The organism is Nocardia sp. NPDC051463, assembly GCF_040681975.1.
Taxonomy (GTDB): Bacteria; Actinomycetota; Actinomycetes; order Mycobacteriales; family Mycobacteriaceae; genus Nocardia.
Window position 1 is genome coordinate 57,672 of the sequence record NZ_JBFBAB010000020.1, and the last position, 56,932, is coordinate 114,603.

52 protein-coding genes and 1 riboswitch (2 of these 53 only partly in view) are annotated in these 56,932 nt (G+C 66.1%); of the genes, 26 read left to right on the plus strand and 26 right to left on the minus strand.

The window, feature by feature from the left end:
• Positions 1 to 2,321: the 3' portion of an FAD-binding and (Fe-S)-binding domain-containing protein gene (locus AB0M74_RS23960; RefSeq protein WP_366528507.1), read on the plus strand. It extends 496 nt beyond the left edge of the window; the window shows 2,321 of its 2,817 coding nt (coding positions 497-2,817); the start codon falls outside the window, past its left edge; its stop codon occupies positions 2,319 to 2,321.
• Positions 2,322 to 2,692: 371 nt separating this feature from the next.
• Positions 2,693 to 3,628: a DNA-3-methyladenine glycosylase 2 family protein gene (locus AB0M74_RS23965; RefSeq protein ID WP_366528577.1), complete on the plus strand. Its 936-nt coding sequence runs from the start codon at positions 2,693 to 2,695 to the stop codon at positions 3,626 to 3,628.
• 173 nt (positions 3,629 to 3,801) lie between these two features.
• On the opposite strand, the gene AB0M74_RS23970 is transcribed toward AB0M74_RS23965, so the two are convergent.
• Positions 3,802 to 4,008: a hypothetical protein gene (locus AB0M74_RS23970; RefSeq protein WP_366528578.1), complete on the minus strand. Its 207-nt coding sequence runs from the start codon at positions 4,006 to 4,008 to the stop codon at positions 3,802 to 3,804.
• The gene (locus AB0M74_RS23975) at positions 4,008 to 4,295 is read right to left on the minus strand and encodes a hypothetical protein (RefSeq protein ID WP_366528508.1); all 288 of its coding nucleotides are present in this window, start codon (positions 4,293 to 4,295) and stop codon (positions 4,008 to 4,010) included. The genes AB0M74_RS23970 and AB0M74_RS23975 overlap by 1 nt, the downstream gene beginning before the upstream one ends.
• Before the next feature lie 444 nt (positions 4,296 to 4,739).
• On the opposite strand from AB0M74_RS23975, the gene AB0M74_RS23980 reads away from it, so the two are divergent.
• From AB0M74_RS23980 to AB0M74_RS23990, 3 genes are read left to right on the plus strand one after another with little or no spacing between them, the layout of a single operon-like run.
• Positions 4,740 to 5,627, plus strand: coding sequence for a helix-turn-helix transcriptional regulator (locus AB0M74_RS23980; RefSeq protein ID WP_366528579.1), 888 nt, complete (start codon positions 4,740 to 4,742; stop codon positions 5,625 to 5,627).
• Entirely contained in the window at positions 5,624 to 5,821 is a 198-nt protein-coding gene (locus AB0M74_RS23985; RefSeq protein WP_366528509.1) for a DUF397 domain-containing protein, read from the plus strand. Before AB0M74_RS23980 ends, AB0M74_RS23985 begins: the two co-directional genes overlap by 4 nt.
• A gap of 13 nt (positions 5,822 to 5,834) precedes the next feature.
• The gene (locus AB0M74_RS23990) at positions 5,835 to 6,056 is read left to right on the plus strand and encodes a DUF397 domain-containing protein (protein ID WP_366528510.1); all 222 of its coding nucleotides are present in this window, start codon (positions 5,835 to 5,837) and stop codon (positions 6,054 to 6,056) included.
• A gap of 589 nt (positions 6,057 to 6,645) precedes the next feature.
• Here AB0M74_RS23990 and AB0M74_RS23995 read toward each other — a convergent pair.
• The gene (locus AB0M74_RS23995) at positions 6,646 to 6,831 is read right to left on the minus strand and encodes a hypothetical protein (RefSeq protein WP_366528511.1); all 186 of its coding nucleotides are present in this window, start codon (positions 6,829 to 6,831) and stop codon (positions 6,646 to 6,648) included.
• A 114-nt stretch (positions 6,832 to 6,945) separates the two neighbouring features.
• Here AB0M74_RS23995 and AB0M74_RS24000 point away from each other — a divergent pair, with 114 nt between their 5' ends.
• On the plus strand, positions 6,946 to 7,236 hold the full coding sequence (locus tag AB0M74_RS24000) for a barstar family protein (RefSeq protein ID WP_366528512.1): 291 nt from the start codon (positions 6,946 to 6,948) through the stop codon (positions 7,234 to 7,236).
• A gap of 340 nt (positions 7,237 to 7,576) precedes the next feature.
• The gene (locus AB0M74_RS24005; protein ID WP_328407623.1) at positions 7,577 to 7,774 is read left to right on the plus strand and encodes a hypothetical protein; all 198 of its coding nucleotides are present in this window, start codon (positions 7,577 to 7,579) and stop codon (positions 7,772 to 7,774) included.
• Positions 7,775 to 7,819: 45 nt separating this feature from the next.
• Here the strand turns inward: AB0M74_RS24005 and AB0M74_RS24010 are convergent, their stop codons facing one another.
• From AB0M74_RS24010 to AB0M74_RS24020, 3 genes are read right to left on the minus strand one after another with little or no spacing between them, the layout of a single operon-like run.
• Positions 7,820 to 8,566, minus strand: a complete 747-nt coding sequence (locus AB0M74_RS24010) for a succinate dehydrogenase/fumarate reductase iron-sulfur subunit (RefSeq protein WP_366528513.1) — start codon at positions 8,564 to 8,566, stop codon at positions 7,820 to 7,822.
• A 2-nt stretch (positions 8,567 to 8,568) separates the two neighbouring features.
• Complete coding sequence (locus AB0M74_RS24015) at positions 8,569 to 10,509, minus strand: fumarate reductase/succinate dehydrogenase flavoprotein subunit (RefSeq protein WP_366528514.1); 1,941 nt, start codon at positions 10,507 to 10,509, stop codon at positions 8,569 to 8,571.
• 16 nt (positions 10,510 to 10,525) lie between these two features.
• The gene (locus AB0M74_RS24020; protein WP_366528515.1) at positions 10,526 to 11,356 is read right to left on the minus strand and encodes a hypothetical protein; all 831 of its coding nucleotides are present in this window, start codon (positions 11,354 to 11,356) and stop codon (positions 10,526 to 10,528) included.
• A 463-nt stretch (positions 11,357 to 11,819) separates the two neighbouring features.
• Here AB0M74_RS24020 and AB0M74_RS24025 point away from each other — a divergent pair, with 463 nt between their 5' ends.
• The 3 genes from AB0M74_RS24025 (at position 11,820) to AB0M74_RS24035 (ending at position 12,963) form a co-directional block, all read left to right on the plus strand.
• Positions 11,820 to 12,032 carry a hypothetical protein gene (locus AB0M74_RS24025; protein WP_366528516.1) on the plus strand — a complete coding sequence of 71 codons (213 nt, stop codon included), beginning with the start codon at positions 11,820 to 11,822 and terminating at the stop codon, positions 12,030 to 12,032.
• A gap of 330 nt (positions 12,033 to 12,362) precedes the next feature.
• The gene (locus AB0M74_RS24030; RefSeq protein WP_366528517.1) at positions 12,363 to 12,710 is read left to right on the plus strand and encodes a hypothetical protein; all 348 of its coding nucleotides are present in this window, start codon (positions 12,363 to 12,365) and stop codon (positions 12,708 to 12,710) included.
• The gene (locus AB0M74_RS24035; protein WP_366528518.1) at positions 12,691 to 12,963 is read left to right on the plus strand and encodes a hypothetical protein; all 273 of its coding nucleotides are present in this window, start codon (positions 12,691 to 12,693) and stop codon (positions 12,961 to 12,963) included. Before AB0M74_RS24030 ends, AB0M74_RS24035 begins: the two co-directional genes overlap by 20 nt.
• A 54-nt stretch (positions 12,964 to 13,017) precedes the next feature.
• On the opposite strand, the gene AB0M74_RS24040 is transcribed toward AB0M74_RS24035, so the two are convergent.
• From AB0M74_RS24040 to AB0M74_RS24055, 4 genes are all read right to left on the minus strand, one after another.
• Entirely contained in the window at positions 13,018 to 13,305 is a 288-nt protein-coding gene (locus AB0M74_RS24040; protein WP_366528519.1) for a hypothetical protein, read from the minus strand.
• Positions 13,306 to 13,513: 208 nt separating this feature from the next.
• Positions 13,514 to 14,479, minus strand: coding sequence for an alpha/beta hydrolase (locus tag AB0M74_RS24045; RefSeq protein WP_366528520.1), 966 nt, complete (start codon positions 14,477 to 14,479; stop codon positions 13,514 to 13,516).
• A gap of 435 nt (positions 14,480 to 14,914) precedes the next feature.
• A complete protein-coding gene (locus AB0M74_RS24050) occupies positions 14,915 to 16,864 on the minus strand; it encodes an acyl-CoA dehydrogenase family protein (protein WP_366528521.1) in 1,950 nt (649 codons plus the stop codon).
• 130 nt (positions 16,865 to 16,994) lie between these two features.
• A complete protein-coding gene (locus tag AB0M74_RS24055; protein WP_366528522.1) occupies positions 16,995 to 18,176 on the minus strand; it encodes an ATP-binding protein in 1,182 nt (393 codons plus the stop codon).
• A 171-nt stretch (positions 18,177 to 18,347) separates the two neighbouring features.
• Here AB0M74_RS24055 and AB0M74_RS24060 point away from each other — a divergent pair, with 171 nt between their 5' ends.
• From AB0M74_RS24060 to AB0M74_RS24070, 3 genes are all read left to right on the plus strand, one after another.
• The gene (locus AB0M74_RS24060; RefSeq protein ID WP_366528523.1) at positions 18,348 to 18,632 is read left to right on the plus strand and encodes a hypothetical protein; all 285 of its coding nucleotides are present in this window, start codon (positions 18,348 to 18,350) and stop codon (positions 18,630 to 18,632) included.
• 223 nt (positions 18,633 to 18,855) lie between these two features.
• A riboswitch (cyclic di-AMP (ydaO/yuaA leader) is annotated at positions 18,856 to 19,028 on the plus strand.
• A 15-nt stretch (positions 19,029 to 19,043) separates the two neighbouring features.
• Entirely contained in the window at positions 19,044 to 19,700 is a 657-nt protein-coding gene (locus AB0M74_RS24065) for an NlpC/P60 family protein (RefSeq protein ID WP_366528524.1), read from the plus strand.
• 3 nt (positions 19,701 to 19,703) lie between these two features.
• On the plus strand, positions 19,704 to 20,108 hold the full coding sequence (locus AB0M74_RS24070; RefSeq protein WP_366528525.1) for an RNA-binding S4 domain-containing protein: 405 nt from the start codon (positions 19,704 to 19,706) through the stop codon (positions 20,106 to 20,108).
• A 10-nt stretch (positions 20,109 to 20,118) separates the two neighbouring features.
• Here AB0M74_RS24070 and AB0M74_RS24075 read toward each other — a convergent pair whose 3' ends face one another.
• The 5 genes from AB0M74_RS24075 to AB0M74_RS24095 form a co-directional block, all read right to left on the minus strand.
• Positions 20,119 to 21,255 (minus strand): cation:proton antiporter, encoded by a 1,137-nt coding sequence (locus AB0M74_RS24075; RefSeq protein ID WP_366528526.1) that lies wholly within the window; start codon positions 21,253 to 21,255, stop codon positions 20,119 to 20,121.
• Positions 21,252 to 21,629 (minus strand): hypothetical protein, encoded by a 378-nt coding sequence (locus tag AB0M74_RS24080; RefSeq protein ID WP_366528580.1) that lies wholly within the window; start codon positions 21,627 to 21,629, stop codon positions 21,252 to 21,254. The genes AB0M74_RS24075 and AB0M74_RS24080 overlap by 4 nt, the downstream gene beginning before the upstream one ends.
• Before the next feature lie 85 nt (positions 21,630 to 21,714).
• On the minus strand, positions 21,715 to 23,442 hold the full coding sequence (locus AB0M74_RS24085; RefSeq protein ID WP_366528527.1) for a fatty acyl-AMP ligase: 1,728 nt from the start codon (positions 23,440 to 23,442) through the stop codon (positions 21,715 to 21,717).
• A complete protein-coding gene (locus AB0M74_RS24090; protein ID WP_366528528.1) occupies positions 23,442 to 28,685 on the minus strand; it encodes an SDR family NAD(P)-dependent oxidoreductase in 5,244 nt (1,747 codons plus the stop codon). The genes AB0M74_RS24085 and AB0M74_RS24090 overlap by 1 nt, the downstream gene beginning before the upstream one ends.
• Positions 28,682 to 28,942 (minus strand): acyl carrier protein, encoded by a 261-nt coding sequence (locus AB0M74_RS24095; RefSeq protein WP_366528529.1) that lies wholly within the window; start codon positions 28,940 to 28,942, stop codon positions 28,682 to 28,684. Before AB0M74_RS24095 ends, AB0M74_RS24090 begins: the two co-directional genes overlap by 4 nt.
• Before the next feature lie 106 nt (positions 28,943 to 29,048).
• Here AB0M74_RS24095 and AB0M74_RS24100 point away from each other — a divergent pair, with 106 nt between their 5' ends.
• Together AB0M74_RS24100 and AB0M74_RS24105 are read left to right on the plus strand one after the other, a co-directional pair.
• On the plus strand, positions 29,049 to 30,197 hold the full coding sequence (locus tag AB0M74_RS24100; protein ID WP_366528530.1) for an MBL fold metallo-hydrolase: 1,149 nt from the start codon (positions 29,049 to 29,051) through the stop codon (positions 30,195 to 30,197).
• A 65-nt stretch (positions 30,198 to 30,262) separates the two neighbouring features.
• On the plus strand, positions 30,263 to 32,947 hold the full coding sequence (locus tag AB0M74_RS24105; protein ID WP_366528531.1) for a LuxR family transcriptional regulator: 2,685 nt from the start codon (positions 30,263 to 30,265) through the stop codon (positions 32,945 to 32,947).
• Between the two features lie 102 nt (positions 32,948 to 33,049).
• Here the strand turns inward: AB0M74_RS24105 and AB0M74_RS24110 are convergent, their stop codons facing one another.
• The gene (locus AB0M74_RS24110; RefSeq protein WP_366528532.1) at positions 33,050 to 34,027 is read right to left on the minus strand and encodes a nitronate monooxygenase family protein; all 978 of its coding nucleotides are present in this window, start codon (positions 34,025 to 34,027) and stop codon (positions 33,050 to 33,052) included.
• 389 nt (positions 34,028 to 34,416) lie between these two features.
• Between AB0M74_RS24110 and fadD5 the strand changes: the two genes are divergently transcribed.
• The 3 genes from fadD5 (at position 34,417) to AB0M74_RS24125 (ending at position 37,674) form a co-directional block, all read left to right on the plus strand.
• Complete coding sequence (fadD5, locus tag AB0M74_RS24115; RefSeq protein ID WP_366528533.1) at positions 34,417 to 35,988, plus strand: fatty-acid--CoA ligase FadD5; 1,572 nt, start codon at positions 34,417 to 34,419, stop codon at positions 35,986 to 35,988.
• Between the two features lie 65 nt (positions 35,989 to 36,053).
• Positions 36,054 to 36,659, plus strand: coding sequence for a cysteine hydrolase (locus tag AB0M74_RS24120; RefSeq protein ID WP_366528534.1), 606 nt, complete (start codon positions 36,054 to 36,056; stop codon positions 36,657 to 36,659).
• 142 nt (positions 36,660 to 36,801) lie between these two features.
• On the plus strand, positions 36,802 to 37,674 hold the full coding sequence (locus tag AB0M74_RS24125; protein ID WP_366528535.1) for a hypothetical protein: 873 nt from the start codon (positions 36,802 to 36,804) through the stop codon (positions 37,672 to 37,674).
• Between the two features lie 23 nt (positions 37,675 to 37,697).
• Here the strand turns inward: AB0M74_RS24125 and AB0M74_RS24130 are convergent, their stop codons facing one another.
• A complete protein-coding gene (locus tag AB0M74_RS24130; RefSeq protein ID WP_366528536.1) occupies positions 37,698 to 39,107 on the minus strand; it encodes a PLP-dependent aminotransferase family protein in 1,410 nt (469 codons plus the stop codon).
• Between the two features lie 80 nt (positions 39,108 to 39,187).
• Here AB0M74_RS24130 and AB0M74_RS24135 point away from each other — a divergent pair, with 80 nt between their 5' ends.
• Positions 39,188 to 39,526, plus strand: coding sequence for a cupin domain-containing protein (locus tag AB0M74_RS24135; protein WP_366528537.1), 339 nt, complete (start codon positions 39,188 to 39,190; stop codon positions 39,524 to 39,526).
• Here the strand turns inward: AB0M74_RS24135 and AB0M74_RS24140 are convergent.
• The gene (locus AB0M74_RS24140; RefSeq protein WP_366528538.1) at positions 39,485 to 40,126 is read right to left on the minus strand and encodes a TetR/AcrR family transcriptional regulator; all 642 of its coding nucleotides are present in this window, start codon (positions 40,124 to 40,126) and stop codon (positions 39,485 to 39,487) included. The genes AB0M74_RS24135 and AB0M74_RS24140 overlap by 42 nt on opposite strands.
• A 131-nt stretch (positions 40,127 to 40,257) precedes the next feature.
• On the opposite strand from AB0M74_RS24140, the gene AB0M74_RS24145 reads away from it, so the two are divergent.
• Entirely contained in the window at positions 40,258 to 40,968 is a 711-nt protein-coding gene (locus tag AB0M74_RS24145) for a methyltransferase domain-containing protein (protein WP_366528539.1), read from the plus strand.
• 37 nt (positions 40,969 to 41,005) lie between these two features.
• On the opposite strand, the gene AB0M74_RS24150 is transcribed toward AB0M74_RS24145, so the two are convergent.
• Positions 41,006 to 42,103: a YbhN family protein gene (locus AB0M74_RS24150; protein WP_366528540.1), complete on the minus strand. Its 1,098-nt coding sequence runs from the start codon at positions 42,101 to 42,103 to the stop codon at positions 41,006 to 41,008.
• Between the two features lie 555 nt (positions 42,104 to 42,658).
• The gene (locus AB0M74_RS24155) at positions 42,659 to 45,031 is read right to left on the minus strand and encodes a flippase-like domain-containing protein (RefSeq protein WP_366528541.1); all 2,373 of its coding nucleotides are present in this window, start codon (positions 45,029 to 45,031) and stop codon (positions 42,659 to 42,661) included.
• A gap of 262 nt (positions 45,032 to 45,293) precedes the next feature.
• Here AB0M74_RS24155 and AB0M74_RS24160 point away from each other — a divergent pair, with 262 nt between their 5' ends.
• Both AB0M74_RS24160 and AB0M74_RS24165 read left to right on the plus strand, forming a co-directional pair.
• Complete coding sequence (locus AB0M74_RS24160; protein WP_366528542.1) at positions 45,294 to 46,193, plus strand: polysaccharide deacetylase family protein; 900 nt, start codon at positions 45,294 to 45,296, stop codon at positions 46,191 to 46,193.
• A gap of 52 nt (positions 46,194 to 46,245) precedes the next feature.
• On the plus strand, positions 46,246 to 47,109 hold the full coding sequence (locus AB0M74_RS24165) for an SDR family NAD(P)-dependent oxidoreductase (protein ID WP_366528543.1): 864 nt from the start codon (positions 46,246 to 46,248) through the stop codon (positions 47,107 to 47,109).
• 15 nt (positions 47,110 to 47,124) lie between these two features.
• On the opposite strand, the gene AB0M74_RS24170 is transcribed toward AB0M74_RS24165, so the two are convergent.
• Together AB0M74_RS24170 and AB0M74_RS24175 are read right to left on the minus strand one after the other, a co-directional pair.
• A complete protein-coding gene (locus AB0M74_RS24170; RefSeq protein WP_366528544.1) occupies positions 47,125 to 47,916 on the minus strand; it encodes an SDR family oxidoreductase in 792 nt (263 codons plus the stop codon).
• Positions 47,903 to 48,694, minus strand: a complete 792-nt coding sequence (locus AB0M74_RS24175) for a 2OG-Fe(II) oxygenase (protein WP_366528545.1) — start codon at positions 48,692 to 48,694, stop codon at positions 47,903 to 47,905. The genes AB0M74_RS24170 and AB0M74_RS24175 overlap by 14 nt, the downstream gene beginning before the upstream one ends.
• An 89-nt stretch (positions 48,695 to 48,783) precedes the next feature.
• On the opposite strand from AB0M74_RS24175, the gene AB0M74_RS24180 reads away from it, so the two are divergent.
• Positions 48,784 to 49,383, plus strand: a complete 600-nt coding sequence (locus tag AB0M74_RS24180) for a GDSL-type esterase/lipase family protein (protein WP_366528546.1) — start codon at positions 48,784 to 48,786, stop codon at positions 49,381 to 49,383.
• 169 nt (positions 49,384 to 49,552) lie between these two features.
• On the opposite strand, the gene AB0M74_RS24185 is transcribed toward AB0M74_RS24180, so the two are convergent.
• Complete coding sequence (locus tag AB0M74_RS24185) at positions 49,553 to 51,022, minus strand: AarF/ABC1/UbiB kinase family protein (RefSeq protein WP_366528547.1); 1,470 nt, start codon at positions 51,020 to 51,022, stop codon at positions 49,553 to 49,555.
• Between the two features lie 108 nt (positions 51,023 to 51,130).
• Here AB0M74_RS24185 and AB0M74_RS24190 point away from each other — a divergent pair, with 108 nt between their 5' ends.
• Together AB0M74_RS24190 and AB0M74_RS24195 are read left to right on the plus strand one after the other, a co-directional pair.
• Positions 51,131 to 51,916: a GntR family transcriptional regulator gene (locus AB0M74_RS24190; protein ID WP_366528548.1), complete on the plus strand. Its 786-nt coding sequence runs from the start codon at positions 51,131 to 51,133 to the stop codon at positions 51,914 to 51,916.
• Between the two features lie 59 nt (positions 51,917 to 51,975).
• Positions 51,976 to 52,947, plus strand: coding sequence for an oxidoreductase (locus tag AB0M74_RS24195; protein WP_366528549.1), 972 nt, complete (start codon positions 51,976 to 51,978; stop codon positions 52,945 to 52,947).
• A 36-nt stretch (positions 52,948 to 52,983) separates the two neighbouring features.
• Here the strand turns inward: AB0M74_RS24195 and AB0M74_RS24200 are convergent, their stop codons facing one another.
• Positions 52,984 to 53,106 (minus strand): hypothetical protein, encoded by a 123-nt coding sequence (locus AB0M74_RS24200; protein ID WP_366528550.1) that lies wholly within the window; start codon positions 53,104 to 53,106, stop codon positions 52,984 to 52,986.
• Positions 53,107 to 53,567: 461 nt separating this feature from the next.
• Here AB0M74_RS24200 and AB0M74_RS24205 point away from each other — a divergent pair, with 461 nt between their 5' ends.
• Positions 53,568 to 54,536, plus strand: a complete 969-nt coding sequence (locus AB0M74_RS24205) for a DUF5996 family protein (RefSeq protein WP_366528551.1) — start codon at positions 53,568 to 53,570, stop codon at positions 54,534 to 54,536.
• A gap of 18 nt (positions 54,537 to 54,554) precedes the next feature.
• On the opposite strand, the gene AB0M74_RS24210 is transcribed toward AB0M74_RS24205, so the two are convergent.
• Complete coding sequence (locus AB0M74_RS24210) at positions 54,555 to 55,679, minus strand: nitronate monooxygenase family protein (protein WP_366528552.1); 1,125 nt, start codon at positions 55,677 to 55,679, stop codon at positions 54,555 to 54,557.
• Positions 55,680 to 55,882: 203 nt separating this feature from the next.
• Positions 55,883 to 56,932 carry the 3' portion of a wax ester/triacylglycerol synthase family O-acyltransferase gene (locus AB0M74_RS24215; protein WP_366528553.1) on the minus strand. Its footprint extends 312 nt past the window's final position, so the window shows 1,050 of its 1,362 coding nt (coding positions 313-1,362); its start codon lies beyond the right edge, outside the window; the stop codon is at positions 55,883 to 55,885.

Below are 56,932 nucleotides of genomic sequence, written 5' to 3' on the forward strand. Positions count from 1 at the left end.
TCCTCGACGGGTCAGGTGCGCAGCGAATCCTCGCGGCCGATCCGTCCGCAGTTCCCGGACTTCCCGAATTCACCAGGGCGAGCCTCGCGGTGATCCGCACCGAGCTCGGCAGGTTCGGTCGGCAGGCATCCGGCTACGGCCTCGAACACCTACTGCCGGAGCATGGGTCGGCGGTCGCGAAATCGTTCGCAGGCACCGAGGGCACCTGCGGACTGCTGCTCGAGGCCACCGTCGACCTGGTCGCACTGCCGCCGGCCACGGTGCTCACGGTGCTCGGGTATCCCGATATGGCATGCGCGGCGGACGATGTGGCCGCGGTGCTGGCGTGTTCCCCCATTGCGGTCGAGGGTATCGATGCGCGGCTCGTGGATATCGTGCGCGTGCATCGCGGCGCACGCGCAGGCGCGGTGCCCGATCTGCCGCGGGGCAGCGGCTGGCTGTTTGTGGAAACAGCGGGGGAGAACCTGGCCGAGGCCCGGGCCGCTGCCGAGCGGTTGTGCCGATCGGTCGGTGCGCTGGAATCACGAATCGTCACCGATCCCGGGGTAACCAAGGCACTCTGGAATATTCGGGGCGAAGGCGCAGGATTGGCAGGTCGTACCCCGGACGGCCGGCCGGCCTGGCCCGGCTGGGAGGATGCCGCCGTGCCGCCCGAGCGGCTCGGCGCCTACCTGCGTGATTTCCGCGCGCTGACCCGACAGCACGGTGTGGACGGTCTGCTCTACGGCCACATCGGCGATGGCTGTATCCACGTCCGCTTGGATCTGCCGATCGCGGACGCCCCCCAACGCTTTCGTGCCTTCCTGTTCGATGCCGCGGAACTGGTGGTCGGCTACGGCGGCTCGCTGTCGGGTGAACACGGCGACGGCCGCGCCCGCTCGGAACTGCTCACGGTCATGTACTCCCCGGCCGTGCTCGACGTATTCGCGGGGTATAAGGCGCTATTCGACCCGGGCAACATGCTGAACCCCGGCGTCCTCGTGGCGCCACGGCCGGTCGAGGATGATCTGCGCCTGGTCGGACTACCCAGCACTCCACGGGTCGATGGTTTCGCCTTTCCGCACGACGGCGGCGACCTCGCGTCCGCGGTCCACCGATGCGTCGGCGTCGGCAAGTGCCGCGCGGATACTCGCCCGAGCGGCGGTTTCATGTGCCCGTCCTACCTGGCCACCGCGGACGAAAAAGACAGCACCCGGGGCCGAGCCCGCGTACTGCAGGAGGTCGTGCGTGGCGCGCTGCCGTGGTCGTCGGAGGCCGTCGCGCAGTCGCTCGATCTGTGCCTGTCCTGCAAAGCATGTCGTTCCGATTGTCCTGCGGGCGTCGACATCGCCACGTACAAGTCGGAGGCGCTCTACCGCCGCTATCGTCGCCGTCTGCGCCCGATCGATCACTATGCGCTCGGGTGGCTGCCGCGGTGGACGGCTGTCGCGAACCGGATGCCACGCGTCGCGAATCGGCTGGCCGATGTCGGGTGGCTTCGTCGGATAGGGCTGCGCGCCGCCGGAATTGATCCGCGTCGTGAGCTGCCGCGGTTGGCGGACCGCAGCTTTCGCCGGCTCTGGCGGGAGATGAACGGGCAGGTCGAGGCCGTCTCATCCGCTGCCGATCCGAGCGCGGCCGAGCGCGAGGTGATGCTATGGATCGATACCTTCACCGACGCCTTCGCACCTGAGATCGCCATCGCCGCAGCGCAGTTGATGGCATCTCTGGGCTATCGGGTCCGGATACCCGAGCGCACTGTGTGCTGCGGCCTCACCTGGATCAGCACTGGGCAGTTGGATGGCGCGCGTGCCCGATTGCGCGCGACCTTGGCCGCGCTCGACGAGCATGTGCGCAAGGGCGGGATCATTATCGGCCTCGAGCCGTCGTGCACCGCGGTGCTGCGCTCGGACCTGCTCGAGCTACTGCCGGAGGATCCGAGGTCGGCGGCCACCGCCGCAGCCGTGCGCACGGTGGCGGAGTTCTTGGCCGAGCAGCCGCAGTGGTGTCCGCCGCAGCGGCACGGTCGGCCGGTTGTGGTGCAGCCGCATTGTCATCACCACGCGATTCTCGGATTCGATGCGGACCGTCGAGTATTTGCCGCAATGGGAGTCGAGGTGACCGAGATCACCGGGTGTTGCGGCCTTGCGGGGAACTTCGGAATGCAATCCGGCCATTACGAAATATCGGTGGCGGTCGCCGAGAATGGTTTCTTACCCGCATTGCGTGGCGCGCAAGACGATTCGATCTTGATCGCCGACGGCTTCTCGTGCCGTACCCAAGCCGCGCAGCTCGCCCACCGGCAGAGCCGACACCTAGTGCAATTCCTACTGGAAGAGTGAGGCTTTCGCGCACCCGCCACGCCTATCTTGGCGAGCGCGCACAGCCCTCAGCTGCCGAAAGGCAGCGTGCCGGGCGGAATGTGGTAGCCCGAGCTACCAGCGGAGACGCCACCCCAGGCGTTGAGCAACCAGTTGAGCACATTGGTGATCATTCGAAATCCTCCATCATGGCGACTGTCGATCGTTCGCGCATCGGCTGCGATATCGCCACATTGATTTGTCACGTTACAAAATAGCGGGGAGCAGCGATGATGCCGAATCGATATCGGGCATTGCCGGTAAATGTCGATGTGACTCCCGTAACTACTGGCCCAACGCCCGATCACGCTCCGCCCGATCCGGCCGCGCACAATGGACTGGTGCGCAAACAGATGGCCGAGCCGGGAGTGAGCCGAGACGGGCTGACCCGCACGGTGACGGCCGTGCAGCCCATTGATCTCGCACCGACCCTCGCCCCCCTGTCGCGTGGCCGAGGCGACCCCTGTCATCAAGTGACATCCGACGGCGCACACTGGCACGCGTCGCGAATGCCGACTGGTCCGGTCACCTACCGACTCGTCCAGTCGGGCCTGTGTTCGGCACAAGCTCACGCGTGGGGCGCGGGCGCGGCCGAGTTCCTCGATCGCCTCGACCACATGCTGTGTCTCGACGAGGACCTCTCGGAGTTCGCCCCCGCACATCCGAAGCTCCTCGACGCCCACCGCCGCTTTCCCGGTCTACGGATGCTGCGCACCGGTCTGGTCTTCGAGGCGCTGGTGCCCGCGGTCCTGGAGCAGAAGGTGCACACTGTCTCCGCCCGTGCGTCGTGGCGGAAGCTGGTGCGGCAGTTCGGTTCGCCGGCGCCGGGTCCCGCGCCCGCGGGCCTGCTGCTTCCTCCGGACGCCGATACCTGGCGGTGCATTCCGTCCTGGACGTTCCATCGTGCGAATGTCGGTCCGCAACGTGCGCAGACGATCGTCCGCGCGGCCCGGCTCGCGGATGCGCTGGAGCAATCGGCCGCCCACGATCCGGTCGAGGCCGCCCGCCGCCTGCAGACTGTGCCCGGGATCGGTGTGTGGACCGCGGCCGAGATCGGCCAACGCGCCTTCGGCGACGCCGACGCGTTGTCGGTCGGCGACTACCACCTGGCCGCAGTCGTCGGCTGGACGCTGCTCGGGCATCCCATCGATGACGCCGCCATGGTCGACTACCTGGAACCACTACGCCCGCACCGCTATCGGGCGGTTCGTTTGCTGGAGATCAGCGGCCATGCCCACAAACCGAAGTTCGGACCGCGTACCCCGCTCACCGATCACACCTGGCACTGAGGCCCGCCGCGCGGGATCGCATCGGTGGACGCGACCCCGCGCGCCCCCGTGACCGCTGCCGGGTCGCGACCGAGGTCCGGGGTGATGGCACTGCGACGGCGCACCGGCCGAACAGTGTGAGAGAAGGAGGGATGCAGCGCGAGGAATACAGGCGAGGCGCGGTCGAGCGTCGGTCAGCACGGCAGCGCGCGCTCGTCGAGCACGCATCTGCCCGCTTCGACCAGCGTGGTGCGGGCCCTGCGGCGGACGCGGCAGCAATCGACGGTGCAGTCGATGTGCAATTGCATTGCGGCGTGCGCTTGTTCGTTTGTCATGATGCCGGGGTCGCGTCCGCAGATCAGCAGTCCGGCAACATGCATGTTCAGATTGGGCAGCTGCATCACGCGACCTCCGCCCGGCGTCCGTCGGCCCGGAGTCGGCGCGGATGGAGCGTGGTCGGCTCGTCCCACGGCGATTGCCGGACGGCCATCCCGACGGCCTCCAGTGCGGTAAGACCGACCGCGTCGGCGAGCTCGCCGACCGTATCCAACAGGGCTGGCACCACTTCAGCAACCCGCAGTGCCGCCACCGCCTGCGCGCAGGTCAGTGTGCGGCCGGGCAGATAGGAGACCACCCAGCTCTCCTGGCCGACGCTGCGGGCCCTGTGCGAGGTCAAATCGCTGGTCATCAAGGAAGACGCTATGACATGTACGGCCATGACTCCTCGTTCCTGGTGCGATTCAGTTGGTGTGCCTGGAGGTGTCGCAGTGCGAGGGGACAGGATCTGCTCGGCTCCGGGCACACTTCTAGCACATCATTCAAGTGCGGTTCAGGCGGCGTCCTTGGTGGATATCCAAGGATTTGAGGCGAATTCCCAGCACGAAATCCAGCTGGGAGGGGAGGATTCTCCATAGTGGACGAAAGAGCCCTCTGCCCAAGCAAAGTGACGGGAACCGAGCTTGTGGGTCGCCCCGGACTGCCCGTTGGGTGAGGGTCCGAGCGCAGAACGGAGCGTGCTGTGTCAGTGAGTTCAGCAGGAACGTCGGCGAGTTCGGCCCGATCATCGGCAAGTTCGGAAGCATCTTCGAACGGATCCACGAGTTCCGCAAGAGCGTCAGGGGGTTCGGATCGACTGTCCACCGACAGCGCATCGTCCACACTACCCAGGCGCCAGCTGGGCAGATATCTGCGTGACTGGCGCACCCAGGCGGGACTGACCATCGCCGAAGCATCCAAGCTCATGGAATGGGGCGCAAGTACCCTGCAGCGCTTGGAAAAAGGCCAGGCCGACCGCATCCGCACCATCGATATTCAAGAGCTCTGCCGCATCTACGGCATGCCCGACGAACTCGCCGACGGCCTCAAGGGCCTCGCTCAGCAGGCGGCCGTCAAAAGCTGGTGGCACGCCTACGGCGATCTGATCCCCGAAAACTTCGACGTCTATGTCGGTTTGGAGGCATCCGCGCAGCAATTGACCTCCTACCAATCCGAACTGGTCCTTGGCCTGCTGCAGACCGCCGACTACGCTTTGGCGCTCAATCGACTCGGCTACCCGAACGATTCCGACGCGGAGCTGGATCGGCGCGTGCAGCTACGGTTGCAACGCCAGGCATTGATCACCAGGAGGGTCTCACCTGCCACCGTCGATGTGGTGCTGCACGAGTCGGTGTTGCACCGTGTGGTCGGTGGTGCCAAAGTGATGGCGGCGCAGCTACGTCATCTTGCCGATTTCAGTACCCACGAAAACATTTCACTGCGTATCCTGCCGTTCGCGGCCGGTGTTCCGCTCGGGGTTTCCACCGGCCCGTTCACGGTTCTGGAGTTCGGAACAGATAGCAAGGGCCAGCCGATCGAACCGCCGGTGGTCTACGCAGAGGGTTTCACCGGGGACCTCTACCTCGAAAGATGTGCTGATGTACGGCGGTACGATCGGGCTCACGAGTGCCTCCAGCGCTGCGCGCTGGATATTCAACCCAGTAGACACCTGTTGCGACAGGTAGCGAAGGAGTATGTGGCATGAGTACGGATCTGGTTGGTGCGCAGTGGTTCAAGAGCACGCGCAGCGGCGCGGGCAAGGACTGCGTAGAAGTGGCATTCCTCGATAGCGGCCGGATCGGCGTCCGCGACAGCAAGAATCCCGGTGGACCCGCGCTGTTGTTCACCCAGGGCGAGTGGGACAGTTTTACCGCACGCGTGGTGAGTGGCGATTTCTGAAGGAGTCCGAATCGTGAGCATCGATCGTGGTTCAAAGGTTGATCTGACCGGCGCGGTCTGGCGTAAGGCAGGCAGTGGCACCGGCAAGGACAGTGTGGAAGTCGCCCTGCTCGAGGAAGGCCATGTCGGTCTACGCGACGGCAAGAATCCCGACGGCGATGTACTGATCTTCACCCCCGGCGAGTGGGCCGCATTCACCGCGGGCGTGCACGACGGCGAGTTCGACCGGCCGTAGTTTTGGCAGCGCCTTCGGCGCTGCGGGTTCGCGGCCCCCTTGGTCTCGCTTCCGAGCCGTCGAGACTTGCGCCTTCGGCGCGTGCGCTTCGACGGCTCGGAAGCGAGACGGGCCGCGAACTCTAGTGCTCGGTCTCGCTTCGCTCGGAAGGTGTCGTCGTGCCGAGTGGGGGCGTTGGTCGTTGAGGTTGCGGCCTTGGTGGATGCGGTGGGGTCGTTCGGGAGGTGTGAAAGGCCCCGAACTCTGGTGCTCGGTCTCGCTTCGCTCGGAAGACATCGTCGTGCCGAATGGGGACGTTGGTAGCCGAGCCTGCGACTTTGGTGGATGCGGTGGGTTTGGCATGAAGGTGGGACGGGCCGGCAACTCTGGTGTTCGATCTCGCTGCGTTCGGAAGGTGTCGTCGTGCCGAGTGGATGTGTTGGTAGCCGAGCCTGCGACCTTGGTGGTGTAGTGGGGCTGGTGTGGAGGTGGGTGGCCGGCAACTCTGGATGACTGATTCTGCGGCCGCATCCCGCAGCCGCTTGTTGTAGCCGGATTGTTCGGGCAGGTACTGGAACAGATGCGTGAGGTGCTCATGAGCGTGCCGTAATCATCGGGCCTCGGAGGTGAACCCGAGCAGGGCCTGCATCACCGACAACGTCACCAACTCCGCGTCGCTGAGTCGAGGCGTGAATCCGATCTCCGGACGCCACGGTGCCAGGTCGGGAGCGGCCTGCAACAGGTCGTCGATCTTGACATAGCGTGCTGTTGCGAGGGTGTTGATGTCGTTCGTCACCACACGATCTTGAACACCCTCGCTCAATCCTCTTGCCGCGACACCTTGCCGCCCAACCTATTTCGGACCGCTACCTCCACTCCAACCGACTGTCGAACTGGAAGCAACACCACCATGCGCGTCACCATCGACGGGACACAGATCTGGACCCACGCGGATCTGCACAACGCTCTGTGGGACCCCCTCGCTTTCGGCGCTTACTACGGGCACAACCTGAACGCCCTGTGGGACCGCCTGACCACCGACGTCGAACGTCCGGTCGAGATCGTCTGGGAGAACTCCGGGGTCAGCAGAGAACAGATGGGCGTCGAAGCGTTCGAAGCGATCGCCTCCGTGCTGATCGAAGCCGCCCAGCGCGATGAGTTGAACCCGGTGGACAAGAGGCTCACGGTGCGCTTCGCCTGACGGGTGAGCGACGGCGAACGCACGTTGGCTCACGTCCGGGACTCGCGGGAACCACGCAAACCCCAGTTTGGCGACAGACCCTGAGCGCGGCCTGACTGACGCAGGCCGTTCTTGACGTTCTCGAGCACCGCTGCACCCACGCCATGATCACCCCTGGGAATTACTCATTTAGTGCTCAGTCTCGCTTCGCTCGGAAGGCACCCTCCTGCCGAGGGGGCGGCCGGCTACGCCTGACGCAGGATGTGTGACCTGAGGGGTGGAGGGTTTTGATCACGAAACGGCGGAGATTCGGCAACAAAATTGTGTTTGCCCGGGCTAAATACCGGGTAGACAAGAATTTGTGGACCGTGGGCTCAAGAATTCCCACCCCCGGTACAAGAAATTGCGGCCGGGCGATTGGGTGGAATGGCTGATCGTTGCGCTGCTATTCGCGGTGTCAGCGGTAGGGGTGTTCGTCCTCACCAGTTCGTTCTTGTCGGCGTTGTTCGTCGGTGTGCTGGTGTGGGTCGTCGCTGTCGGGGTAGTGGCAATGTTGTAAGGGTGCCCACCGGCCGGGTCGACCCGGCCGGTGGGCACCTCGCGCTCAGCGTCGGAAGAGCTTGTTGCCCAACCAGACCAGTGGGTCGTACTTGGTGTCGGCCACGCGTTCCTTCATCGGGATCAGCGCATTGTCGGTGATCTTGATGTGTTCCGGGCAGACTTCGGTGCAGCACTTGGTGATATTGCAGAGTCCGAGACCCTGTTCTTCCTGCGCGAGGTCACGGCGATCGGCGACGTCGAGCGGGTGCATCTCCAGTTCGGCGATCCGCATCAGGAAGCGCGGCCCCGCGAAGGCGGCCTTGTTGTCCTCGTGGTCGCGCACGACGTGGCAGGTGTCCTGGCACAGGAAGCATTCGATGCACTTGCGGAACTCCTGCGAGCGCTCGACATCGACCTGTTTCATCCGGTAGTCACCGGGCTTCAGATCGTCGGGCGGCGTGAACGACGGTATCTCTCTGGCCTTCTGGTAGTTGAAGGCCACGTCGGTCACCAGGTCCCTGATCACCGGGAAGGTGCGCATCGGGGTGACGGTGATGAGTTCCTCCGGCTGGAACGTCGACATCCGCGTCATGCACAGCAGCCGCGGTCGCCCGTTGACCTCGGCGGAGCACGAACCGCACTTGCCCGCCTTGCAGTTCCAGCGCACCGCGAGATCGGGCGCCTGGGTGGCCTGCAGCCGGTGGATGATGTCGAGCACCACCTCGCCCTCGTTCACCTGTACGGTGAAATCCTGCAGCTCACCGCCGTCGTTGTCGCCGCGCCATACGCGGAAATTGGCGTCGTAACTCATTGCTACGCACCACCTTTCGCAGCAGTGGTCGCACCGGCCGGATGAGCGACGAGATCGTCGGAGTTGTAGTACTTTTCGAGCTCGGCCAGATCGAAAAGCTCGAGCAGGTCCGCGCGCATCGGCTCCTGTTGCTCCGGCGTGACGCGCACCGGCGGGACGGCCTCGTCCGCGTCCAGGGGGTCGATCGAACAGACCAGCAGTTTATTGCGCCAGTCGGCATCCATCGCCGGGTGATCGTCGCGCGTGTGCCCACCGCGACTTTCGGTGCGCAGCAACGCCGCCTGTGCGACGCAATCGCTGACCAGGAGCATGTTGCGCAGGTCGAGCGCGAGATGCCAGCCGGGATTGAACTGCCGGTGCCCTTCCACCACCACGCCCGCGAAGCGTTTGCGCAGTTCGGCGAGCCGCTCGATGGCCTGCTCCAGCTCGTGTTCCTTGCGGATGATGCCGACCAGGTCGTTCATCGCCTGCTGCAGATCGGTGTGCAGGGTGTAAGGATTCTCTCCGGTGCCCGACGATGCCGGATCGAACGGGGCCACAGCCGCTTTCGCCGCCGATGCCAGGTCGGTGTCCGCGACGGCCGGCCGCTCGGTCAGTTGCTCGACGTAGTCCGACGCGCCCATGCCCGCGCGCCTGCCGAAGACGAGCAGATCCGACAGCGAATTGCCGCCGAGCCGGTTCGAGCCGTGCATGCCGCCCGAACACTCGCCCGCCGCGAACAGCCCCGGCACGGTCGCCGCGCCGGTGTCGGGATCGACTTCGATGCCGCCCATGACGTAGTGACAGGTCGGACCGACTTCCATCGGCTCCTTCGTAATATCCACGTCGGCAAGCTCTTTGAACTGATGATGCATCGAGGGCAGCCGGCGCCGGATCTCGTCGGCGGGCAGCCGGGAGGCGATGTCCAGGTACACGCCACCGTGTTCGGTGCCGCGCCCCGCCTTCACCTCCGAGTTGATGGCCCGAGCTACTTCGTCACGGGGCAGCAGATCTGGTGTGCGGCGCGCGGAATCGTTGTCGCGCAGCCACTGATCGGCCTCCTCCTCGGTCTCGGCATACTGCCCTTTGAAGACCGGCGGGATGTAGTCGAACATGAACCGCTCGCCCTCGGAGTTCTTCAACACGCCACCGTCGCCGCGCACACCCTCGGTGACCAGGATGCCCTTTACGCTCGGCGGCCAGACCATGCCGGTCGGGTGGAACTGCAGGAATTCCATATTGATCAGCGTCGCGCCTGCTCGAAGCGCGAGCGCATGCCCGTCCCCGGTGTACTCCCAGGAATTGGAGGTCACTTTGTAGGATTTGCCGATGCCGCCGGTGGCGAGCACCACGGCGGGCGCCTCGAACAGCACGAACCGGCCCGATTCGCGCCAGTAGCCGAACGCGCCCGCGATCCGATCGCCGTCCTTGAGCAGCTCGGTGATGGTGCATTCGTGAAAGACCTTGATGCGTGACTCGTAGTCGCCGCCTTCCGCGAAATCCTCCTGCTGCAGCGAGACGATCTTCTGCTGCATGGTGCGGATGATCTCGAGGCCGGTGCGGTCACCGACGTGCGCGAGCCTCGGGTAGGTGTGGCCACCGAAGTTGCGCTGGCTGATTCGGCCGTCCGCGGTGCGATCGAACAGTGCCCCGTAGGTTTCCAGTTCCCACACCCGGTCGGGTGCTTCCTGGGCGTGCAGTTCGGCCATGCGCCAGTTGTTGAGGAACTTGCCACCGCGCATGGTGTCCTTGAAATGCGTTTGCCAGTTGTCTTTTTCGTTGGCATTGCCCATCGAAGCGGCACAGCCGCCCTCGGCCATCACGGTGTGTGCTTTGCCGAACAACGACTTGCACACCACCGCAACGGAAAGGCCGCGTTCCCTTGCTTCGATTACCGCGCGCAGTCCGGCGCCACCGGCACCGATAACGACGACGTCGTACTTGTGCCGTTCCACTTCTGGCATGGCCGCGAATACTCCTTCAGTTGATGAACCGCAGGTCCGAAATCGTCTCGCTGGCAACCAACATCACGTAGAAGTCGGTCAACACCAGGGTGCCGAGAGTTGTCCAGGCCAGCGCCATATGGCGGGTGTTCAGCTTCGAGACCTGGGTCCAGAACCAGTACCGCACCGGATGTGCGGAAAAATGCTTGAGTCGGCCGCCGGCAATGTGCCTGCACGAGTGGCACGAGAGCGTGTACGCCCACAGCAGGATCACATTGACCAACAGCACGATATTGCCGAGACCGAATCCGAAACCGCCGGTTTTGCCGTGGAATGCGGTGATCGCGTCGTAGGTGTTGATCAGCGAAACCACAATGGCTACATAGAAGAAGTAGCGATGCGCGTTCTGGATGATCAGCGGCAGCCTGGTCTCGCCGGTGTACTTGGCGTGCGGCTCGGCGACGGCGCAGGCAGGCGGGGAGAACCACACCGCGCGGTAGTAGGCCTTGCGGTAGTAGTAGCAGGTGAGTCGGAAGCCGAGCAGGAACGGCAGCACCACGAACCCGAGCGGCAGGATCACCGGCAGCTCGCCGAACGGTGTCCCGAAATGGCTCGAACCTGTCGCGCACGAGGTGCTCAGACACGGTGAATAGAACGGCGTCAGGTAGTGGTAGTCCGGAACCCAATAGGCCGTTCGCACATACGATCTGATCGTCGCATAGAGCACGAAGGCGCCCAGGCCGAGCACGGTGACGAGCGGCGGCACCCACCATCGATCGGTGCGTAGCGTGCGCTCCGAGATTCGAGCCCGGGTCTTACTGAAGACGCCTGTGCCCGTTTCCGGGCCGGCGGTCGGTGCGGCACTCACAGGTGGATGCCTCGCTGATCTGCTGTGCGGGTGGTCATCGATACCTCCGCAATCGAATGTGATGCTGAGCACCATACGACACTTTCGCTATTGCTCGAGCGTGGTCCCGGCAAGACAGACCCGCTGCGACGCCCGTGATTTGCGCCACATCCACGGACGCGGGGTGGGCGGCGCGCGAGGAGTGAACGGACCGCAAACGCATCGAACTCGGCTTAAACAGAACGTAATTCGAGCGGGCGCGGAACAAAGAAGACTCGAGGTCGAATAATCGGGGGTTCGATCGGCACACGGCGGCAATAAAATTGTGGTGACCTTTTCTCTCGAGAATTACCCGCTGACATGGGCTGATGCGTGTGCCGCACCGGACAGGCAGGCCGGGGGAGGGAGTCATCAGCATGAGAAGAGCTGCGATCGTGGCGCCGGTCCGCACTCCGAGTGGAGTCGAGGGGGAGCGCTATCGGGTATGCCGCCGGAATGGCTTGCCTCGACCGTCCTCTCGGTGGTCATCGATCGATCGGGTATCGACCCGATGCCCATCGAGGATGTCGCGATAGCCCGCGTCGATGGTGGCGTAACCAGCGCGCCGGAGCTGCGCAGGCTGGCGGCCTCGGTGCTGGGCGGCCTTTCGCCGTGCCGGGGGTTCCCCCCCGATCGCAGCGGTGGCAGCGGCCTGTAGGCAGAGACCTCCGCGGCGATGATGGCGCAGCCGGTGTTGCCGAGGTGGTGGTCGCGGGTGCTGTGGAGTGTGCTGCGGACACGGTGACCGGCCACGGCGACCCGGTCCGGTGATCTGGCGAATGCCGAAGACCTGGCCCGCCACTACGGAATCAGAGGGCCGAAGCCGATAGTTCCCCGCGGCGAGCCATCGCAAAGCCGCTCGTGCGTGGCGGCAGGGGTCACTTCGCCGCTGAGGTGATTGCGGTCGGCATGGTGCCGCAGGGGCACGACCGGTCCGATTCCAGCACCGGCATCGCATCGTGGCATCAGATAGTGCGGGGGCGAGGGTGTGCGAGCCGATGTCTCGGCGCGCACCCTCGCCGCGCTGCACCCGTTGCTCGCCGAGGGCGTCGTGACCACCGGAAATATGAGCGCGCATTGGCACGCGGCCGCCGCCTACCTGGTGGTTGCCGAGGATCGGCCCGACGAACTCGGCTTGTCCCTCCCGGCCTATCTCGTGAATTGGGCCGCGGCCGGATGTGATTCCGACACCGCGACTCTCGGCGCTGCCCCGGCGTCGCCAAGGTGCTCGGCCGCACCGGTTTCACCCTCGGCGCTGTCGATCTGGTGGAGGTCGACGAGGGCTTTGCTGTGGAAGTGCTCGCGCTGGCCGAGGAGTGGGATTTCGACCCCGTGACCGCCTCGACGTCCATGCCTCGGCGATTGCTCTCGGCCACCCGGTTGGCGCCACCGGCCTGCACATCACGACCACGATGCCGCATGAATTGGTGCGCACCGAAGGGGCGCTACGGGCTCGAAGCGATCGCGCTCGGCCGCGACCACGGTCGTCGCGGCCCTGTTCGAATCGGCGACGACCCCGGTCGCGACCGCACCGCTCGGGGCCCGCTTTCACGGCTCGACCCCGGCGATTCGGCAGACATCCGGCCTGAGACACGCATGAACACCGCCCGGTGCAGGTGCTCCAGGCGGTGACCGGGCAGCTGCTACTTCGTGCGCGGGCGGGAGTGGAAGCCCAGGCCTTCGTCCTGCGCGCCCATCCAGGCCGCCTCGTCGGACTTGCTGTCGGGGACGTAGATGGTGTCCTGGGGTCGGCGGGTGACCTCCGGCGGCGGCGACTGTTCGAGCTCATCGGCGTCGATGACGAGTCGCTCGAGGTCGTTCTCCAGTCGTCGCACGGTGTTCGCGTCGCCGTAGTGGGAGCGAAGTGCGCCGATAGATTGCCGGAGCTGGCCGACCGCGTAGCGGAGTTCCGCGATATCGCTGCGTGTCATCGTTACCTCCTGTGTTCCTTGGCGGACATACGAACTCGGTGCGTAGCGGTTGTGTCCATGGCCTGCCGCGGAACGTCCTGCACCAAGTTGTGTGACTCACCACACAACGTGATCTCCAACACAGTACGTGAGGAATCGTGTTTTGGCTCGTCGATATGTGATCCGGCGGTTCGCTCGAATGTTGCCGGAGTTGATGGATGGCCCGCGCTCAGCTGACGGCCGCGTACTCCGGCCCGTGCCCGTGCATGTCGGCGAAAACCCGTTCGACCAGCCCCGCGATGGACAGCGCCACTTCCTCCGCGCGCTCGAGGATCACGCTGTGGCCCGCGCCCTCCAGCCGGACCAGCTCGGAACCGGCCAGTTGCGATGCGAGCACCACCGAATGTGCGAACGGCACCACGATGTCCGCGGAACCGGCGAGTACGAGGGCCGGGATGGTGCCGAGCCGGTGCAGCGTCGCGGTCTCGTCGAAGGTGATCAGCGAGGCGAGGAAGCTCGACATCGTCAGCAGGGGGGTCTCGTTCAGCATCGCCGTCGCGACCGCGACCACCCGAGGATTCACCTTTCTGGTGCCGAAGGTCGCCTCGCGCAGGATCGGCTCGAAGATCCGCCGACTCAGCCGCTTGGATGCCTGCATGACCCGAGGTGCGCGCAGCACCGCTACCTGCAGCGAATTCACCGCGCGCCGATGCAGGAAGCGGCCGAGGCCCACCTCGGTGATGCCGTTGGCGGCGCCCGCGATCAGGCCGACGCCGAGGACGCGGGTGCCGATCGCCGCGGGAAACAGGCGGGAGTAGGCGAGGGTGACCATGGCGCCCATCGAATGGCCGACCAGGATGACCGGGCCGGTCGGTACCACCACCCGCAGCACGGCGTCGAGGTCGTGCGCCAGCTGGTCGATGGTGTAGCTGGACGGATCGGCCACGCCCGATTCGCCGTGGCCGCGGTGATCGTAGAAAACCATCCGGGTGCTCGATCCCCACTGGCACAAGAGATGATCGCGCAGGAACGACCAGGATTCGGTGCGCAGGCAATGCCCGTGCACGAAAACCACGGTGAGCGGAGCGTCGTCGGCGCCGAAGGTGCGAACCGCGATCGGGACGCCGTCGTCGGCCGACACCGTAATCCGGTGGCCGTCATGGTCGGCGGCGAAGCGGGCGATGGTCGGGGTCATGAGGGTTCTCCTGTGACTATCTGGTCACCTCGAGCGGAGCGTCTTGCCTGGTTGTCGGTAGTCATTTCCGTGGTGTTAGCCGCCCATACCCACCGTTATGTACACGATGCAGAACCGACGCCGGTGATCGACAACGCGGTCGACGCGGCCGACCTCGATCAGAGAATCTACGAAGCAGTAGGTCAAACGCTAGATTTAGGTAGAGACCTATGATCAACCACGTTGGCCGCCGACTATCGGCATATCGACCACATTCACTAGAGTCCACTAGATTTTGTTGTTCAACGGTCACTCACGCGCCTGTCTTCGGAGCCTGCGTGTATCCAGCGGCTTTCCGCTACCTATGAAGACAGGCCGATCGGCCGCACCGTGCGTGGCGGCAGTGGCCGGAGCCCCCGTCGCGCCGCTGGTGCGGCCGATCGGCGTCGACGACGACTACAGGCGGGCCCTGGTGGAGGGCAGGAACGGACGCAGTAGGTTCGCCTCGGTCGACGGACCGACCTGCCATTCGGCGATCCACGGTCCGGTGCCCTCGCTCGGATCCAACACGCCCTCCTCCAGCCAGCGGTAGCGACCGTCGAGGACGCCCCTGGTGAGGGTGCGGTCTTCATCGTCGGTGTTGTCCCACAGCGCATCGAAGAGCGCGCGCACCCGCACCCGCGACTGTCTGCAGAACGTATCGGCGAGTTCCGCGGCGGCGGCGGCCTCCTGCGCGCCCGCGGCCCGCTGCGCCTGAGCCCGCACACAGGCCGCCGACATCGCGAACAGCTCGGCGCCGATATCGACGATCCGGCCGAGGAAGTTCTGCCGATACTCCAGGCCTGCCTGCCAGCGGCCCATCGCGTACATCAACGATCTGGCTTGCTTGCGCGCGTTGCGCTCGACGAACCGCAGGTGCCCGGCCAACGCACCGAACTCGCCATAGGTCGCGGGCACGGTGCCAGCGCCTACCGCGAGCTGCGGGAACCACTTGGCGTAGAAGCCGGTCGCGCCGACAGCGGCCCTGGCCTTGGCCTTGAACTCGGCATTGCGATCGACGAGAGCGCCTGCGGCGGACATGTGCGCGTCGGCCATCTCCCTGGCGATCAGCAGCCGCATGATTTCGCTGGAGCCTTCGAAGATGCGATTGATCCGTAGATCGCGGACCAATTGCTCGGCGCTCACCGCGCGTTCGCCGCGCGCCTGCAGCGAAGCCGCCGTCTCATAGCCGCGGCCGCCGCGAATCTGCACGAGCTCGTCGGCGATCCGGCAGCTCATTTCGCTGGCCCAGAGTTTGGCGAGCGCGGCCTCGATCCGGATGTCGTTGCGGCCCTCGTCGCACATCGTCGCGGAAAGGTCGAGTGCTGCTTCCAGTGCGTAAGTGGTGGCCGCGATGAAGGAGATCTTCTCGCCGACAGCCGCGTGTTCGCCGACCGGCCTACCCCACTGGACCCGCTGCGTGCTCCACTCCCGCGCGATCTTCAGCGACCACTTCGATGCCGCGGTACACAGCGCCGGAATGGCGAGGCGACCGGCGTTGAGCGTGGTGAGCGCGATCTTCAGGCCGTCGCCTTCGCGGCCGACGAGGTTGCGCTTGGGGACGCGGACGTTGTGCATCCTGGTCACGCCGTTCTCGATGCCGTGCAGGCCCATGAACGAATTGCGCCGCTCCACTGTGATTCCCGGCGAATCGGCCTCGACGATGAACGCCGAGATGCCACCTCGGTGCCCCTCGCTCTTGGGCACCCGCGCCATCACCACCAGCAGTTCGGCGACGACGCCATTGGTCGTCCACAGCTTGACGCCGTTGAGCTCGTAGGCCTCGCCGTCTTCGGTCGGTGTCGCGCTGCTGGCCATCCGAGCGGGGTCGGAGCCGACGTCGGGTTCGGTGAGCAGGAAGGCGCTGACCGCGCCCGCGGCGCAGCGGGGCAGGAACTCGGCCTTCTGTTCGGCGGTGCCCGCAAGCTTCAGCGGCTCGGGCACCCCGATGGACTGATGCGCCGACAGCAGCACGCCGAGCGCGGGGTGCGCCGAGCCGACCAGCATCAGCGCCCGGTTGTATCCGACCTGGGAAAGGCCCTGGCCGCCGTACTCTTCCGAGATCTTCAGGCCGAAGCAGCCGAGTTCGGCAAGGCCCTTCACGTACTCGTCCGGGATCCGGGACTCCGCTTCGATCACCGCGCCGTCGATCGTTTCGCAGAACGGCCGCAGCCGGGCCAGGAAGGCCTCGGTCCGTGCGGTGTCCTCGGCGCTGGGTTGCGGGTAGGGGTGGATCAGATCCAGCCGGAACCGTCCGAGAAACATCTCCTTTGCGAACGACGGTTTGACCCAGCTGGTTTCGCGGGATTCCTCGACGAGTGCCCGGGCCTGTTCTTCGGTCGCGTCGACTTTCGCGGTGGTCGCCATGATGTCCTCCTCGGACGTGATCAGGATCACATTCGAGTGTAGGAACTTTAGTTACTCGCCGGTAGGTCTGTCGGGAAAGAGATTTCTACAGATCGCTCATGACCTTGTCGGGGAGGCAAATGGGTGGCAATCAGACGCTGCGCAGATAGCGGCCGAAATGCGGCACCGTAAACCCGATGGTGCCGCGCTCGGCCGAATAGATCAGCCCTTTCTTGATCAGCCCGTCGCGGGCGGGGGACAGCGAGGCGGGTTTGCGGCCGAGTTCGGTGGCGACAGCTGCGGTCGCCACCGGGCCGTCGTCCCCCGCCAGGTCTGCCATGGCGCGCATGTACTCGCGCTCCGCCGGTGTTGCGCGTTCATAGCGAGATCCGAAGAACCCGACGGCCAATTCTTCCTCGGCGGTCGGTGCTGCCACTTCGACATCCTCGATGCCGATCGGGCTCTCCGGAGCTTGATCCCATGCGGCCTTGCCGTAAGCCTGCACGAAATATGGATAACCGTCTGCCTTTTGGTACAGCGCATCCAGTGCTTCGTCGGTGAACTTCACGGCCTCGCGTTCGGCCGGTGCAATGAGCGCCTGATCGGCAGACTCCCGATCGAGCCGGTCGATGCGATGATAGCTGAACAGTCGCTCAGAGTAGCTTTTCGATGCGGACAGCACCGCGGGCAGATGGGGGAGGCCGGCGCCGACGACGATGAGCGGCGCTGCGTCCTGGCTCAATTCGTGGCATGCGCCGCAGATGGCGGAGATGTCCGCCGCGCCGAGGTCTTGCATCTCATCGATGAAGATCGCGATGCCGACGCCGATATCGCCTGCCAGCGCCGCCGCCTCTTTGAGTAGTTCGATGAGGTCGATCTCGATGTCGCCGGAGTCGGCGCGACCGGTCACCGCGGGCACGTCGATGCCCGGCTGCCAGCGCTCCCGCATGCCTTTGTCAGCGGTGGAGCGCAGTGCGAAAGCCTTGAGGATGCCGAGGAAGTCGTCGACCCGCTCCGGATTCCGGTGCGTCATGGCTACCGCACGGATCGCCATGTGCAGTGCCGAGGACAGCGGTCGGCGCAGTTCCTGATCCGGTCGCGCCTCGATCTTGCCGGTGCCCCACCCGCGCGAGATGGCAGTGGAGCGAAGTTGATTGAGCAGCACGGTCTTTCCGACGCCGCGCAGTCCGGTGAGCATCACGCTGCGCTCCGGTCTGCCGCGGGCGACACGTTCCAGCACGATGTCGAAGGCGGTGAGTTGTTTATCGCGTCCGGCCAGTTCTGGTGGGCGCTGTCCGGCTCCTGGAGCATACGGATTCCGCACGGGGTCCATGCCCGAACACCGTAGCGCGTCATCTCCGCTAAATCTGCGGATGTCTACGGCGCGTCCTAGATATTGCTAGTGGCGCGAATTGCCTTGTTGTCATTGCGTTATTGCTAACGCCACGGAAATCTCTACGCTGGTGGCCGTTCACTCAACGGTCCAGCGCAGGAACGGAGGGGTATGTCCGAGGAATCCACTCCCACCACTACCGCCGAGGTGGTCGAGTCCTGGAACGTGCCCGCCGGTGCAACGGTGGCCGGACGCATTCGCTCCAACATCCTGGTCGCGATCGGGCGCGGTTACGACGATCCCCAGCTCGTCGCCGATCTTGCGGTCGGGCCGCTGGTCATGGCGCTCGGTCAGCTCGAGGTCGACCTCGCCGACGCGCAGCGCCGCATCGGTCGGCTCGAGCGTGCGCTGGCCGAATGTTCCGACGACGATTCTGGGCAGTCGTCCGAATTCTGATCGCGCACTACCGGATCCCGGTGTGGCTGTCGATTGGATAACGGGATCGAATCCGCCGATATCGTGTCGTGATCACCCGGGCGTGTTGCTCCTGCGGCCGCTCGTGCAGGCAATTTGCCGAGCCCACGGAACGTGTTGCGCTGTGCGCTGGACAACACCGCGCCCGCATCGTAATCTCTTCGTGACTTCATGGAGTCTGTCGCTTCGTAAGAGAAACGGCGCCAGGGAGTCACCGCCTAATCGACTGTCGCGGCCCACCAGCTCTCGACTGTCGTGCCGGGGACCCACAGGTTTCGTCTGGGGTGAATCCTCACAAGCCATTGCGGTTGGTGAGGTAGGACCGATCTCCCGGTCCGAGCCCGTCAGCTAACCCGGTCGGCGGGAGAGCAGCAAGATCGGAGACTCAGCTCGGTGGGTAAACACAGTTTGCAGCGGGATTCGCGGCTACCGAATTCCGTCAAGGGTGCCCTCGTCATGGGCGCGGTGGCCGCATCGACAGGTGCGATGCCCGCGATCCCCGCGATGGCCGCCACCATCAACATCCCCGGCATCGGTGACTTCGACGTCCCGGTCCCGCAGGAGTTCGAGCAGCCGGTTCAACAGCTCAATCAGCAGATCCAGCAGGCGCTGACCGCGATGCCGGTGGCACCGCAGGCCCCGATGGCCGCCCCGCAGATGCAGCTGCCCAACTTCGGTTCCCCCATGCAGGGGATGTTCCATTCCACCCCCGCGAACATCGCGTTCGACGCGGCCAAGACCAAGGTCGGCGCCCAGTACTCCTGGGGTGCCGCTGGTCCTTACACCTTCGACTGCTCGGGTCTGGTCCAGTGGGCCTACCGGCAGGCCGGAGTCGAGCTGCCTCGCACCAGCTTCGAGCAGTCGCACGTCGGTGCGCCGGTGGCGTTCAACGAGCTGCAGCCCGGTGACATCGTCGTGACCAACAACGGTAGCCACGTCGGTATGTACGCAGGCGACGGCAAGCTGCTGAATGCGGTCCAGTCGGGCGACCCGGTCTCCTACACCCCGCTGCGCCCCGACATGGTTGTGACGGCGCGCCGTATCGTTTAACGGGTGGCACCAGCCGTACCCGGCAACCAGAACACCGCGACACAGGCGCGAGTCGACTCGTGGACGTGGGCGGTTCGTCTGTTCAAAACAAGGACTGCGGCGGCTGAGGCTTGCCGCGGAGGGCACGTCCGCGTCAATGGCGCCGCGGCCAAACCTGCCCAACCCGTACGCCCCGGCGACGAGGTGCGAATCCGCGCCGGTGGCATCGAGCGCATCGTGATCGTGGAGCGAATCGTCACCAAACGTGTCGGACCTCCGATTGCCGCGCAATGCCTGATCGACCGCAGCCCACCGCCGCCGTCGCGCGAGATTCTCGCGACGATGCCGCGCCGCGACCGAGGTTCGGGTCGGCCGACCAAACGTGAACGCCGGGAGACCGATCGGCTGCTCGGCCGCGAAGACAGCTGATCCGGCCGCGCTAGCCGCCGGCCCGGGTGGTGCCCGCGCTCCGGCTTGCCGCCCATGCGGCCCCGGCGATCGTGCACAATGCCCCGAGCATCAGGGCCGAGGATTCTCCCGGCACCAGAACATGCAGTTGGGTGCCCACGGTTACCGCAGCGACCGGTACTCCGATTTGTGCGGCGGCGAGCGCGCCGAAGGCCAGCGGCTGTCCGACTGCTCGGGTCGCCAGATGCGCAAGAATCGCACCGACGCCGAGGAGCAGGCCGAGCCCGATGAGCTTCGGGTGCTCGCCGAATTCGCGCAGATCGAGCCGGGCGCCGAGCCAGATGAAGAACAGCGGACCGAGAAAACCGTCATTGATGGCGAAGAGCTGGCGGGCGACCCGGCGTGGCTCCCCGATCCCGGCGACCGCAAGTCCGGCGGCGAAGCCCGCCAACATGATCGACACGTGTGTCCAGGTCACCAGCGCGCATAGTGCGAACAGCGCGGCGAGACTCACCCGCAGCTCGAGGGCCAAAGCGCGGTCCTCGGACAGGCGGTGCACCCGGCGACGCGCACCGGAGAGCTCGAGCTGCCGCAAAGCCAGGAACAAAAGGGTGGCGGCCACGGCCACCGCGATGGCGCCGAGTGCCGCGCGACCGGCCTCGGCCGGGTCGATGACAAGTGGCAACGCGACCACGCACGCGGTATCGGCGATGGCGACCTGGGCTGTCAATGCCAGCACCGACTTTCCCCGTATGCCGAGCGAGTCGATGATCGGCAGTACCAACGCGGCCGACGAGGACGCCATGAGTACCGCATAGATCGCGCCGTGCCCGGTGTCGAACCACCGGGCCACAGCGAACCCCGCTGCTGCGGCGAGTAGCGCGACCGCACCGGCGCGAATGGCGCCCACCCCGAGCGCCGAGCGGACGGCCGGATCTCGCACCGGGACATGGGTCCCCGCAACGAACATCACCACCGCGAAACCCATGTCCGCGAGGAAGGTGAAGATCGGATCAGAAGCATGCAGGACCCGGAAACCCGTGCTGCCGACAAGGATTCCGGCGATCAACTCGCCCAGGATCACCGGAATGTGCCACGACCGACGCAGGGCGAGGACCGGTCCACACAGGCCGAGCGCGACGACAAGGGCCAGGGTGGAGAACGTCACGGTAGGGCGGCGATTTTCGCGGGTATCGCGATGTTTTCGTCGGCCCAGTGGACGGCACACACCCGGTGGTAGCCGTCCGCGATGACCATCGGTACACCGGCACGGAAGTCGCCGCGCACCAGCAGGATCGGCGAGAGCGCCTTACCGTTGTTGATCTTGATGAGATCGCGTCGAACATACGGATTCTCGGCACCGACCAGTTCCAGCCGGGCAGCCCGCAGGATGTCCTTGGCCTTCTTGTGCACGATCGGGGCGTCACGCAGGCCCGCGACGACGGTGTCGACGATCCCCGGTTCGGCCAGCAATTCCAGGTAGTCCGCAGCGGCGGGATAGTCGTGTTCGTCGGGGTGGTCTTTCCAGGTCACGGAGATGATTTCGGTCGCCATGGGCTCATCATCGCCGTCGCGGCTCCCGATAACGGGGATGCGCGCCCTCCCGTGTCGCTACGCGCTGCGGTGATTACCGCCGTGGCAGCTCGGCGCCGATAGCGGCCAGCTGCGGCAGCCGCCCAGACCCGTACAGTGCCCGGCATTCGCCGCGCCGCAGCTTGCCACTGGAGGTCTTCGGAATGCGGCCCGGCTCGACCAGCACGACCGCACCGGGCGGCACTTCGTGCACGGTGGCGATGGCGATCCGGATCCGGTGGGCGAGCGCGGCCAGCTCGTCGGCCGCAATAGTCTCTGCTGTCACCAGTTCGGCGACCACTACCACCTCTTCGCGGTGGCCGTCATCGTGGCCGAACGCGGTCACATGACCGGAACGCACCTCGGGTGCGCACGCGGCTACCGTTGTTTCGATATCGGCCGGGAAGTGATTGCGGCCGTCGATGACGATGAGGTCTGTGAGCCTACCCGCGATGTAGAGCTGTCCCTCATGCCAAAAGCCGAGATCGCCGGTCCGCAACCAGGATTCGGCACGGCCGGGCAGGGTGGCGCCGAAACGTTCAGCCGTGGCGACAGGGTTGCCGTAGTAGCCCGCGCAGACATTCGGTCCGGCGACCCAGATTTCACCGACGGCGCCGTCCGCGACCTCGATCCGCTCGACCGCGTGCACCACCGCGACCTGTTGGCCCGCCGCACTGCCGCAGCCGACGAGGGGCACGCCATCGTCGGCGGCGACTGCCGATCCGTGTGCCAAGGCCGTGCGATCGAATCGGAGCGCGACGGGGTCGTCGTCGGACCGGCAGATTGTCACCGGAAGCGTTGCCTCGGCCAAGCCGTACCCGGGTGTGTGCACATGGTTGCGGAAGCCGTGTGCGGCATAGGTCTCGGTGAAGTTCGCGAGTGCATCGGCGCGGATCGGTTCGGCCCCGTTGAGCAGTGTGTCCAGTCGGGACAGGTCGAGTCCGGCCCGCTCTTGCGGTGTGGTCGCCGAGACGGCGAGGACGAGGCCGAAATTGGGGCCGCCGGTGGTTCCCGCCGCATAGTCGCTACAGGCGCGCAACCATCGAATGGGTCGCTTCACGAATTCCGCAGGTGCCAAGGTCACTCCGTGCACCCCCGAGTACAGCGGCAGTGCGAGCGCGAGGACCAGGCCCATATCGTGGAAGAACGGCAGCCAGGTCACGATGGGTTTGTGTCGCACCGCAGGGACGGCGGACCACACTTGATCCAGTGCTGCCGCGAAATTGGCGTGCGTGACCTTCACCCCGGCCGGGGTGCGGGTGGAGCCGGATGTGTATTGCAGGTAGGCGAGGTCGGCGCGAAGCGTGTCGAGCACCGGATCTGTCACGGCCGCGGCGGTGACATCGGGCGGGAGTGTGATCACGTCGCCGAGGGACGGGCCGAGGAGCGCGGCGGTTGTCCGGTCGGTCGCTGAGACCAGACTCAGCGCCGGTCGGGCATCTGCCAGCACGCCCTCGATTCGAGCGTGATTGCGGATGCCGATGGCCGGAAAGAGTGGGACGGCGACACGATTGGTGTAGAGACAGGACAGGAACGCGACGACATAGTCGATGCCGTGGGCACACAGGATCGCGACTCGATCGCCGGGATCGGTCGAAGTCCTGAGCAGTTGAGCGAGTGTTCCTGCCGCGCAGTGTAATTGGCTATAGCTCAGGGTGACAGGCCTGCATTCCGCGCCGCGGTATCGCAATTCGGTATAGGCATCGGCATCAGGCTTGTTGCCCGCCCACTCAGCGATCCGAGCTGCCAGGACGTTGTGCGGGGGAGCGGTTTTCGATGGCATCACGTGGCCGTGCGGGGATCCGGCGCGGCGACCCGCTCGGCAAGCGCCGCGGCGAGCGCGGTGATGGTCGGGTGCTCGAAGACTTCGGCCGTCGAGAGTCGGACATCGAGCCGGGCTTCGAGTCGGCGTCGCAGCTCGATGCCGAGCAAGGAGCTGAGGCCGAGTTCATTGAAGTCGGTGGTGGGATCGAGGTGTTCGGCGGGCCGGTCGAGGGTGGCGCTCAGCACTGCGCGGATGGTTGCCGTGAGGGGTTCGGCAGGGTTCTGCGGCAGGGTCGGGCTGTTTTCGACATCGATCATCGATCGATCGGGGAGCGCGGGCATTGTTGCGGAGCCGTCGGATGCGGTGAGTAAGTCCCTGAGGCGAAGGGCGACCGGCGATGTGTCGCAGGTCGGTGCGTAGTCCAGGGCGAGGAGGTAGGCGTCGTCGTAGTGCAACGCCTGTGCCAGCAGCTGCGCACCTCGCGCAGCGGTGAATGCCGAGATTCCGGCGCGCGCCATATGTGTTGCCCCGCCAGCGACTTCAGTAAGTCCCGATGACCAGACGCCCCAGCCGATACTCACTATTCGACGATCCGGATAGGTCAGAGCGAGTGCGTCCATGGCGGCGTTGGCGGCGGCGTAGGCGGCCTGGCCGGGTGCACCGAGTGCGCCGGTGGCGGAGGAGCACAGTAGGACGAAATCGGTGGCGTCAGCGGCGGTGAGTTCGATCAGATTGCTTGCGGCACGGTGCTTCGGCGCGAACATCCGGGTGAGCTGCCGACCGCTGACCGCCTCGAATACCGCGTCCTCCAGGGTGCCCGCCGCGTGCACGATACCGCGGATGGTGGAACCGCATTCACGAATATCGTTGAGCGCGTAGCACAGATCGTCTCGATCGGCGGCGTCGCACCGAACGACGACGATGCGGTCCTCCAGACCCTCCAGCAGCGCGGGCACCGGCCGGGGTGCGCGGGTCAGCACCACCACATCGTGCGCCCCCGCGTCGAGCAGCCAGCGCACCGCGACAGCGCCGAGCGCGCCGAGGCCGCCGGTGACCACGTAGGTCCCGTTGGCGTCGATGGGTGCGGGCGGTGCGGATCGCCTGCGCGCGGCGATGAACCGGCGGACAGCCGTGACGCCGTGTGTGATTCGCAGCTCGGCGGGTATCCGATCGGTCCGCGCGCCGGATGTCTCCGCGATGATGCCGCGCAGCACCGCGGTGCTCTCCGCCGCCGAATCGCTCCACACCAGTCGGACATCGTGACCCGACTCGAGCTGCAGGGAGCGCACCAACCCGGCGATGGCCATCGGCACCGAGCTGTCGGTGCCGCGGCCCGGCTCGGGCGGTGCGGTCGTGCCGGCGGGCAGGCCGTGGTCGGGCAGCACGATCGTCAATGAGGCAGTGGCGTCGTCGGACTGGACGCGTTGGATCACGTCCAGAATCCGTCCCACGGCGGGTACCGCGCTGGTGAATTCGCGCTGCCGCGTGGCATCGAGTCGGGACGGCCACACCAGCACGACCGCGGTGCGCGCGGTGATGGTTCGGCTTGCGAGCACGGCGGAAACGATCGGGCCTGCGACGTCGGGCTCGCGGGCGACCCTTTCGGTGGGCAGTGTCCGGTCGAGTTCGCTGGTCAGCCGCGCGGCCAACTCCGATTCGCCGATCACCAGAGCTCGTTGCGCGTACCCGGATCCAGGTGTGGGAGTGCTGGTCGGCATGTCAGCCGACAACCCGAGCTGTATCGGCCGCCATATCTGCCGGCGGAAAGGTCCGGTGGCCGAACCGGACTGGATCGGTGGTGGGTACGCGCCGAGCGCCGCGAACCGGACCATGACACCGGACATGGCCAGCACCGGGACGCCGTGCTGGTCGGTGCCGACGATGTCGCCGGTGAGGCCGGTATCCGTGCGTTCGCGAATGAAAGCGTGCGCCTCGAGCACCACGCGGTCCGATTCTGTGGACAGCCAAGCCGATTCGATGCCGACCGGCAGTGGGACCGCATCGGTGGGAAGGACATCGGCGCTTGCCGCGGCGAGCAGATGCAGGCAGCCATCGAGCGTCGCGGCGCGTTGGAGCGGTGCGGCATCGAAGGCGCCCAGCGCGGTATCGTGGCCTGCCTCGATACCGCGCAGCGGGCGGAAGCCGGGTCCGTATGTCAGCTGCCGGTCGTGCAGCGACTGGTAGAACCGATCTGGATCAATCCTGCGCATGCGGCGGCGGGCAGCTCGATTGGCATCGACCACCCGCATCCAAGCGACGATGTCGGCGGGTGTGGGGTCACCCGCGAGTCGAGCCGATGCCAGCGTCCCGGCACCCGTGAGCTCCGCCCGCACGCTCGTGTCCTCGGCGTCGCGCAGATATGACACCGCAGGCAGTGCGGTCAGATCGGTGCGCTCGTGCACCACAAAGTCGGCCACCGCCGTGGCGGCCGCTCCGCGCGCCAGTTGCAGCAATCGGCGCAGCCAGAACACCGCAGGCACGGTCGGCACGCCCTGCACTGCGTGGTCGGCGAGATCGTCTGCTGGAAAGGCTGATTCGGCGATGGTCGCACCGGTCGTGACGCGCTCGCGACCGGTGCCGGTAGTCGGCTCGTGGAGTGGATTCTCACCGCCAGCGGTGAGGGGAGGGCTCGAGGCAACGGAGGCGACATCGAGCACGTCGACCACAGGGAATCGTTGTTTGATCCAACGCCGGGGTGGCGGCGCTGCGGTGAACGGCCCGTGCGCGGACCAGTCGACGGACCGTCCTTCGGTGTAGAGCCGCCCGAGGCAGGCGAGGAAGGCCGCGGCCTCGTCGTCACGGCCCGCTACGGGGTGGGTCGAATCCCGGAAGTCGGCCTGCTCGCGAACGGCCGGTGTCAGCACCGGGTGTGGCGCGATCTCCAGCACGGTGGTGAGCCCGTCGGCAGCGGCGCGTTCGATGGCCACGGCGAGTTCGACAGTGCCCGAAGCATTGTCGGCCCAATAGTTGGCGTCCATCTCGGCTGTGCCGATGGTTTTGCCCTGATGCGCTGTGGAATAGACCAGTGTGTGGGGCACCAGCGGGGCGAGATCGTCGAGTGCGTCGACGAATTCGGGCAGCATCGCCGTGACCTGCGGGCTGTGCGCTGCGAAGTCCACAGCGATCCGCTGCGCGAACAGCTTGCGCCGCTTGGCTCGGCGCACCACCGTATCGATATATCGCGGTGCGCCGGAGACGACAACCGAACGCGGTCCGTTGATCGCCGCGATTCCCACCATCGCACGCAGTGGTTCCACCAGGTTCGCCACCTCATCCGGCGCTGCCTCCACCACGGCCATCGCCCCGTGACCATCCAGCTTTGCCAGAATGCTGCTGCGCTGCACGATGACTCGGGCGGCGTCCGGCAGTGACAGCGCTCCGCTCACAGCCGCTCCCGCTACCTCACCGAGGCTGTGGCCGACGACGGCATCGGGCGTGACACCCCACGATGCCAACAATTTCGCCATCCCCACCTGGAAGGCGAACATCGCGGGCTGCACGAGTTCGGTGGCCGCACCAGCGTTGTTCGCCACCGGGGATAGGAGGGCAAACCCATTGCGTGGAGTCCAGATTCTCGGACCACCGACCTCGGTGATCGCATCGGCAGCTTCGGTGACGGCTGCGGCGAACACCGGGTAGCGGGCCGCGAGCGCCCGCCCCATCTTCGAGTGCTGGCTCCCTTGGCCGGAGAACAGGAAAAGAACGCCGCCGCGCCGGCGCACCGAACTCGGGCCGAGCACGCCGACGTCCGCCTGCCGGGCGGCCAAGGCACGCAGCCGCCCGGCAGCCTCACCGACATCCCGGGCGACGACAGTGGCCCGGGTGCCCTCCGGAATCAATCGCACCGTGGCTGAACCGAATTGCCGCAATGAACTGGAGTCGATACCGGGCCCGTCGGCCCGCTCGAGCAGGTCGGCCCAGTCGGCTGCCCGCGCCCGCAGGTCGGTGATATCGCGGCCGCCGACCGCGATCAGCACAGGTGGTTCGCCGCCGCGTTGCGGGCGTTCCGTGGCGACGCCACGCAATACCACATGGGCATTGGTGCCACCGAATCCGAACGAGCTCACCCCGGCTCGCCGTTCGGTCACCTCGGTGTCGCTCCAGTCGATGGGTTCGGTCGCGACGCGCAGTCCGTGCTGGGCGAGTTTCAGCAGCGGGTTCTCGGTGTGGAAGTGGATGGTCGGTGCGATCACGCCGTGCCGAATGGACAGCGCCGTTTTGATCAGGCCGGTGACACCCGCCGCCGCCTCCAGGTGACCGATATTGGATTTGATCGAGCCGATCCAGGTCGCGCCGGAATGGTCGCCACGCAGCGCTGCGATGGCTGCGACCTCGACCGCGTCACCCAATGGCGTTCCGGTGCCGTGACATTCGAGATAGCCCGCGGTGCCCGGGTCGAGCCCGGCCTGCGCCCATGCGGTGCGCAAGGTTTCGCGCTGGGCGCGGCCGCTCGGCGCGTACAGGCCATTGGAGCGGCCGTCCGAGCCGACCGCCGAGCCGACGACCTCCGCGTACACCCGGTTGCCCTCGCGCACGGCGTCGGCGGTGCGCTGCAGGACGACCACACCGCAGCCTTCGCCACGGGTGTAGCCCTCCGCCGTGGCGTCGAACGGTGTGCAGCGGCCGTCGGGTGCGAGGAATCCGCCCTCGGCCAGGTAGTCGGCGGTGTGCGGCAGCAGTGTGAGATTGACACCGCCCACGATGGCGAACGGCACCGCGTCGTCGGCGAGCATGCGCAACGCGAGATCCACCGCGGCCAGCGAGGACGAGCAGGCGCTGTCCACCACCAGGCTCGGTCCGTGCAGGTCGAGTACATAGGACAGCCGGTTGGCGATGATGCTGAGCGCGGCGCCGGTCACCGCGTAGGGCGCATCGTTTCCGCCGTGACCGAGCACCGCGATGCCGTGGTCGTAGGAGCTGGCGCCGAAGACGACGGCCGTGCCGGAACCTCGGATGCGGTAGCCGATTCCGGCATCGTCGATGGCCTCGACCGCGACCTCCAGTGCCAGCCGCTGCTGCGGATCCATCAGCGCGGTCTCCCGGCCGGAGATGGCGAACCAGTCGTTGTCGAAGGACTCGACATCGTCGAGGTATCCACCACGGCGCGCACCGAGTCGTCCGGCCGGTGGTTCGCCGGTGGCGTCCCTACCATCCAGCAGCAGCTGCCAGAAGTCGTCGACGCCCGCGGCGCCGGGGACCCGGCAGCCGATACCGACGATTGATACCGGCGGATACGGCCGGTCGGGTGTGGTGGTGGTCATCGCATCGCGAGATACTCGACAAGCTGCTCGATATCCGGGTTGTCGTAGAGCGCGGTGAGTGAAACCTCAATGCCCATGGCATCTTCCAGGTGCGCCGTGAGCCGGGCGAGCTGGAGCGAGCCGAGTCCGAGTTCGCTGAACGGGACGTTGGTGGACACCGCGGCGGTCTCGACACCGAGCAGATCCGCGATCGCGGCGACAGCCGCGGTGGTGAGCGCGGTGCGCCGACTGTGCGGGTTCGGAAGACTGGACGCCACTGGTCTCCCTCCCCCCTCGACCGGAAATTTGCCGCACGGAAGTCACCGCCCACAGGCTGCTGACCGTCGCGGCCGGTACCCCAGAAATTATGCCGCAGAAATCGCCATGGGCAAGGCCGGAAATTGCCTGGCCGCCTGCCTCTTTCATCGAGGCCTCACGCAGATGGTGGCCGCGGCGGAGATGACGGTGGCGCGACTGTTGGTGGAGACCGCGCTTCTCGACCATCCGCGTCTGGTACTGCCGTCCAAGCCTCGGGATTCCGGAGCTGGCCCGGATTCCGCCTCGATCGCCTACGGTGGCACGATGGCCGACAGCAGCGAGCGGACGCCCACCTTTCCCACTGTCTTGCGCTGTTGCGCCGCGGTAGCGGCGACGCCGGGACGGTTGCTGCGCCCGCGGCGCACCGACGCTGCGTTGCTTGCGAGCCTGAACCCGCAACCGCTGCCGCCCGCGCAGGTCACCGTCGGACTCACCGTGCTGATGCAGGGCAGGATGTCGGCCCCGACGACCATCGTCGCCGAGGGGGTCCGAAGTTTCGGTCAGCTGCCGATGACGATGTCCACCTACCTCATCGAGCACCCGAGCGCACGCTTCCTGGTGGATCCGGCGCTGTGCTCGGGTGTGCACGATCGGGTGCTGCCCGAACTCCCGTTCCCGATCCCGATGCTTGTCGCCCCGCACAAGCCCGTGCTCGGGCTCTCCGATGCCCTTGCCGCCCGCGATATCGCCGTCAGCGCGATCGACTTCGTGATCCCGACCCATCTGCACTGGGACCATGTATCGGGTCTGCTCGAGCTGCCTGATTCCGTCGCGATCCGGCTGCCCGCCGCCGAGCACGCGTGGGCTCTCGGTGGTGAGCACGCCCCGGTCGGTGTCGCTCGCGGTCCACTGCGTGCCCGCACCTTCGACACCTTCGAGCTCGACGGCCCACCGGTCGCAACCTTCGCACGCAGCAAAGACCTGTTCGGCGACGGCTCGGTGCTACTCGTCGATCTGGCCGGGCACACGCCGGGCAGTATCGGCGTACTGCTCGCGGTCGACGATGGCAGCCGAGTGCTGCTGGCCGGTGACGCGGTGTGGAACAAGCTGCAGGTAGAGCTGATTCGGGAGAAGGCGCCGATGCCCGGTCAACTGTTCGATGCCGACCGCGATATCGCGTTCGCCACCATCCATCGGTTGCACGCGCTGCCCGACGGCATCGAGATCGTCGCGGCCCACGACTACACCGCCGTCGCCGCGCTGGCCGCGAAATAGGGTGTGCACCACTTCGACGACCGAATCGTTTGCTGATTTTCCGCGGGCCGCTTAGGTTGGCGTACATGCTTTACGGTCGCGCTGCAGATATACAGCAGATCGGAAGCTTGCTGGACGGGGCGCGCCACTCCCGTAGCGGCGCGCTGGCGATCATCGCGGAGGCGGGCGAGGGCAAGTCTGCGTTGCTGCACCATGCCGAGGAACTGTCCGGGGCTGGTTGGCGGGTGCTGCGCTGTACCGGTATCGAGAGCGAATCCGAACTGCCCTTCGCCGGTCTGCACCTGTTGCTCAACCCGACGCTTGATCGGATCGACGCGGTGCCGAGTCCACAGCGGGACGCCCTGCGCGGCGCGCTCGGTTTGTGTCCGGCCGAGCAGGCCGACCGGTTCCTCGTCGGCGTCGCCACTTTGTCGCTGCTGGCCGAGTTGTCCGCCGAGGGGCCGGTGCTGTGTTTGATCGACGATGCGCAATGGCTGGATCGACCCTCGGCCGACGCACTGCTGTTCACGGCTCGACGGCTCGGCGCCGAAGGTATCGTGATGCTGTTCGCGGGCCGCGCCGAATTCACCGCGCCCGGTTTGCCGGAGTTGCGGCCTGCGCCGCTGGATGGCGAAGCCGCCGCCGCCTTGCTCGCGGACTTCTGGCCGGACCTGGAGCCCGGGGTGCGTCGGCGGGTGCTCGCCGAGGCATCGGGCAATCCCTTGGCGCTGCTCGAACTGCCGCGAATGGATCTCGATTCGCCGCAGCTCGGACCGTTGCCGCTGCCTTCGCGGCTGCAAAGCGGTTATGCGCAGTTCATCGCCGACCAGTCCGCGTCCGCCCGCACCGCCATGCTGGTGGTCGCCGCCGAGGAGACCGGTGACCTTGGTCTGGTGTTGCGGGTGCTCACCGAAATAGGGCTCACCGCAGACGCACTCGCGGAGGCCGAACGCTCGGGCATGGTGTGCATCACCGGGCCGTCCGTGTCGTTTCGGCACCCGCTCAAGCGCGCGGCTGCCTATCACAGCGCGTCCTTCACCCAGCGTCTGGCGGTGCACGCCGCCATTGCCGCCGCGCTGGCAGATGATCCCGACCGTAGTGCTTGGCATCGTGCCGCGGCCGCGACGGGTCCGGACGAGACCGTCGCCGCGGCGTTGGAAGTCGCCGCCGATCGGGCCCGCGACCGGACCGGTCACGCCTCGGCCGCCGCGGCACTCGAGCGTGCCGCATCGTTGACACCGGACCCGGCCGTGCGGGCCCGGCGGCTGATGTCCGCGGTCGAAATCGCCGCCGAGGCCGGCCGGACCGAGCGTGCCCTCCGGCTTGCCGAGCAGGCCGAGCGATTGGACCTCGACCCGAGCCAACGCGGGCGGATCGGCGGGGTGCGCGGGTTGATCGAATTCGAGCACGGCTCACTGCGCAAGGCACACAACCTGTTCATGGAGGCTGCCGAGCACCTTGCCGAGGCAGATCCCGAGCGTGCCGCGTGGACCTTGATCGAAGCGGGGCGCGCGTCATGGACCGCCGGTGACCTCACCGGGGTCATCCGGGCACGGGACCGGATGGCGGCGCTACCACTCGGTGAGCAAGGAGCACTGCTGGTTTCGTCGGTGAACGGGCCACTCATGCTGCATTCCGGCGAGCGCGCGGCCGGCGTCGCGCAGATCCGCGGCAGTGTGGCCTTCAGCCGCGCCATTCCACTCGAAATGATCTCCATTCGGCTCGCCTACGCGCTGCAGGCAGCGCTGATCGGCGATATGCCCGACGCGCGGGAACTGTTGGCGGAGTTGGCCGAGTTGTTGCGTAATCGCGGCATGATCGGCTGGTTGCCCGCTGTCGGCTGCACGCTGGCGACAACGGAGCTGATCCTTGGTCGCTTCCGCGAAGCCGAGCTCATCTCGACGCAGTACGGGCGGATCGCCGCCGATATCGGCCAGCCCAACCGGGTCTCCCATGCCGAGGGAAATCTGGCGATCATCGCGGCTGTTCGCGGTGACGAGCAGCGCTGCCGCGAACTCGCCGAACGCAATTTGCGCGAGGCGCCCGCCGATTACAACGCCATTGATATCGCGCACTTCCACTGGGCGCTGGCATTGCTCGATCTCGGTCTCGGGCGGCACGAGCTCGCGCTCGATCGGCTGGAGGCGCAGTATCATTCGCCGAATCGGGCGCGGGGGCAGTGGATCGATCTGCTGTCGGACCTGGTGGAAGCCGCCGCACGGCTGCGGAGTCCGGAGCGGGCGGTCGAGGCGTTGACCGATATCGAGGAGTGGTCCAGCGCTGTCGACTCGCCATGGGCCGAGGCGTTGACGCTGCGCTGCCAGGCACAGGTCCACGGCGACGGCGAGCTGTTCGGGCAGGCGATGAAACTGCATGCCGCAGTAGAGCGTTGGTATGACTACGCCCGCACCGGCCTGCTGTACGGCGAATGGTTGCGCCGGGAACGGCGCGCGGGCGAGGCCCGTACCCACCTGCGCAAGGCGCTGGAGATCTTCGACCGTCTCGGCGCGGCGCCGTGGGCCGAACGCGCCCGCACCGAACTGCGGGCAGCGGGCGAGGGCGTGGTGCCGGAGCCGGAAACCGATCTGGCCGCGGTCCTCACCCCGCAGGAATTCCAGGTGGTCCGACTGGCGGCCGCCGGTTCGACGAACAAAGAGATCGCCGCTCAACTGTTTCTGAGTCCGAAAACCGTTGGCCACCACCTATATCGCGCCTTCCCCAAGCTCGGCGTGGCCAGCCGCGTCGAGCTCGTCCGTCTCAACCTCGACTGACAACAACCGCGTCCACCTGTCAGGTCCCGGGCGGAGGCGAGGTCACCGCTGGTGGGTTCGGCTCGAGCGAAGGCGAGGCCACCATTGGTTTTCCGCGTCGGGTCAACCGACGACGACGGTTTGCGCCAGCCGGGCGGTGATGAGCTCTTCGGCTTCGGTGATCATGCGTGAGATGAGTTCCGCACAGGTCGGGATGTCGTGGATCAGGCCCTGGCACAGGCCCGCCGACCAGATGCCTGCGTCGAGGTCGCCCTCTTCGAAGACGCGGCGGCCGCGCGCGCCGGAGACGAGGTCGCGGACATCGTCGAAAGTGCCACCAGCCTTTTCGATTTCGACGACCTTGCGGCTGATCTCGTTGTCGGCGACCCGGGCCGTGTTGTGCATGGTGCGGAAGATGAGCTGGGTGTCGCGCTCGGAGTTGGCGACGATCTGCTCCTTCACTTTTTGTGCGATCGAGGATTCCTGGGTGCACAGGAATCGGGTGCCCATGTTCACGCCGTCCGCGCCGAGTGCCAGTGCCGCGACCAGGCCGCGTGCGTCTGCGATGCCGCCGGAGGCGATCATCGGAATGCGCAGCTCGCGAGCCGCGGCGGGAATCAGGACCAGGCCGGGGATGTCATCTTCGCCGGGGTGGCCCGCACACTCGAAGCCGTCGATGCTGACGCCGTCGACGCCGATGCGCTCGGCCTTGAGCGCGTGCCGCACGCTGGTGCACTTGTGCAGCACCTTGATGCCCGCGTCCTTGTAGTACGGGAGGAACGGCTCGGGGTTGCTGCCCGCGGTTTCGACGATCGTGATGCCGCTGTCGATGATGGCCTGCACGTATTCCGCGTACGGCGGTGGGTTGATCGACGGCAGGATCGTGACGTTCACACCGAACGGCTTATCGGTGAGATCCCTGGTGCGCGCGATCTCGCGGCGCAGGTCATCGGGAGTCGGCTGGGTGAGCGCGGTGATGAAGCCGAGTCCGCCCGCGTTGGCGACGGCCGCGACGAGTTCGGCCCGGCCGACCCACATCATGCCGCCCTGCACGATCGGGTGCTCGACGCCGAAGGTCTCGGTGAACCTGGTACGCAGCATTGCGTTTCTCCTATGCCTTGCGCGGGCGCGGTGCTCGCCCGGAACGAGTGGACGCCGTCGTCCGGGGTGGACAGCCGCATACCATCCGCCTTCGGCACTGATAGTGACATGGGAATCGCCTCACGTTCAACTTCTAAGTGAGCCGACATTCGCATATCAGCCTCCGCTTCATGCGACTGACGCATCTGTTGCGGCGCCGATGATGACTGCATATGCGCAGCTAAGAGACATCTATGTGCACAAGGCTCCGCGCTGGGGCGATTAACGATGATTCATATCCTGATCTCTTGATGGACCAGTAAGTTAGTTGTTATTCTGGCCTCAGTTCAGCCCGTCAGCGCTACCGGACTCCCCGGCGGACACGCGACGGTCCGAGAGGAGTTCGTGGCATGACCACTGGTGTGAAGCCGCTCGACGAGCCGATCAGGTCGCGGCGCAACCACTGGAACAATCAGATCGCGGCGCACGCGCAGATGCGCCCGGACGCGGTCGCGATTCGGTTCCGTGGCGTGGACACCACGTGGCAGCAGCTCAACGAGCGTTCGCTGAAATTCGCCGACGCCCTCGCCAGGCGTGGCGTCGGGTTCGGCGATCGGGTGCTCATTCTGGCGCTGAATTACCCCGAATACCTCGAAGCGATCTTCGGTATCACCGCGATCGGCGCCATTGCGGTGCCGGTGAACTTCCGTCTCACCCCGCCCGAGGTCGCCTACATCGTCGGCGACAGCGGCGCTAAGGCGATCGTCACCGACACCATGCTGCAGCCGCTGGCCGCCGCCGTGCAGGGTCAAGTGCCCGCACTGGAGAGCTGCATCGTGATCGGCGGCAAGACCGCCGACGGCGTGTTCGGCTACGACGATGTACTCGTCGAGGGCGGTGCGCCGCACACTGCGCTCGACATCCCGGAGGACACCGCGGCGCTGATCATGTACACCTCGGGCACCACGGGCAGCCCCAAGGGCGCGGTGCTCTCGCACGCGAACTTGAATGCCCAGTCGCTGACCTGCATCCGAGCCATGGACCTGGGTCCCGATTCCGTCGGCTTCTGTACCTCGCCGCTGTTCCACATCGCCGGAATCGGCAGTCTCGCACCGTATTTTCTGCTCGGCGGCAAGACCGTCCTGCACCCGCTGGGCGCCTTCGACGCGACCGACTTCCTCGACGCGGTCGAGCGCGAGCAGGCGACGTCGGCGTTCTGCGTGCCTGCGCAGTGGCAGATGATCTGTGCGGAGCCGACGGTCACGGACCGCAAACTCGCGCTGACGATGCTCAGTTGGGGCGCGGCCCCCGCCTCCGACACCGTGCTGCGGGCGATGGCCGAGTGCTTCCCGAACGCCGCCAATGTCGCGGTGTTCGGTCAGACCGAGATGTCGCCCATCACTTGCGTGCTCGAGGGCAAGGACGCGATCCGCAAGCTCGGCTCGGTAGGCAAGCCCATCCCCACCATCCAGGCTCGCATCGTCGACGACGAGCTGAACGACGTCGCCCCCGGCGAGGTCGGTGAAATCGTCTACCGCGGACCGACTCTCATGGCCGGCTACTGGAACAAGCCGGAGGCGACGGCGGATGCCTTCGCGGGCGGCTGGTTCCACTCCGGTGACCTGGTTCGCGCCGACGAGGAGGGCTTCCTCTACGTCGTGGACCGCAAGAAGGACATGATCATCTCGGGGGGTGAGAACATCTACTGCGCGGAGGTGGAGAATGTGCTGTTCGCGCACCCCCAGATCCGTGAGGCCGCGGTGGTCGGGCGGGCGCACGAGAAATGGGGCGAGGTACCGGTAGCCATCGTCGCCCTTGTCGATGCCGACACCGAGCTCACGCTGGCGGAGTTGGAGCCGTTTCTCAACGAGAATCTGGCGCGCTACAAGCATCCGAAGGATCTGGTCGTCGTTCCCGAGCTGCCGCGCAATGCCAGTGGCAAGGTTGTGAAAGTTCAACTGCGCAAGGACTATTCGTCCTGAGCATCGGGCGAATCGGTCAGGTCTGTACGGTGGACATCGGCGGCGCGGATGGGTAAGGATCGGCTATGGCTATCCCACGGATACGCGCGGCTGTTCTCGCGCTGCATTGGCAAGTGAATGTGATTGCGCCCGAAGGGTTTTTCGGGCCGATGCTGTCGGGTCCGGTCGCTGCCAGTGGCGTTGTGCCGCGCGCGAGGGCCTTCCATGAGGCGGCGGCACAGCGCGGCTTGCCGGTGATCTTCACCCGGTTCACCATTCCGGTCGGGGAGGGCGAGCTGGTGCGCAATACCGGGTTCATGCGCTCGGTCGGCGCGGCGCAGACCGACTTTCGCCCGGATTCGCCAGGTGCCCAGCTCATTCCGGAGATGATCGAACAGCCGACCGTCGTCTTCGACAATCAGAAGCTCTCCGGCCTCGCGGGCAGCAAGCTGCCCGCCTGGCTCGGCGAACAAAGAATCGACACCCTGTTCATTACCGGCGTCGCCACCAATCTCACGGTCGAGCAAACTGCCCGCCACGGTACCGATCTAGGCTTCACTGTTCATCCGGTCACGGACTGCGTCGCCGCGACGACCCCAGAAGCAGGCGCGGCCGCAGTGGCAAATCTTGGACTGACCACAGCAGGATGCCTCACCAGGGATCAGGCGCTGGCATTGATCGATCCGAGCTGATTGCCTCCGGTCCCCTCGTTCGAAACGCGAACAAGCGGTCGCTGCTGTGTTTCAATGACACTGGCAACTATGCAGCTACATATAGATGACGGTGAGCGCGCGCCGATTCGGCAGGTTCGTTTCCAGATCAGGAGACCCTTCGATGAACTCGACTCATCTCATGGTGCTTGCCGCAACCGCGCTGGCGGTAGTAGCCGGCGCAACCGGGTGTGGCGACGACAGGTCGGATCATTCGGCGCACGGCACCCCCGCGGCTGCCACGCCTGCGACGACATCCCTGCCCGCACTGACCACGGTAGCCGACCTGACCGCACCGACCACGGTAGCCAACCTGACCGGACCGAGCGCGGCGCCGTTGCCGCCGCCGAGTCCGGCGTATCCGCCTGCCCCGGCGCCCGCTGCGCTGGCCGACGTCGACTGCGGCGCTATCAACGCCGCGAACGGTGCGACCGCCGATGTTATCGCCTTCGCCTCCGAAGCGGGCCGGGCCGGCTGCATCGAGGCGATCACGGTTGCTTCCGACTACGTGGGCATTCCGCGCACCGGTGACGCCACCACCGTCGGCGGCTGGACCTGTGAACCGCAGCCCGACGCTGTCGTTGCGCACATCTGTTTCAACCAGGGCCGCACCATCGGACTGCGCGGTAATGCGGGCCCCGCTACCCCGCCACCGCCCGCGCCGACGCCGGTTCGGACCATCGATCCGGGCAAAGACCCGCAGCCGGTCCACCAGGACGAGCCGCCCGCGCCGAGCCCAGGTGACACCGTCGAAGACGTGAACTGTGGCCCGGTCGCGAATGCGGGCGGTGCCACCCGCACCGTCATTGCCGTCGGGTCCTCCGCGGGCCGCGTCGGTTGCGCCGAGGCGATCACCGTCGCGACGAAATACGTGACCACAGTGAGTGATTCGGATGTCATGACTGTCGAGGGCTGGCGGTGCAATGCCCAGCCCGACGCAGCGACGCCCTCGATCTGTTCGAAGGACAGCCTGGTGATCGGGCTGCGCGCGACCTGACCCGGATGTGCCTGCCGCCGTCGCTACATCGCGAGTGCGGGTGGCGCGACGGCGGGTCGGGACGGTGGCCGGTAGGTGCGCCAGGCCTCGGCCAGGCGATCGACGGCCCTGCTGAGGGTTTCCGGTGGGTGCAGGAAGTGGATTCGCAGCGCGCTCTCGGAACCGCCGGACGCGTCGAGTCCGCTGCCCGCCAAAATCGAAACACGGTGGCGCAGTGCGGCTTGCGCGAAGGAGGCGCCGTCGCCGTAGGGCAGGCGGATCCACAGGGTCTGGCCACCCTCGACCTGGGGCGCTGACCAGTCGGGGAGGCGGCGGGCCAGCTCGCCGCGCAGATAGTCGTGGCGCATCTTGCGCTCGGGCGCTTGCCTGTGCAGCAGGTCATCGAGGCGCGGCAGCAACTCCGCGGCGGCGAGCTGGGCGGGTAGGTTGCCGCCGAGGTCGTGCACCGCACGGATCCTGGCCAGTTTGGCGATGACGGGTGCGGCCGCGCGTATCCATCCGACACGCAGTCCACCCCACACACTTTTGCTCAACGAGCCGATGGTGATCACAGTGTCCGCGAAGGCGGCGAGCGGTGGGGGTGTCTGGTGACCGGGAAAGCCGAGTTCAGCGAGAACCTCGTCATCGATCAGCGGAATGCCCTCGACGGCAGCGGTTTCCGCGAGTCGGCGACGTGCGAGGGTGGACAGCACCGCGCCGGTCGGGTTCTGGAAGGTAGGGATCACGTAGGCGATTGCCGGACGGTGCTCACGCACCGCCGCCGCGAATCCGTCCAGCCCGGAGGGCAACCCGGACAGGACCGCAGCCTGCTCTCGGAAGGCCTCCAAGGCGCCGGGATAGGTGGGTGCTTCCACGAGTACTCGATCGCCCGGGCGGAGATATGCCCTCGCGAGCAGCGAAAGTGCTTGTTGGCCACCGGTGGTGACGAGAATGTGTGTGGGCTCGGTCGGCACCCCGCGTCCGCGGTAGTACTCGGCGACTGCGCGGCGCAGCACGGGATGACCAGCGGGGTAGTAGCCGATGTCATCGGTGGTTGCGGACAGTGCGGGCAGTATCGCCGCGTAGGACTCGGTCAGCTCGGTGGGCGGCCGGTCCGGTGCCGCGCAGGCAAGCGAGATGACATCCGATCGCGGTTCGAGCAGGTCGAGGAACATCGGCTCGCTCGTGGTTCCCGGCGGGTTCACCTGGGGTGGCCCTGCTACCCGGGTGCCGCTGCCCTGCCGTCGCACGATCCGTCCTTCGTCGTGCAGCAAGTCGTAGGCCGCGACCACGGTGCTCCGCCCGACCGCCAGTGCGGCGGCGAGGGCCCGGTCCGGCGGCAGCGGCGCGCCGGGGGACAGCTCACCGTCATCGATCAGACGGCGTAGTCCCGCGGCGAGTAGGGCGTACAGCGGGCCGCGCCCCGCTGACCAGCGGCCGAGTCGCTTCGTCACATTGATTGGATCCATAGGCAAACCAATTATGCCGAAATTGGCGCTGGATCGGGTTGCCGGACGGCTCGACGATGGTTCCCATGACAGCAGCAAGCACCACCGGGTCCGTTTCGATCACGGCGGCCATCGCGGACCTGCCCGGGCCGTTTCAACAGCGCGAGTTGGCCGTCGTCAACGACACCGTGGTTCGGGTCGCTCAGTTGGCGGGCGAGTTCCCGTGGCACCACCACGACGAGGACGAACTCTTCCTGTGCTGGGACGGGTCTTTCCGCATCGAACTGGCGGGACGGGAGCCCGTCACATTGCGCGCGGGAGAAATGTTCGTCGTGCCCAAGGGCATCAGGCACCGCCCGGTGGCCGACGGGATCGCGCACACGCTACTGATCGAGCGCCCCGAGACTGCGCAGTACGGCAACTGACTCCACGTCGGTGACCTTCGAGTCGTCGGCCGGTGGCACCACTCGCACTCGCCCGACGAGGCCGGGACCGATCAGTTGCTCGAAGCGCTGATACGCCTCGGTCGCCGAAAGTGGTGATTCGGTATCGGCGATCGCGCCGAGCAGGCCGACCACACCCCACGACATGAATGTCACGGTGGTGGCGAGCTCTTTGTCGTCCATATCCAGCCGTTTGGACAGCTGCTCGGTGAGAATGGCCGCGACCATGCGCCGGGTCGCATGCAGCAGCACCGCGCTGCTCTTGCGCCCGAGCATCGCTTCGTACACCTCGCGATTTTCGGCAGCGAGACGGAAAAGCGTGAAGACCGGCGCCAGCGGCGCGGTGTCGCGTCCGGTGCGACAGGCCGCCACCGCCGCCCGCAGATATTCGGTGCTGCTCACCAGCAGCAGATCGTCTTTATCGCGGAAGTGGGCATAGAATGTGGATCGCCCGACGTCGGCGCGCTGCAAAATATCCCGCACAGAGATCCGGTCGTAGCCGTGTTCCAGCATCAGTTCGATCAGGGCGCGATGTAGCTGGCTCTTGGTCCGCCTGACCCGGCGATCGTTGCTGTCGCTCATAGCTTCATTCCGTGCATAGGGCCTCCCGATGGCGTGGCCTTCCGAACAGAAGGCAGGAATCCGTCCCGAACGGAACCGATTCCGCCGTTTTGCTTCTGGTCGATCTGGCAGTTCCTTCAGATCATGAACACATGACCCGAAACGAACAACAGTCTGCCATTACCCATTCTCGCGATGACAACGATGTCGGCGTCCTGCTGACCAAGCCACGTAGCTACCGTGCCTTCAAGACCGCATTCCTACTCGGCAGGAGCCGGGCGCTCAATGCCCGTCTCGTCGCGCTGACCGGCGCTGTGCCCGGTGAGCATGCGCTCGATATCGGGAGCGGGCCAGGCGATCTCGCTCGCGCCCTCGCGGCCCGGGTCGGCAACAGCGGCCGAGTGCTCGGTGTCGACCCGTCGCCGCAGATGATCGCATACGCGACCGAACGCACCCGTGGAGATTCGAACTGTCGATTCGAGCTCGGCCCCGCCCAGTCGCTACGGCTGGCTGACGCCTCGGTCGACGTGGTGACCTGCACCTTCGTGATGCACCACATCCCGCAGACGCAACGCGACACCGCGATCGCGCACATGTTCCGTGTCCTGCGGCCGGGCGGCCGACTGCTGCTCGCCGATACCGACACCGACGGCCGCATGTTGCGGGCGGTAGTCAAGGGGATGGCCCGGTATGCCGGGCACCGCACCCACGACGACGCCGCGGTCGGGCATCAGGCAGACCCATTGGCGGCCATTGATATTCGGCGCTACCGGGAAACTCTGCTGGCGGCGGGCTTCCGGACGGTGGATTTCACCACGGTCGAACCGGCGACCGGAGTGCTGCTCGCGGTCAAAAACGTGTGATTCGTCGCTGGAAGCTATTTTCAGCGCGCAGTGGAGGTCATTCGAGATCACGCGGGGCTGGGGTGCCGACACCCAATTCCGCGTCGATCTCGGTGTCGAGGTCGGCTTGTTCATGAAGCGTGCGAAACGATACGAGGAAGATGATCCAGCCGAGAACAGCCGCCAGAATCAAGCTGATCATCCGGTAGATAATTGCTGCGGGTACCGCTTGGGATAGTGGCATACCCGCGGCTGTCAGGGCCCAAATCAAGGTTGCTTCAACGTATCCGAGGCCCGCCGGTATGAACGGCACGGTGCCGACGGCTTTGCCCGCCGCAAAAGCGACCATCAGTCCGGCCCAGTTCGGATTTGCGCCTACGGCATAACAGCAGAAGGCCAGACAAACGACATCGCCGGTGCGATGAAGTATGGCCCAGACCAGCGTCAGTAGCCCGTCTCGTCGGTTCAGGTCTACCGATTCCAGCTGGCCGAGAATCTCGCGGACTCTCGCCATGCTCCTATCTTCGGGCTTTTTGCGTATTTTGTTGATTTTCCCGATAATTTTCCGGAGCGTGCTTTCCAGTGCATCGGTATGGGTAGCGGCATAATGCCCAGCCCAGACCAGGGCGACCACACTCGCAAGCGAAAATGTCAGGGTGACGAGACTGATGGAACCGAAACCCAGTAGGGCGCCCCCGAGTCCGAGTAGGCCTAAGCCTGCCGCAGCGACTACGCCCGAAATTGCCAGTTGCCAAGACGCCACCAATGGGCTCGCGCCCCAGCGTCGGGTATTCCGGTAGATAAAGGCCATCGAGAAGATCGGACCGGCGGGAAGTGTTGCCGATATAGAATTCGCCGTGTAGGTGACGGCCAAAGATTTGCGTTGACTGACCTCGACGCCGGCGGAGTGGAGTAGTTGCTTCTGGACCCGGGCGAATCCGCTGAAAGACACTGCTTCTGCCCAGATCGCGGACGCTACCCAATACCATTTCACGCCGATGAGCTGCCGCCACGAGTCATGCAGGCTGGGCCAAAGAATGATGCCCTCGGCGACCAAGATCGCTACAAGTGCGGTGCCGAGCAGCCACTTTATCCATCTCGAGTACCCCCGTCGCCGCGGGGACTCCGGTCTGACGTCGGGTTCTGCGTCCACCACGGGCTCAGCCTAGCCCGGATCCGCGGCACGTGGCCACGAGGTGGCAGCGGGTCCGATTCAGTTCCGGTCGGCGGGTGTGGAAAGCCGTCACCAGCGACCATTGGTCATTGGCCGCTGGGAACGACGACAGTGCCCGGCCCGTCGTCGCCCGCACCGCCGATGTCTTCGGTGGTACCGACGGGGATGCGGTGTTCGCCATCAGGGAACTGCCTGACGTGTACCAGCAATGTTCGGCCGCCACCGGTGCAGTTGTTCGACCCTGGTGAAGTTATATCCGCTATAGGCGTACTCGGATTGTTCGCACGGGAGTCGACGGCTTGGAAATCGGAATCAATTGAAGGGCTGTAAGTTTCGATCGGCGAGGCATTCGCGCCGGGTGCGAGTCCGATCATCGGACCTGTCGCAGCAGTAGCGCCGATCGCGAATTCTTTCTCCCCGCTTCGAGATGTTTTGTGAGACATGCTGTTGTGCAGTGCAATAGGCTGAACAGGCTGGGCAAGTTCGCCGAAAGCTGTCCATCGGCTGCCAACTTTTCGGCAGTGCAGGTCCGCGAATTCAGATCATGTCTTTCGCGGCCAGCCAGCGCATGGTGGGCCAGCCGCAGAACACCGGAAGCCAGCAGGTCAGGACGCGGTAGAGCAGCACCGAGGGAACCGCGATGCTCGCGGGCAAGCCGAATGCCTGGAGGCCGACGATCAGCGCGGCTTCCACCGCGCCGACACCGCCGGGAGTCGGCGCGGCCGAGGCGAGCGTGCCGCCGATCATCGTCACGATGGTGACCGCCACGAAGCTGGCGCCGCCGCCGAAGGCCTCGACGCTGGCCCACAGCGCTCCCGCTTGACCGAGAGTGATCGCAGCGGAGCCGAGAATGATCACCGAAAACCGCTTCGGGTCGCGAGCCAGGGCGGCGAGCTCGCCGAGCACCTCCAGCACTTGCGGGCGCGCCGACGTATTGAGCCAGTGACGCAGTTTCGGCACGAACATGAAGGTGCCCGCGATGCCGATAGCGACGCCGGCGATCAGATACAGCACCGTGGCACTCGGCACGAAATGGGAGAGGTTCGCCGAGGTCCCGGCCGCGATACTGAAGATGGTGAGCAGGCTGATGTGGGTGATCACCTGCACCGCCTGCTGCAAGGCGACCGCGGCGGTGGCACGGACCGCGCCGAGTCCGCCCTTCTGCAGGAACCGCACGCTCAGCGCGAGACCGCCCACCCTGGCAGGCGTTGTCGTCGCGGCAAAGGTATTGGCAATCTGCATGATCGCCAGATTGCGAAAGCTGACCAACCGGGATGCGCAGGCCCACAGCGCCCCCGCAGCACCGAGGTAGGTCAGGGTCGAGGTGGCCAACCCGAGCAGCGCCCACCACCAATTGGCTGTCGTCAGCTGCGTGAAGAACGTGGGCACCGCACTGACGAACGGGTAGGCGACATACACCAGCGCGATCAGCAGCGCGAGTTGGATGATCTGGTTGCGGCTGAACCGGGTGATCTGCTCGGCCTCGATCTTGTCGTGCCCGGTTTGCCTGCGCACCTCGTCGCGTGCCGAGGACATGGCCGCCTTCCAGTCCGGGACCGACTTCTTGATCCCGGATGGCATGGCGGACTTGGTCAATCGGCTGGCAGAGGTCACCACCTCTTGTTCGCCGAGGGTATCGATGGCGGCCCGCACCGCGGGTTCCCTGCCGAAGATCGCGGTTGTCGATACCAGTAGTTGCGCGACATCGGATTGCCGCTGTTTCAAGGACGCGCCGAATTCGGCGTTGGCGAATCCGCTGAACACCGCGCGGTCGTTTTCGATGCGGATCTCGGCGGGCCGCAGATCGCCGTGCGAGATCTGGCCGCGATGCAGCGTGTCGAGCGAATTCCACACCGACGCCAGCACATCGCCGGAGAGTTCGGCAATCGGTGTGCCGCGCGCAACGGTGTGCGAGTACAACATCCAGCCGCGGTCGAGGGCGGTGACAGCCACCGGTGTGACGGAGGACAGTTCGAGGTCCCCCGCCGCGATCGCCATCAGTGCGCGATGCTCGACGGCCCGGTGCATGGATCCGTGTAATGCCGCGGTTTCGCTGGTGCGGAAGGTGAGCCAGCGCCACACCTGGCGCAGCGCTCCGAAGCTGCGCTGGTTTTTGCCGTACATCTCGACGATCAGTTCGCGCTCTGGGCCCTCGACAGCGGCCGCGAGCACCAGCGGGCCCTGCCCGGCCGGGTGCACCACGGTGAACGCGGTGACCGTGTGCCCACGCTTTGCCAGTACCCGTGCCGCCGCTTCGAGCGGAACTTCCAGCGCGGGGGTACCGACCACGAGCACGATCACCGCGCCGACCAGCCAGCCGACCGCAAGCCCGAACATCGCCCGTGCGGGCACCACGGTGCTGACCACAAGATGGATCGGCGCGAAGGCCAACAGCAGGAACCACAACCAGCGTCGCGGCCGGGTCGGCAGCCAGGGACTGGATACGGTGAGTACCGCTGCCAACATGGCGATCCAGCGCGGGTCGTCGAGGAACTGGGAAAGAAAGGTATCGAGCCGGTCGGACACCTGTAGGTGCCATCTAGGCGCCGAAAGGCCCGTCCCGGTGATCGATAGCAGTAGTCCGGCAACGAGACCTGCTGCGGCATAGCCGGCCAAGAGCTTCCACTGCCTGCCGATGATCAACTCGATGAGGATCGCGAACGGCAGTGCCAGAATGGCCATGCCGTAGACCAGATACACCAGATTGGACTGGTCGGGGTTGAGGAACCCGACGATGTTCGATACCGAACGTTCCAGAGCCAGCCATTCCGGCCGGGTGATCACCGAGGCAGCGACGACGACACCGACCCACAGTGTCGCGAGTACGACACGGATGATGTCACTGGTCCGCCGAATCAGCGGTTGCAGCAAGCTGCCCGTGACCGGGATTTCCCGCCCGTCGACTCGCATGCTCCGCCTCTCCGCGTCTTTTGCCGGTCGTGGGGTGCGCTCAACGTACCGTTGCGGGCCGGCGGTTAACGGCAAGCTGAGTTCTGGACGTACCCGGTGAGCTACCCATGTACTGGCGAGATCAGCTATTGCGCTCGCCGCACGATACACACCAGTGCATTAGGGTTTTCGAGCTTGTCCAGGGCCGCCACCGCATGGTGTGGGCCAGCTCACTGAATTTCCGGTTGAATCTCACATTGATGTGAAGTTCGAGCATGGACGCATGGACAACGAACTCTTCGACTACAGCCCGATCGTCGACCGTGCGCCGATTCACTGGCCGGGTGATGCGCGCGTCGCTTTCTATGTCGGCCTGAATGTCGAGCATTACCAGGTCGATCGGCCTTCGACCAGCATCTTCGCCGGGACTGCCGGGCTGACACCCGATCCGCTGAACTACGGGTGGCGAGACTATGGGCCGCGGGTCGGGTTCTGGCGGGTGCTCGAGACCCTCGATCGCCACGGGATCCGCGCCAGCGTGCTGCTCAATTCCGATGTCGCCGAACATAATCCGCAGATCATCGAGGCGGGGCGGGCCCGGGATTGGGTATGGCTCGCGCACGGTAAGAACAATTCGATCTTCCAGGCCGAGGTGTCGGTCGAGGAGGAGCGCGCATACCTGACCGACATTGTGGAGACCATCGAGAAAGCAACGGGCCGCAGACCGCAGGGCTGGATGGGGCCCGCGCTGACCCAGACCTTCCGCACTCCGGAGCTGCTCACCGAACTCGGGTTGAGTTACGCGTTGGACTGGACAAATGACGACCAGCCGTACCGAACGAAGGTGCCCGGCTTGTTGAACGTGCCGTATTCGGTGGAGCTCAATGACATCAACATCTTCGTCGGCAAGAGCACGCCGGGGCCGGATTTCGTGCAGATCGTCACCGATCAGCTCGACCAGCTCTACGCCGACTCGGCGACCAGCGGCCGCGTGATGGCGTTGGCGTTGCATCCGTTCGTCATCGGCCAGGCGTTCCGCAGCAAGTACCTGGACCAGGCGCTCGAGTACGTGGTGAACCATCCCGGGGTGTGGCTGACCACCAGCGACGAGATCGCCGCGCACTACTCGGGCGCGTCGGGTCTTGCCGAATCCGCGCGATCCGAAGACGATCAGGTCGGCTAGACGGCAGCCGGACGCTCGTCCGGGCGCCGCACCCGACGCTCGGAGGGCAACAATGGCAGGGCCGGAACAGAATCTAGCAGGTAAGACCGTGGTGGTGACGGGCGCGAGCTCCGGCATCGGCGCGGAGGCGGCCGCGAAACTGGTGGCGCGCGGCGCCACCGTCGCGGTCGTCGGTCGCTCACCCGAGCGGACCGCCGAAGTGGCGCAGCGGGTCGGCGCGGCAGCGTTTCTCGCCGACTTCGCCAGGTTCGAGGAGGTGCGCAAGCTCGCCGAGCAGTTGCTCGACCGATACGAACGCATCGATGTGCTCGCCAACAACGCCGGCGGCGCCTGGGCGAAACGGATCGTCACCGACGACGGCAATGAGCTGACCTTCCAGGTCAACCATCTGTCACCGTTCCTGCTGACCGCCCTGCTGCGTGAGCGCCTCGTGCAATCGCGGGCCCGAGTGATCAACACCGCGAGCACGACCTATCGGATGGCGAAGCTGGACCTCGACACCGTCAACGCCTCGACCGGCTCGTTCAACCAATTGGGCGCCTACGCCGCGTCGAAGCTGGCGAACATCCTGTTCACCAGGGAACTCGCTCGCCGCACCGAGGGCACCGGCCTGGTCACCGCGGCTTTCCATCCCGGTGTGGTGGCGACCCACGTGTACGACAACGCGCCGCTCGGCCTCGGCGCGCTGATCCGTTCGCCGCTGTCGCGGCCCTTCTTCATCCGGCCGGACAAGGGCGCGGATCCCCTGGTGCGGTTGGCGACGGTCGTGGACGCCGAGTCGCTCAACGGTAAGTACTTCCATCGCTTCAAAGAGGAAGCGCCGAGCAACAAGCAAGCGGTGGACCCGGACTTCGCACAGCGGCTGTGGGCGATGTCGGAGCAGATCACCGGCCTGGCATCGAATTCGTCCGAGTAGCGGTCGAATCGGGCCTCAGCTCGGCCGGTCGCCCGCACGCGAGTGCCTGCCGCCGGTCGAGCTCTCGGGCCCGCCGCCGACGCCGAACACGCCGCCGGTCATGGTGCCCTGGTCGAGCTCGACAATCGACTGGAGGACCTGCTCGGTCGGCACGGTCGAGGGAAAGCTGTTGGGTGCGATCGCATTCACTCGCACGCCGAACTCGTCGAACTCGGCGGCCAGGTGGCGTGTCAGTTGATTGAGCGCGGCCTTGGATGCCGCGTAGAGCGCCTGTCCACCGGGGAATACCTCCGAACCCGCGATGCTGGAGACATTGACGATATTGCGGTTGCGTTTGCGGTTCTCGTCCCCGGCGTGTATCCATGAGCGCTGCGCCAATCGTGCCGACAATCGCAGTGGCACACCGACATTGACCGCGAAATGGGGCTCGAATTCTTCCAGCGCGGTATCGCCGTCGACAATGCCGCGCGGCTGCCAGCTGCTGTGGGCCGCGTTGTTGACAAGCAGGTCCACCCGCCCGAACCGCGCGAGGGCGAGGTCGACGACCCGCTCGACCTCGCCCTGCTCGGTCAGATCGGACCGGACCATGAAGATCCGCGCATCATTCTCCGGCACCGGTATTTCCGGTGCGAACGGGTCGACGAACCATTCGTGCTGCGAGGGTGCGGCCGGAATCCGGGTGCGGCACACCGCGACGATGTCGTACTCGGTGTAGGCCGCCTGGCAGAAGGCGTCGCCGAGCCTGCCGCCCGCACCGGTGAGCAGGCACACCCTGCGTTCCTCGCGTGCGAAATCACCACTGCGCAATGCGGTCTCCTCCCCACTGTTGCACCGCATCGCTTTTCGGCCGATGCAGCCACATCACCACGCTGTTGCGGGCGGCGGCATTATTGCCGACGAAGGTATGCCACGACCGCGGCGTGCATTCGAAAAGCACCATGGAATTGTCCAGCGGCGGAATGGTCAGCGCCGGCATCGGGCTGCTGCCCGCGATGTGCTCGTACAACGCCGTCTCCCCGCCGTCGCCCGCGACCCACCCCGGGTTGCCGAGGTAGAACAGCACGGCCACCGCGCGCACGGTTTCCCGGGCGGTGATCGCCGAATCCCTGGCGCCGGTCTTCAGGTCGACCGTGCCGTCGGGCGTCCGTATTTCGCCGGGTTCCGGCGCCGGTCCTGCGAACCAGGCCGGGTTCAGGTCGTTGTGCGGCCACCCGCCCGGACTGCCTGCGGGGTGGTGGTGCAGTGACCCCTCCACGTCTCCGGTCGTCGCGACACCCGCGACTGCGGCGATCAGGTCGTGCCACTCCCGCGAAAGGAACAGCGCGAGTGGCCCGTCGCGCAGTGTTGTCAGCGGCACTCCGCTCGCGCTGTATCCGTCGGTGACCTGTGTGAACGCCTCCGGTTGCTGCCGAAGCACGCGTTGGAATTCCTCGGTCAACCGCTGGAAGAACTCTGGGACGAACACATCCCGCGCGTACACGTGCGGAAACGGTCCGGCGCGGCGAATCCAGCGCCGGTGGGCGAACAGCTCCACGAACCATGGCGGCGCCGTCGACGCAGCGTGCAGCGCTTCCCCTGTCGACATCAAATCCCTCCCTGATGAACCACCCGCGATCTTATTGCCTGCCCGTACCCCGGTGCGCGCTGGTTGGTCGGGCTTGCGAGGATCGCACCGTGAGTCGTGACCTTCGTGTGTGTTTCGTCGGTGATTCGTTCGTCGCCGGGGTCGGCGACCCGCGGTGTCTGGGGTGGGCGGGCCGTCTCGCCACCCAGGCCCACGCCGACGGGATCCCGATCGTCAGCTACAACCTGGGCGTGCGAGGGCAGACATCCACGGATGTCCGTGCGCGCTTCCTGGCCGAGTGCGTCCAGCGACTGCCGCAGGGCACCGACGCCAGGATCGTGCTGTCCTTCGGCGTCAACGACACCATGCAGGTGGATGGGCAGTGCCGGGTGACGTCGGACCAGTCTGCCGCCAACCTCGGTGCGCTCCTGCGACAGGCCGCCGGGCACGGCTGGCCGGTGCTGATGGTCGCACCGCCGCCGATCGACGACGTCGAACACAATGCCCGCACCGCCGCGCTCGACGAGCGATTCGCGGAAATCTGTGTGGCCGAAGGGATTCCGTATGTCCGGATCCATCAGCAGCTGCGTCAAAACGCGGTGTGGATGCGTGAAGTCCGGGAGGGTGACGGCGCGCACCCCGGGGCGGAGGGCTACGACGAGCTGGCCGCGGCCGTTGCTCCGCAGTGGCGGGAGTGGTTGTCGCGCTGAGTGATCCGCCGGCCGGTCGCGATACGGATCGGTCGGTTCGTCCAAGCGGGCGGGTACGCGGCTGCGACCAGTCGACCACCCCGCGGAATCGCGACGACAAATATCTGTCTGAGACGATACAGGCGGTAAGGGATCGGATCTTCGGTCGAGCCGGGCGCGGGCGGCGAAGTCAGCCGACGGACCGCGTGTCGGCCCGCTGCCTGCGCACCGCGGCCAGGTCCACCGGCGGCCCGTCGGGCGCGGGCGGGACGAACGCCACAGGCAACCCCGGCATCCAGCGTCCGACCTCGGCGCGGAAGGCCCCCTCGGTCCCGAGCTGGCACAGCACGCCGATCAACGTGAGTGCCGAACGCGCGAACGGCGTGAAATACGGCGGCATGGTCGTTTGCCGAACGCTGTTGGACAGCCGGGGATTCGTCACCCGCAGCACCTGCTTGCGCAGCCACGGGGTGGTCATGCGATAGGTCGAGTGTTTGAACGGTTCGGTGCACGGCACGACAAGGGCAAAGAGGGCCTCGACGTCGAATTCGCGCCCGGCCTGGACGAATCCGTGGCGTCGGGCCGCCGCCGCCAACTCTGGTGGGCCGCCGTTGAACAGGGCGTGGCAATAGTCCGATGCCAGTTCTTCGAAGCCATCGGGCGGCCACGCCGAGCAGGCTCCGAAATCGACGACCCCGAGGCGGCCATCGGGCAGGATGCGGAAATTTCCCGGATGGGGGTCGCCATAGAGCAGGCCGGTGCGCAGTGCTCCGGACGCCACGAATCGCACCATCAGCATCCCGACTCGGTCGCGCTCGGCCTGCGCGCCTGCGGCGATGACGCGCGGAACCGGAGTGCCGTCGAGCCATTCGGTGATGAGCACATCGCCGCACTGCTCGATTACCCGCGGAATGTAGATGTCCGGATCCTCGGCATACTCCGCGGCGAACACCCGCTGGTTCTGGGCCTCCGCCGCATAGTCGAGTTCGGCACGCACACAGGCGCAGATCGCCTCGGTGACGGCCTCGACGTCGGCGCCGGGCAGGAAAACGCCTGCCAGAGTTGAGATTCGGCGCAACTGCTCCAGATCGTTCTCGATCGCCTGTCGGCCGCCGGGATACATCACCTTGACCGCGACCGGTCTGCCGTCGCGCCACACTGCGTGATGAACCTGGCCGAGCGATGCGGCGGCCGCGCGGCGGTCGTCGAATTCTCTGAAATACCAACGCCAGTTCTCGCCCATGCTCGCCGCCATCGCCGCGTGCACGCTCGACGGCAGCATCGCGGGCGCGGAATCCTGCAGCCTGCTCAATGCGATGCGGTAGGGCTCGGCGATCTGGGGCGGCAGGGCCAGCTCATAGATCGCCAGCAGCTGGCCGAGTTTGGCGGCGCAACCTTTCAGCTCGCCGAGCACCTCGAAAATGTGCTGGGCCGTGCGCAACTGGATGTCCCGGTTCACTTCACTCGCCGACCTGCCGAGCGCGCGCTTGCCGACGCCCGCGGCCTGCCTACCCGCGTAGGCTACCGGCAACGTCGCGAGTTTCGCACTGCGAACCGCTTTGCGAACCGGGGGTTTGCCATTCGACCCTGTCGCGAAAAGGCGTGTGCGCCTACCGGCGGATTCGCTCTCCTGGGGATGGTTGCCTCGTCGAATGGTCATGACTCACCTCATACTGTGCGCAGATCAGTCTCGCACAGGTGCAGCCAGGGATAGGAAGGGCTTAGACTGTCTGGGACGTATTGGAACCGAGTCGAAAGGTGGCATTCGATGGGATCCCAGACGGTAGTCGCCGACGTTGCCGATGAGCTGGCACGCCGGGTTGCCGCGGGGGAGTATCAGCCAGGGGATTTGATGCCGTCGGTCCGTCAGGTCGCGGAGGAATTCGACATGAATCGCGCGACCGCGCAGCTGACGCTGGGGCGGCTGGAGTCGTACGGATTCGTCGAAGCACGGCGGGGTAAGGGGTTCACCATCCGTGACGTCCGGGAGGCGGGCGGCATTGATGTGTACCGGCACTTGTTCCGGTTCTCCATTCCGATGCCCGATACCGCGATCGAAATGTTCCGCGACATCGTCGAGGTCGAACGCGGGATCGTGATGGAGGCGCTGCTCGCCTACACCGGTAGCGAACAGGAGATCGATCCGGCCGAATTGAAGGCCGATATCGACCGGCTGGAAGCGCTTGCCCGGCTGGAGGTTCCGGATTTCCGCCAGATTCTTGCGATCGAGGTCGCACTGGTGCGCAAGTTGCTGACAGTGCTCGGGCTGAGCATGCAGCGGGCCATTTTGAACTCCATCGGCGAGATGGTGCTCGAGGTGCCCGAGGCGATCGAGGCCTATTTCGCGGGTGCCGCGGACCTGCACGTCTTGGTGTGGCGGGCGCTCGTAGCGGTGTGGGACACCGGTTCCGGGCCGTCGGAGGCGCAGCTCGCGCTGTTCGAGGATCTGTTCGGGATGTACCACGAGAAGGTGGTCGCCAAGTTCGAGGAACTGCTCGACGGCGCGGACGCGGACGCGGGTCATGCGGACGACGCGCACGCGGCAACGGCTTGACGCCCCTGCTCGACGAATACCGTCCGGTCAACTGTCTGAGCCAGGATTGATCACCTGATATGTCGGTGTACAACACAATTCTCCCGCGCCGCTGGACCGTCGCCGATATTCCCGACCAGTTGGGGAAGACCGTCGTAGTCACCGGCGCCAACAGCGGTCTGGGCCTGCGCACCGCGGAAGCCTTGGCGAGCAAGGGCGCCCGAGTCCTGCTGGCCTGTCGTGACCAGCAGAAGGCCGCGGCGGCGTCGGACGTAGTGAGCGCGGTGGCCACCGGGCCGAAACCCGAAGTGCTGCTACTGGATTTGGCCGATCTCGCCTCGGTGCGGCGGGCGGGCGCGCAGCTCGACGCCACGGTCGAGCGGCTGGATCTACTGGTGAACAACGCGGGGGTGATGGCGACGCCACGCGGGCAGACAGCCGACGGCTTCGATGCCCAGTTCGGCACCAATCATCTCGGCCACTTCGCGCTCACCGGCGCCGTACTGCCCGCACTCCTGCGGGCGCAGCGACCGCGGGTGGTGACCGTTTCGTCGGTGGCTGCCTGGGGAGGTCTGATCAACTGGCTGGACCCGAACTGGCGGTGGTTCTACCTGCGCTGGCCCGCCTATAGCCAGTCGAAGCTGGCCAACCTGCTCTTCACCGCCGAACTCGATCGCCGGGCCCGTGCCGCGGGCACCGGGTTGCGCGCCGTCGCCGCGCACCCGGGCCTATCGGCGACCCATCTCTACGACCGGAACGGCGAAAAGGGCGCTGCGGGCATCGTGGCCGCCATCCCGCAGGCCATTCTGTTCGCACTCGCCCAGTCCGACCGGATGGGTGCGTTGCCGCAGCTCTACGCGGCCACCATCCCGGATCTGCCCGGAAACGCCTATCTGGGACCGGGATTCGAATTCGCGGGCTATCCGAGGCGTACGTTGCGACACCCGATGGCCTACAGCCGCTCGGCGGCGAGAAGGATGTGGCGACTGAGTGAAAAGCTGACCGGCGTGCGCTACGACTGGGATTCGGCCGCGCAGTGGAAGGTCCAATAGCGCCGCGCTAGTGCGCGGTCGTCACGCCGGCCGGGTTCACCGGTCCGCCACCGCGCCCGCGGCCAGCACGAGCGCGGTGATGATCATCAGGGCGAGCACGCCGAGTATCGCCAGATTCCTGCCGCGCGGCGCATCGGTGCTGTCCCGGTTCGGACACACGTGCGAATCATGGCTTGCGCCTGCGCAATCGGGATTGGTGCACAAAGACATATCGGCCTCTCAACGATCTTCAGAATCGAGCACTCGCCACCCGGCATGCAGGAGAGCGGCTTCCAGTATGGGGATCGGTGCGGCAGGTGTAGCAGTCAGGCCATTCGGCTGCGGGCCGGTGCCGGTGCCGGTGGTGTACCGGCGGCGTCGTCGAGGTCGGTCTCGCGCGTGGGCGGTAGCGGGCGAAGCCCCGCGTCGACGGGATGGCCATCATGGACGCGATCGTCGGCAAGCGGCAGGGTGCGTAACCGGGCCGCCTTGGATGGAGCGCCCCCCGCGAAGCAAGTACAGCAATTATATGGCAACACTTAAGGGGTGGCATTCGGGCTGATCAATGGCAATTGCCCAATTCGGAGAGGGAAATGGCAATCTTCTAGCGTAGTTGCTCGATCGGTCGTACCGTTTTCGATATGGACGCTGTCGAGCCGCTGCCCGCCCTGCCGCTGGCATCCTGGCGCCCCACCAAGGAGACGCTGCACCGGTTCGCCCAGGTCGTCGGTAAGGTCGCGCTGGCCAAGGGCATCCGGCGCAATCACTGGTGGCATATGACCTATCGGCTCACGGCGCGCGGCTGGACCACGGTCCCGCTCGGTTCTGCCCGCAATGGACCGGTATTCGCCTGTACCTTCGATTTTTTCGATCATGTGCTGCGGATAGCGACAGATCGCGGCATCGAGGTCGAGATCGATCTGCCGAGGCAGTCTGTCGCCTCTTTCTACGGCGACGTGATGACCGGTCTGCGTGATCTCGGCATCGATGTCGTGCTGCCGCACCCGCATCCCTTCGATCTGCCGGACGCGGGGCGCCCGTTCGAGGACGACACCGACCACGCCGATTACGACCCCGAGGCGGCCCAGCGGGCATTTCGGGTGCACAGCCAGGTCGGGCGGATACTCGAGGAGTTCAGCGCCACCTTTTCCGGCAAGATCAGCCCAGTGCAATTGTTCTGGCACACTTTCGATCTCGCCGTGCAGCGATTCTCCGAGCGGCAGATCGATATGCCCACGATGGTCGATTCGGTGACGCGTGAGGCGTACTCGCGCGAGGTCATCAGCGCGGGATTCTGGTTCGGCGATGACAAGGTCCCCGAACCGACGTTCTATTCCTACACCGCACCCGAGCCCGCCGGGCTCACCGATCGGCAGCTGCCCGCCGGGGCGCACTGGGTGTCGTCCGGGTCGGGCCACGCCGCGTACTACCCCTACGACACCGCCCGCCTGACCCCGGATCCGGTCGGCGCCGCGCTCGAGTTCTTCCAGTCCGTCTACGCGGCCGGGTCCGAGCTCGCCGGATGGGATGCCGCCCAGCTGGCGTGCTGGGGCGGCATCACCGACCCGGTGCTCGAGTCGAAGCGCTCCTGGCCGGAATGGCCGGAGTGATCATCGGTGCGGTGCGGGTCAGAGCGCGCCGTTGAGTTTGTTGAGGCGGTCGCACGCCTCCACGTACTCCTCGATCAGGCGGCCGACCACGTCCGCTGAGCGCTCCACTTTGTTCAGCTGACCGACCACCTGGCCGACCGGGTTGAAGTTCACGTCCTTGGCGGCCTCGGGGTAGCGGTGCCCGCGCTTTACGCCGTCCAGTGCCACCATCATCTGCAACGGCATGGGCAGCGGGTCGGGATTGTCGGTCTGCTCCCATGCTTCGGTCCAGTCGTTCTTCAGCATGCGGCAGGGCTTGCCCGTCCACGACCGCGAGCGCACGGTGTCGTGGCTGGTGGCGTCGATGTAGGTCTGCATCTGCGCGGGCGGCACGTTGGCCTCCTCGACAGTCAGCCACAGCGAGCCGGTCCACGCGCCCGCCGCGCCCATCGCCATGGCCGCGGCGACCTGGCGGCCGTTACCGATGCCACCGGCGGCCAGCATCGGCATATCGCCGATGGCATCGACGACCTGCGGCCACAGCACCATCGACGCGATCTCACCGCAGTGTCCGCCGCCCTCGGTGCCCTGGCAGACCACGAAATCCAGGCCGGCCTTCTTGTGGTTGAGCGCGTGCTTCACCGAGCCGCACAGCGCGCCGATCAGGCGGCCCGAGTCCTGGATCTGCCGCACGACCTCTGGCGGCGGCGTGCCGAGCGCGTTGGCCACCAGCTTGGCCTTGGGGTGGCGCAGGATCACTTCGATCTGCGGCGCGACCGTGGTCGCGGTCCAGCCGAGCAGCTGATTGTGATGTTCGCTCTCGGGCAGCTGCGGAACATTGTGGTCGGCAAGGATCTTCTCGGCGAAATCGCGGTGTCCCTGCGGAACCAGTTCCGCCAGTGTGGCTTCCAGCTCCTCGGGGCTCAACCCGTCGATGCCCTTGCCCTCGTATTTGGAGGGGATGACCAGGTCGACGCCATAGACGCCGTGCACGTGCTCATCGAGCCACGCCAGTTCTACTTCCAATTCCTCGGCGGTGAAGCCCACCGCGCCGAGCACGCCGAGCCCGCCCGCATTGCTGACCGCGGCCGCTACGTCGCGGCAATGGGTGAAGGCGAAAATGGGGAACTCGATCCCCAGCCGATCGCAGATTTCGGTACGCATGGCGTGCTGGTCTCCCTAGTGGCTCTAGAACGGGTTACATAGTTGCCCTGCCGTGTTCCAGTCCGGCAGGGCAGGTGATTCCCTGAACCGGCCGAATGGGCCGCATACCGCGAGTATCGCCATGGCGCGGCAGCGGCCCCGTCGACTGGCGAGTGCACCACAATTCGACAGTAACACGTTCTAGTTTTGCTGGGATAGACCTGCTATCGAGCGGCCTGCTCCAGGTCGGTCAGCGCGTTCTCCAAGTGGTCGAGCAGGCGGTGTAACTGCGGCACGCTGCGGCGGCAGCCGACCAGGCCGAAGTCGAGATTGTCGGCATTGGTGGTGAGGGTGATGTTCACCGCCTGGCCGTCCATCGGAATCGACATCGGATAGGTGGCATCGAGGCGGGCGCCGTTCCAGTACTGCGGTTCGCGCGCGCCGGGGACATTGGAGATGACGATATTGAACGGGGGGTTGGTCCAGGAGACGACGCCGGGCAGCAGGGTCAGCGCGAGCGGGCTGAGCATCACCGCGGACAGCGCCATGGCCTGGACGCTCGACAGCGATTTGTAGACCTCCTTGCTACGGCGCATCGACTCGCTGACCACCCGGAGTCGTTCGATCGGATCCTCCACATCGGTGGCCAGGTTGCACAGGGTTGCGCAAATCTTGTTGCCGTCGTTGTCTTCGTCCTCGTCGGACGCCCGCAACGACATCGGGACCATCGCGATCAACGGCTTGTCCGGCAAGGCATTTCGCTCGATAAGGTAGGAGCGCAGTGCGCCGGCAGACATGGTGAGGACCACATCGTTGATGGTCGAGCCGGTCGCCTTCTTGACCTGTTTGACCCGCTCCAGCGGCCACGATCGGACCGCACACCGACGGGCGCCGCCGATGGGCACATTGAACATCGAGCGCGGCGCATCGAACGGCAGCGTCAACTGTTGCTGAACAAGCGCGTTACGGGCAACCCGCACTGCCGCAGGCGCGGAACCGGCTGCCGACAACAGATTTCGTGCCGCGTTGCCCAGTCCGGACCCGACAGCGGCGGCCTCGGGTGGGCGCTTCGAGCGCGGTAGGTGCCACGGCACCCGGGTCTCGGCGGAGTTCGGGTCAGTGGTCAGCGTCCGCGCCAGCACGCGCTGTGCGGCGACGCCGTCGATCAGCGCATGGTGCATCTTCGAATAGATCGCGAAGCGCCCGTCACCGAGGCCCTCCACCAGATGGATCTCCCATAGCGGGCGATGGCGGTCGAGCAGTGTGCTGTGCAG

Bases quoted from the DNA above. Each gene is read 5' to 3' on its own strand.
- AB0M74_RS23965 (WP_366528577.1), top strand. From the start codon at position 2,693: ATGGCCGAGCCGGGAGTGAGCCGAGACGGGCTGACCCGCACGGTGACG.
- AB0M74_RS23970 (WP_366528578.1), bottom strand. From the start codon at position 4,008: ATGCAGCTGCCCAATCTGAACATGCATGTTGCCGGACTGCTGATCTGC.
- AB0M74_RS23975 (WP_366528508.1), bottom strand. From the start codon at position 4,295: ATGACCAGCGATTTGACCTCGCACAGGGCCCGCAGCGTCGGCCAGGAG.
- AB0M74_RS23985 (WP_366528509.1), top strand. From the start codon at position 5,624: ATGAGTACGGATCTGGTTGGTGCGCAGTGGTTCAAGAGCACGCGCAGC.
- AB0M74_RS24000 (WP_366528512.1), top strand. From the start codon at position 6,946: ATGCGCGTCACCATCGACGGGACACAGATCTGGACCCACGCGGATCTG.
- AB0M74_RS24010 (WP_366528513.1), bottom strand. From the start codon at position 8,566: ATGAGTTACGACGCCAATTTCCGCGTATGGCGCGGCGACAACGACGGC.
- AB0M74_RS24015 (WP_366528514.1), bottom strand. From the start codon at position 10,509: ATGCCAGAAGTGGAACGGCACAAGTACGACGTCGTCGTTATCGGTGCC.
- AB0M74_RS24025 (WP_366528516.1), top strand. From the start codon at position 11,820: ATGCCGCCGGAATGGCTTGCCTCGACCGTCCTCTCGGTGGTCATCGAT.
- AB0M74_RS24040 (WP_366528519.1), bottom strand. From the start codon at position 13,305: ATGACACGCAGCGATATCGCGGAACTCCGCTACGCGGTCGGCCAGCTC.
- AB0M74_RS24045 (WP_366528520.1), bottom strand. From the start codon at position 14,479: ATGACCCCGACCATCGCCCGCTTCGCCGCCGACCATGACGGCCACCGG.
- AB0M74_RS24050 (WP_366528521.1), bottom strand. From the start codon at position 16,864: ATGGCGACCACCGCGAAAGTCGACGCGACCGAAGAACAGGCCCGGGCA.
- AB0M74_RS24055 (WP_366528522.1), bottom strand. From the start codon at position 18,176: ATGGACCCCGTGCGGAATCCGTATGCTCCAGGAGCCGGACAGCGCCCA.
- AB0M74_RS24060 (WP_366528523.1), top strand. From the start codon at position 18,348: ATGTCCGAGGAATCCACTCCCACCACTACCGCCGAGGTGGTCGAGTCC.
- AB0M74_RS24085 (WP_366528527.1), bottom strand. From the start codon at position 23,442: ATGCCATCGAAAACCGCTCCCCCGCACAACGTCCTGGCAGCTCGGATC.
- AB0M74_RS24090 (WP_366528528.1), bottom strand. From the start codon at position 28,685: ATGACCACCACCACACCCGACCGGCCGTATCCGCCGGTATCAATCGTC.
- AB0M74_RS24100 (WP_366528530.1), top strand. From the start codon at position 29,049: ATGGGCAAGGCCGGAAATTGCCTGGCCGCCTGCCTCTTTCATCGAGGC.
- AB0M74_RS24105 (WP_366528531.1), top strand. From the start codon at position 30,263: ATGCTTTACGGTCGCGCTGCAGATATACAGCAGATCGGAAGCTTGCTG.
- AB0M74_RS24110 (WP_366528532.1), bottom strand. From the start codon at position 34,027: ATGCTGCGTACCAGGTTCACCGAGACCTTCGGCGTCGAGCACCCGATC.
- fadD5 (WP_366528533.1), top strand. From the start codon at position 34,417: ATGACCACTGGTGTGAAGCCGCTCGACGAGCCGATCAGGTCGCGGCGC.
- AB0M74_RS24120 (WP_366528534.1), top strand. From the start codon at position 36,054: ATGGCTATCCCACGGATACGCGCGGCTGTTCTCGCGCTGCATTGGCAA.
- AB0M74_RS24125 (WP_366528535.1), top strand. From the start codon at position 36,802: ATGAACTCGACTCATCTCATGGTGCTTGCCGCAACCGCGCTGGCGGTA.
- AB0M74_RS24135 (WP_366528537.1), top strand. From the start codon at position 39,188: ATGACAGCAGCAAGCACCACCGGGTCCGTTTCGATCACGGCGGCCATC.
- AB0M74_RS24140 (WP_366528538.1), bottom strand. From the start codon at position 40,126: ATGAGCGACAGCAACGATCGCCGGGTCAGGCGGACCAAGAGCCAGCTA.
- AB0M74_RS24145 (WP_366528539.1), top strand. From the start codon at position 40,258: ATGACCCGAAACGAACAACAGTCTGCCATTACCCATTCTCGCGATGAC.
- AB0M74_RS24155 (WP_366528541.1), bottom strand. From the start codon at position 45,031: ATGCGAGTCGACGGGCGGGAAATCCCGGTCACGGGCAGCTTGCTGCAA.
- AB0M74_RS24160 (WP_366528542.1), top strand. From the start codon at position 45,294: ATGGACAACGAACTCTTCGACTACAGCCCGATCGTCGACCGTGCGCCG.
- AB0M74_RS24165 (WP_366528543.1), top strand. From the start codon at position 46,246: ATGGCAGGGCCGGAACAGAATCTAGCAGGTAAGACCGTGGTGGTGACG.
- AB0M74_RS24175 (WP_366528545.1), bottom strand. From the start codon at position 48,694: ATGTCGACAGGGGAAGCGCTGCACGCTGCGTCGACGGCGCCGCCATGG.
- AB0M74_RS24185 (WP_366528547.1), bottom strand. From the start codon at position 51,022: ATGACCATTCGACGAGGCAACCATCCCCAGGAGAGCGAATCCGCCGGT.
- AB0M74_RS24190 (WP_366528548.1), top strand. From the start codon at position 51,131: ATGGGATCCCAGACGGTAGTCGCCGACGTTGCCGATGAGCTGGCACGC.
- AB0M74_RS24195 (WP_366528549.1), top strand. From the start codon at position 51,976: ATGTCGGTGTACAACACAATTCTCCCGCGCCGCTGGACCGTCGCCGAT.
- AB0M74_RS24205 (WP_366528551.1), top strand. From the start codon at position 53,568: ATGGACGCTGTCGAGCCGCTGCCCGCCCTGCCGCTGGCATCCTGGCGC.
- AB0M74_RS24210 (WP_366528552.1), bottom strand. From the start codon at position 55,679: ATGCGTACCGAAATCTGCGATCGGCTGGGGATCGAGTTCCCCATTTTC.